The 57,671-nt window shown below is 44.8% G+C and carries 54 protein-coding genes and 1 pseudogene (1 of these 55 running past the window's edge); 15 read left to right on the top strand and 40 right to left on the bottom strand.

The genetic code is table 11. From position 1 onward, the window contains the following. The 3 genes from L4C34_RS15785 to gloA2 all read right to left on the bottom strand — a co-directional run. Window positions 1-374 carry the 5' portion of an amidohydrolase gene (locus L4C34_RS15785; RefSeq protein ID WP_428790310.1) on the bottom strand. It extends 1,297 nt beyond the left edge of the window, so only the first 374 of its 1,671 coding nucleotides appear in the window; it begins with the start codon at window positions 372-374; the stop codon falls past the left edge of the window. 87 nt (window positions 375-461) lie between these two features. Further along, window positions 462-1,289 carry a helix-turn-helix domain-containing protein gene (locus tag L4C34_RS15780; RefSeq protein ID WP_428790309.1) on the bottom strand — a complete coding sequence of 276 codons (828 nt, stop codon included), beginning with the start codon at window positions 1,287-1,289 and terminating at the stop codon, window positions 462-464. 92 nt (window positions 1,290-1,381) lie between these two features. Continuing rightward, window positions 1,382-1,768 (bottom strand): SMU1112c/YaeR family gloxylase I-like metalloprotein, encoded by a 387-nt coding sequence (gene gloA2, locus L4C34_RS15775; protein WP_428790308.1) that lies wholly within the window; start codon window positions 1,766-1,768, stop codon window positions 1,382-1,384. A 179-nt stretch (window positions 1,769-1,947) separates the two neighbouring features. On the opposite strand from gloA2, the gene L4C34_RS15770 reads away from it, so the two are divergent. Then, window positions 1,948-2,091, top strand: a complete 144-nt coding sequence (locus L4C34_RS15770; RefSeq protein WP_428790307.1) for a hypothetical protein — start codon at window positions 1,948-1,950, stop codon at window positions 2,089-2,091. An 88-nt stretch (window positions 2,092-2,179) separates the two neighbouring features. On the opposite strand, the gene L4C34_RS15765 is transcribed toward L4C34_RS15770, so the two are convergent. The 10 genes from L4C34_RS15765 to dbpA form a co-directional block, all read right to left on the bottom strand. Then, window positions 2,180-2,623: a F0F1 ATP synthase subunit epsilon gene (locus L4C34_RS15765; RefSeq protein WP_428790306.1), complete on the bottom strand. Its 444-nt coding sequence runs from the start codon at window positions 2,621-2,623 to the stop codon at window positions 2,180-2,182. Window positions 2,624-2,635: 12 nt separating this feature from the next. Then, the gene (gene atpD, locus L4C34_RS15760; RefSeq protein ID WP_428790305.1) at window positions 2,636-4,042 is read right to left on the bottom strand and encodes a F0F1 ATP synthase subunit beta; all 1,407 of its coding nucleotides are present in this window, start codon (window positions 4,040-4,042) and stop codon (window positions 2,636-2,638) included. Window positions 4,043-4,059: 17 nt separating this feature from the next. After that, a complete protein-coding gene (gene atpG / locus L4C34_RS15755; protein WP_428790304.1) occupies window positions 4,060-4,920 on the bottom strand; it encodes a F0F1 ATP synthase subunit gamma in 861 nt (286 codons plus the stop codon). Between the two features lie 81 nt (window positions 4,921-5,001). After that, window positions 5,002-6,543 carry a F0F1 ATP synthase subunit alpha gene (atpA, locus tag L4C34_RS15750; protein WP_428790303.1) on the bottom strand — a complete coding sequence of 514 codons (1,542 nt, stop codon included), beginning with the start codon at window positions 6,541-6,543 and terminating at the stop codon, window positions 5,002-5,004. Window positions 6,544-6,555: 12 nt separating this feature from the next. Next, window positions 6,556-7,104 carry a F0F1 ATP synthase subunit delta gene (locus tag L4C34_RS15745; protein ID WP_428790302.1) on the bottom strand — a complete coding sequence of 183 codons (549 nt, stop codon included), beginning with the start codon at window positions 7,102-7,104 and terminating at the stop codon, window positions 6,556-6,558. 18 nt (window positions 7,105-7,122) lie between these two features. Next, the gene (locus L4C34_RS15740; RefSeq protein ID WP_428790301.1) at window positions 7,123-7,593 is read right to left on the bottom strand and encodes a F0F1 ATP synthase subunit B; all 471 of its coding nucleotides are present in this window, start codon (window positions 7,591-7,593) and stop codon (window positions 7,123-7,125) included. A 71-nt stretch (window positions 7,594-7,664) separates the two neighbouring features. Next, window positions 7,665-7,901, bottom strand: a complete 237-nt coding sequence (atpE, locus tag L4C34_RS15735) for a F0F1 ATP synthase subunit C (protein WP_428790300.1) — start codon at window positions 7,899-7,901, stop codon at window positions 7,665-7,667. Window positions 7,902-7,944: 43 nt separating this feature from the next. Continuing rightward, window positions 7,945-8,712 (bottom strand): F0F1 ATP synthase subunit A, encoded by a 768-nt coding sequence (gene atpB, locus L4C34_RS15730; protein ID WP_428790299.1) that lies wholly within the window; start codon window positions 8,710-8,712, stop codon window positions 7,945-7,947. Between the two features lies 1 nt (window position 8,713). Then, a complete protein-coding gene (locus L4C34_RS15725; RefSeq protein ID WP_428790298.1) occupies window positions 8,714-9,118 on the bottom strand; it encodes a hypothetical protein in 405 nt (134 codons plus the stop codon). Between the two features lie 540 nt (window positions 9,119-9,658). Beyond that, the gene (gene dbpA, locus L4C34_RS15720; RefSeq protein WP_428790297.1) at window positions 9,659-11,038 is read right to left on the bottom strand and encodes an ATP-dependent RNA helicase DbpA; all 1,380 of its coding nucleotides are present in this window, start codon (window positions 11,036-11,038) and stop codon (window positions 9,659-9,661) included. Window positions 11,039-11,215: 177 nt separating this feature from the next. Between dbpA and L4C34_RS15715 the strand changes: the two genes are divergently transcribed. From L4C34_RS15715 to L4C34_RS15680, 8 genes are all read left to right on the top strand, one after another. Next, complete coding sequence (locus tag L4C34_RS15715; protein ID WP_428790296.1) at window positions 11,216-12,181, top strand: LysR family transcriptional regulator; 966 nt, start codon at window positions 11,216-11,218, stop codon at window positions 12,179-12,181. Between the two features lie 172 nt (window positions 12,182-12,353). Further along, window positions 12,354-13,787 (top strand): ethanolamine permease, encoded by a 1,434-nt coding sequence (eat, locus tag L4C34_RS15710; RefSeq protein ID WP_428790295.1) that lies wholly within the window; start codon window positions 12,354-12,356, stop codon window positions 13,785-13,787. Between the two features lie 105 nt (window positions 13,788-13,892). Further along, window positions 13,893-15,260 (top strand): glutamine synthetase family protein, encoded by a 1,368-nt coding sequence (locus L4C34_RS15705; protein WP_428790294.1) that lies wholly within the window; start codon window positions 13,893-13,895, stop codon window positions 15,258-15,260. A gap of 12 nt (window positions 15,261-15,272) precedes the next feature. Further along, window positions 15,273-16,661, top strand: coding sequence for an aldehyde dehydrogenase family protein (locus L4C34_RS15700; protein WP_428790293.1), 1,389 nt, complete (start codon window positions 15,273-15,275; stop codon window positions 16,659-16,661). Window positions 16,662-16,749: 88 nt separating this feature from the next. Beyond that, window positions 16,750-17,919, top strand: coding sequence for an iron-containing alcohol dehydrogenase (locus L4C34_RS15695; protein ID WP_428790292.1), 1,170 nt, complete (start codon window positions 16,750-16,752; stop codon window positions 17,917-17,919). A 32-nt stretch (window positions 17,920-17,951) separates the two neighbouring features. Further along, window positions 17,952-18,656, top strand: a complete 705-nt coding sequence (locus L4C34_RS15690; RefSeq protein ID WP_428790291.1) for a glutamine amidotransferase-related protein — start codon at window positions 17,952-17,954, stop codon at window positions 18,654-18,656. A 171-nt stretch (window positions 18,657-18,827) separates the two neighbouring features. Then, window positions 18,828-19,736, top strand: a complete 909-nt coding sequence (locus L4C34_RS15685; protein ID WP_428790290.1) for a substrate-binding periplasmic protein — start codon at window positions 18,828-18,830, stop codon at window positions 19,734-19,736. Then, window positions 19,733-20,554 carry a substrate-binding periplasmic protein gene (locus L4C34_RS15680; RefSeq protein WP_428790289.1) on the top strand — a complete coding sequence of 274 codons (822 nt, stop codon included), beginning with the start codon at window positions 19,733-19,735 and terminating at the stop codon, window positions 20,552-20,554. Before L4C34_RS15685 ends, L4C34_RS15680 begins: the two co-directional genes overlap by 4 nt. Here L4C34_RS15680 and L4C34_RS15675 read toward each other — a convergent pair. Both L4C34_RS15675 and L4C34_RS15670 read right to left on the bottom strand, forming a co-directional pair. After that, entirely contained in the window at window positions 20,551-20,868 is a 318-nt protein-coding gene (locus tag L4C34_RS15675; protein WP_428790288.1) for a heavy metal-binding domain-containing protein, read from the bottom strand. The two genes, L4C34_RS15680 and L4C34_RS15675, sit on opposite strands and share 4 nt — an antisense overlap. A gap of 71 nt (window positions 20,869-20,939) precedes the next feature. Beyond that, window positions 20,940-21,440: a GNAT family N-acetyltransferase gene (locus L4C34_RS15670; protein WP_428790287.1), complete on the bottom strand. Its 501-nt coding sequence runs from the start codon at window positions 21,438-21,440 to the stop codon at window positions 20,940-20,942. A gap of 199 nt (window positions 21,441-21,639) precedes the next feature. Between L4C34_RS15670 and L4C34_RS15665 the strand changes: the two genes are divergently transcribed. After that, complete coding sequence (locus tag L4C34_RS15665; RefSeq protein WP_428790286.1) at window positions 21,640-22,350, top strand: hypothetical protein; 711 nt, start codon at window positions 21,640-21,642, stop codon at window positions 22,348-22,350. Between the two features lie 78 nt (window positions 22,351-22,428). On the opposite strand, the gene L4C34_RS15660 is transcribed toward L4C34_RS15665, so the two are convergent. From L4C34_RS15660 to L4C34_RS15645, 4 genes are all read right to left on the bottom strand, one after another. Next, window positions 22,429-24,027 carry a methyl-accepting chemotaxis protein gene (locus L4C34_RS15660; RefSeq protein WP_428790285.1) on the bottom strand — a complete coding sequence of 533 codons (1,599 nt, stop codon included), beginning with the start codon at window positions 24,025-24,027 and terminating at the stop codon, window positions 22,429-22,431. 74 nt (window positions 24,028-24,101) lie between these two features. Continuing rightward, the gene (locus tag L4C34_RS15655) at window positions 24,102-24,821 is read right to left on the bottom strand and encodes a Tll0287-like domain-containing protein (RefSeq protein WP_428790284.1); all 720 of its coding nucleotides are present in this window, start codon (window positions 24,819-24,821) and stop codon (window positions 24,102-24,104) included. Between the two features lie 323 nt (window positions 24,822-25,144). After that, on the bottom strand, window positions 25,145-26,860 hold the full coding sequence (locus L4C34_RS15650) for an ATP-binding protein (RefSeq protein ID WP_428790283.1): 1,716 nt from the start codon (window positions 26,858-26,860) through the stop codon (window positions 25,145-25,147). Between the two features lie 98 nt (window positions 26,861-26,958). Next, window positions 26,959-27,252: a DUF1330 domain-containing protein gene (locus tag L4C34_RS15645; RefSeq protein ID WP_428790282.1), complete on the bottom strand. Its 294-nt coding sequence runs from the start codon at window positions 27,250-27,252 to the stop codon at window positions 26,959-26,961. A 535-nt stretch (window positions 27,253-27,787) separates the two neighbouring features. Between L4C34_RS15645 and L4C34_RS15640 the strand changes: the two genes are divergently transcribed. Further along, complete coding sequence (locus tag L4C34_RS15640; RefSeq protein ID WP_428790281.1) at window positions 27,788-28,774, top strand: GlxA family transcriptional regulator; 987 nt, start codon at window positions 27,788-27,790, stop codon at window positions 28,772-28,774. 7 nt (window positions 28,775-28,781) lie between these two features. On the opposite strand, the gene L4C34_RS15635 is transcribed toward L4C34_RS15640, so the two are convergent. The 11 genes from L4C34_RS15635 to L4C34_RS15585 all read right to left on the bottom strand — a co-directional run bounded on the left by L4C34_RS15635 (window position 28,782) and on the right by L4C34_RS15585 (window position 43,671). Next, window positions 28,782-29,978 carry an MFS transporter gene (locus tag L4C34_RS15635; protein ID WP_428790280.1) on the bottom strand — a complete coding sequence of 399 codons (1,197 nt, stop codon included), beginning with the start codon at window positions 29,976-29,978 and terminating at the stop codon, window positions 28,782-28,784. Between the two features lie 233 nt (window positions 29,979-30,211). Beyond that, window positions 30,212-30,856, bottom strand: a complete 645-nt coding sequence (ompW, locus tag L4C34_RS15630) for an outer membrane protein OmpW (protein WP_428790279.1) — start codon at window positions 30,854-30,856, stop codon at window positions 30,212-30,214. Window positions 30,857-31,027: 171 nt separating this feature from the next. Then, the gene (locus L4C34_RS15625) at window positions 31,028-31,192 is read right to left on the bottom strand and encodes a hypothetical protein (RefSeq protein ID WP_428790278.1); all 165 of its coding nucleotides are present in this window, start codon (window positions 31,190-31,192) and stop codon (window positions 31,028-31,030) included. 54 nt (window positions 31,193-31,246) lie between these two features. Next, window positions 31,247-34,792, bottom strand: a complete 3,546-nt coding sequence (locus L4C34_RS15620) for a type VI secretion protein IcmF/TssM N-terminal domain-containing protein (protein WP_428790277.1) — start codon at window positions 34,790-34,792, stop codon at window positions 31,247-31,249. Window positions 34,793-34,810: 18 nt separating this feature from the next. Next, on the bottom strand, window positions 34,811-35,551 hold the full coding sequence (locus L4C34_RS15615; protein WP_428790276.1) for a DotU family type IV/VI secretion system protein: 741 nt from the start codon (window positions 35,549-35,551) through the stop codon (window positions 34,811-34,813). Next, window positions 35,548-36,921, bottom strand: a complete 1,374-nt coding sequence (gene tssK, locus L4C34_RS15610; RefSeq protein ID WP_428790275.1) for a type VI secretion system baseplate subunit TssK — start codon at window positions 36,919-36,921, stop codon at window positions 35,548-35,550. The genes L4C34_RS15615 and tssK overlap by 4 nt, the downstream gene beginning before the upstream one ends. Next, window positions 36,921-37,562: a type VI secretion system lipoprotein TssJ gene (gene tssJ / locus L4C34_RS15605; RefSeq protein ID WP_428790274.1), complete on the bottom strand. Its 642-nt coding sequence runs from the start codon at window positions 37,560-37,562 to the stop codon at window positions 36,921-36,923. Before tssJ ends, tssK begins: the two co-directional genes overlap by 1 nt. 4 nt (window positions 37,563-37,566) lie before the next feature. Beyond that, complete coding sequence (locus L4C34_RS15600; protein WP_428790273.1) at window positions 37,567-37,971, bottom strand: PAAR-like domain-containing protein; 405 nt, start codon at window positions 37,969-37,971, stop codon at window positions 37,567-37,569. Between the two features lie 117 nt (window positions 37,972-38,088). Continuing rightward, on the bottom strand, window positions 38,089-38,715 hold the full coding sequence (locus L4C34_RS15595; RefSeq protein WP_428790272.1) for a DUF3540 domain-containing protein: 627 nt from the start codon (window positions 38,713-38,715) through the stop codon (window positions 38,089-38,091). Window positions 38,716-38,831: 116 nt separating this feature from the next. Beyond that, window positions 38,832-39,974, bottom strand: a complete 1,143-nt coding sequence (locus tag L4C34_RS15590; protein WP_428790271.1) for a pentapeptide repeat-containing protein — start codon at window positions 39,972-39,974, stop codon at window positions 38,832-38,834. After that, the gene (locus L4C34_RS15585; RefSeq protein ID WP_428790270.1) at window positions 39,967-43,671 is read right to left on the bottom strand and encodes a DUF2169 family type VI secretion system accessory protein; all 3,705 of its coding nucleotides are present in this window, start codon (window positions 43,669-43,671) and stop codon (window positions 39,967-39,969) included. The genes L4C34_RS15590 and L4C34_RS15585 overlap by 8 nt, the downstream gene beginning before the upstream one ends. Window positions 43,672-44,517: 846 nt before the next feature. Here L4C34_RS15585 and L4C34_RS15580 point away from each other — a divergent pair. Further along, the gene (locus L4C34_RS15580) at window positions 44,518-44,742 is read left to right on the top strand and encodes a hypothetical protein (protein WP_428790269.1); all 225 of its coding nucleotides are present in this window, start codon (window positions 44,518-44,520) and stop codon (window positions 44,740-44,742) included. Window positions 44,743-44,769: 27 nt separating this feature from the next. After that, window positions 44,770-45,374 (top strand): annotated as a pseudogene (locus L4C34_RS15575) (IS1 family transposase); the annotation flags it as partial. 15 nt (window positions 45,375-45,389) lie between these two features. Here L4C34_RS15575 and L4C34_RS15570 read toward each other — a convergent pair. Continuing rightward, window positions 45,390-46,169 carry a hypothetical protein gene (locus L4C34_RS15570; protein ID WP_428790268.1) on the bottom strand — a complete coding sequence of 260 codons (780 nt, stop codon included), beginning with the start codon at window positions 46,167-46,169 and terminating at the stop codon, window positions 45,390-45,392. A gap of 496 nt (window positions 46,170-46,665) precedes the next feature. Here L4C34_RS15570 and L4C34_RS15565 point away from each other — a divergent pair, with 496 nt between their 5' ends. Further along, the gene (locus L4C34_RS15565; protein WP_428790267.1) at window positions 46,666-47,043 is read left to right on the top strand and encodes a hypothetical protein; all 378 of its coding nucleotides are present in this window, start codon (window positions 46,666-46,668) and stop codon (window positions 47,041-47,043) included. 279 nt (window positions 47,044-47,322) lie between these two features. Here the strand turns inward: L4C34_RS15565 and L4C34_RS15560 are convergent, their stop codons facing one another. The 9 genes from L4C34_RS15560 to L4C34_RS15520 form a co-directional block, all read right to left on the bottom strand. Continuing rightward, on the bottom strand, window positions 47,323-48,816 hold the full coding sequence (locus tag L4C34_RS15560; protein ID WP_428790266.1) for a type VI secretion system Vgr family protein: 1,494 nt from the start codon (window positions 48,814-48,816) through the stop codon (window positions 47,323-47,325). A gap of 67 nt (window positions 48,817-48,883) precedes the next feature. Further along, the gene (tssG, locus tag L4C34_RS15555; protein ID WP_428790265.1) at window positions 48,884-50,014 is read right to left on the bottom strand and encodes a type VI secretion system baseplate subunit TssG; all 1,131 of its coding nucleotides are present in this window, start codon (window positions 50,012-50,014) and stop codon (window positions 48,884-48,886) included. Next, window positions 49,978-51,693 (bottom strand): type VI secretion system baseplate subunit TssF, encoded by a 1,716-nt coding sequence (tssF, locus tag L4C34_RS15550; RefSeq protein ID WP_428790264.1) that lies wholly within the window; start codon window positions 51,691-51,693, stop codon window positions 49,978-49,980. The genes tssG and tssF overlap by 37 nt, the downstream gene beginning before the upstream one ends. Before the next feature lie 6 nt (window positions 51,694-51,699). After that, window positions 51,700-52,119 (bottom strand): type VI secretion system baseplate subunit TssE, encoded by a 420-nt coding sequence (tssE, locus tag L4C34_RS15545; protein WP_428790263.1) that lies wholly within the window; start codon window positions 52,117-52,119, stop codon window positions 51,700-51,702. Window positions 52,120-52,175: 56 nt separating this feature from the next. Beyond that, entirely contained in the window at window positions 52,176-52,661 is a 486-nt protein-coding gene (gene tssD, locus L4C34_RS15540; RefSeq protein ID WP_428790262.1) for a type VI secretion system tube protein TssD, read from the bottom strand. Between the two features lie 110 nt (window positions 52,662-52,771). Further along, window positions 52,772-54,265 (bottom strand): type VI secretion system contractile sheath large subunit, encoded by a 1,494-nt coding sequence (gene tssC, locus L4C34_RS15535; RefSeq protein WP_428790261.1) that lies wholly within the window; start codon window positions 54,263-54,265, stop codon window positions 52,772-52,774. A gap of 2 nt (window positions 54,266-54,267) precedes the next feature. Further along, window positions 54,268-54,768 (bottom strand): type VI secretion system contractile sheath small subunit, encoded by a 501-nt coding sequence (gene tssB, locus L4C34_RS15530; protein ID WP_428790260.1) that lies wholly within the window; start codon window positions 54,766-54,768, stop codon window positions 54,268-54,270. Window positions 54,769-54,792: 24 nt separating this feature from the next. Beyond that, complete coding sequence (locus L4C34_RS15525) at window positions 54,793-56,622, bottom strand: TssA family type VI secretion system protein (RefSeq protein ID WP_428790259.1); 1,830 nt, start codon at window positions 56,620-56,622, stop codon at window positions 54,793-54,795. Between the two features lie 64 nt (window positions 56,623-56,686). Then, window positions 56,687-57,253, bottom strand: a complete 567-nt coding sequence (locus L4C34_RS15520) for a hypothetical protein (RefSeq protein ID WP_428790258.1) — start codon at window positions 57,251-57,253, stop codon at window positions 56,687-56,689. A 201-nt stretch (window positions 57,254-57,454) separates the two neighbouring features. On the opposite strand from L4C34_RS15520, the gene L4C34_RS15515 reads away from it, so the two are divergent. After that, window positions 57,455-57,671, top strand: a 217-nt coding sequence (locus L4C34_RS15515) for a transposase (protein ID WP_428788723.1), incomplete at its 3' end; no start/stop codon positions are given.

Below are 57,671 nucleotides of genomic sequence, written 5' to 3'. Positions count from 1 at the left end.
CAAGTACTTGAGTCAGCGTTGTCGCGACATATCTCAAGGTAAGGGATCTGCTTATCGAGAGACGCATCAATCGCCAGTTCGCACTGACTGCCCGCCTCTGATGCCGCTTCAAACACATGATTATGATTATCAATAAAGCCCGGCATAACATACGCGTGTTCAAGATCAATCACGTCGGTGTTGTAGCCACGATACTCGCCAGCATCTTCGTATTTGCCTACAAACACGATTTTGCCATCGTCGATCGCTATAGCATTGGCGCTGTTATGGCCGTAGACGTTCGCGTTCATCAGAATCCGATCTGCGGATACAGCAAATGCATTTGGGAAATGTACTAAGCTCGCAACTAACGCAAGAAGAAAAACTCGGTTCACTGTCCACTCCTTTCATTCCTTGGAAGGGTTCAATTCACTACCGCAACTGAGTAGCGCGCCGCCAGTATTGTTTACAACGACAAAGTGTCAGCTACTATTGCGATAATCGGATGGTGATAAACAGACTTGCGCTTTAAATGCCCGATTGAAGGTCGATATCGACTCAAATCCCGTCTCGTAAACGATATCCGAAATACGTAAGCTGTTATCCTTAAGCAGCACTTTCGCCTTATTAATCTTCAAACGCGTGATATGCTTCATCGGCGGCTCACCATACACTTGCTTAAATTTTCTTTTAAACGTCGACACGCTCATGTGGCACAGCGCAGCCAGTTCATCAACATTAAGATCAGCGTATAAATTACTCTGAATCACATCTTCAAACTTGGCGAAATTCGGCTTAAACATCGCCGCGATAAAGTCTAATTCCGAAGGCGCTTGCGTTCTCTTCGTCATCAGCAATACAAATTCTCTCAGCTTGCTCTCAATTAAGAGGTCGTCCACCAGTTCAGGGGAGTCTAGCAAAATACTAATGCTATCTCGGTAGTACTCAAGTAACTTATCTACCTCCACCTGCTTCATATTGTAGTCAACACAATAGTCGGATGAAGTGATGTCAAAACCGAATAACGCATGTAATACCTCAGGGTAGAGAAAAATCCCTATCGCTTCAGCACCCTGATCATTGAATTCGCTAACACTTTCATAAAAGTAGTTGGTGCATTTAGCTAAGACACCACTGTGCTTATTAAGATCAATCAGATGAGTTTGATCGCGAACCTTATATTCACCTTCGGTGACAAAGGCAAAACACGCTTCTTGGGCCATAAATACCTTGGGTAAGCGTTTAAAACCGGCAATACCTTGTTTCTGGAACACCACTCGACCAAGGTACTCAATGGACTTATCCGTCATCGTTTCATACTCGCTATTTGTTTAATAAGAACACTGTATTTAAGATTGTATTTATTAAGAAAGGACTGAAAGCGCCGAAAAAGCAACTCACGCTATTTTTCATACAGTTCTAGCGGTAAGCCATCAGGGTCTTTGAAAAAATTGAATTTTTTTCCCGTGAATTCATCCACCCGAATCTCTTCAACTTCAACACCTTTTGAAACAAGATAGCTCGAATACACTTCAACTGATTCCACAATAAAAGCCAAATGCCTTAGCCCCTGCGCTTCCGGTGTTGAAGGCCTCTTAGGTGGATTGGGAAAAGAGAAAAGCTCAACCTGGTTACCGTTAGGCAAAGCCAAGTCTAATTTGTAGGAATCGCGATCAGAACGATAGTTTTCTGCAATAATTTCTAACCCTAACGTTTCGGTATAAAAAGACTTAGAGGTGACATAATCAGAACAAATAATGGCGACATGGTGGAAGCTTTCAAGTTGCATGGGGGACTCTCAGTAGTACGGCTAAAACAGACTGTGTTAGCCAATGATATACCGAGATAAAAATAGACCCAAGCAACATCAGCCACTTGGATGTAAACTCCGTATTATTGTTAGCTTCGCGATTGTCGGTGTCACCTCACATCAAAGATTGAAACCTTTTGGGCTAAGGTGACACGGATATGGAAACCGCCAAAGCTTGGTTCAATGCGATGGAAGAGAACGTTTTATCCTATCAGGTTGGTGAGAAGCTACCTTGGACATCAATTATTGATGCTATGGATTGGGATACGGCATCCCTACCGTTCCGCCTGGGCTCATGGTGAACATTGAATAGAGCAATTTCCGATCATTTTTTTGTACTATGACAACTGGCGGCATGGACATGAGACCCGTACCGCCGCAGCAACTGAGTTAACGATAAGACTGCCTGCTCACCATTTCCACCGCTCTCAATTGCGCTAATGCTTTTGTAAGTTCCAATTGTGCCTGCGCAAAGTTGATATCTCCATCATGACGGTTGATGTTCTCAAGCGCCATTTGGCGCGCCGATTCCGCTCGCGCTTTATCGATATCTTTGCCATGTAAGGCAGTATCTGCCAACACTGTTACCACACTGGCCTGTACCTCAACAATGCCACCCGATACGTACAACACCTCTTCTGGAGAGCTTTTATCCGATACATAGCTCGCAACCCCCGGCTTTATTTTGCTAACTAATGGCGAATGACCTGGACGAATACCAAGCTCCCCATCTGCGCCAGAAATCGCCAACGCATGAGCCTGCCCTGAAAATAAGGTGCCTTCGGCACTTACAATATTCAGCTCAAACGTTCTATCACTGATACCTATCGCCATTCTACCCCTACCTTAAATGCTCTTCGCTTTTTCTAACGCATCATCAATTGAACCGCAGTACATAAATGATTGTTCTGGAATATCATCGTAGTCGCCTGCCAGCAGGCCTTTAAAGCCGCGCAATGTTTCTTTTAACGAAACATAAATACCCGGATCACCAGTGAATACTTCAGCAACGTGATACGGCTGAGTAAGGAAACGTTCAATTTTACGTGCGCGTGATACCACCTGCTTATCACCTTCCGATAATTCATCCATGCCCAGAATCGCAATAATATCTTTGAGCTCTTTATAACGCTGCAAGGTACGTTGTACGCCTTGTGCAACGTCATAATGCTCTTGACCAACCACCAAAGGGTCGAGCTGGCGTGACGTAGAATCAAGCGGGTCAATCGCCGGATAAAGCCCCATTGCCGCGATGTTTCGATTGAGCACCACAGTTGCATCTAAGTGAGCAAAAGTCGTGGCCGGCGATGGGTCAGTTAAGTCATCGGCAGGAACATAAACCGCTTGAACCGAGGTGATAGAACCTTGCTTGGTTGACGTGATACGCTCTTGCAATACTCCCATTTCTTCTGCCAAGGTCGGTTGGTAACCCACAGCAGATGGCATACGCCCCAACAACGCCGACACTTCCGTCCCCGCTAAGGTGTAACGGTAGATGTTATCGATGAACAGCAAGACATCACGGCCTTCATCTCGAAAGCGTTCAGCCATAGTAAGCCCGGTCAATGCCACTCGCAGACGGTTGCCCGGTGGCTCGTTCATCTGGCCATAGACCATCGCTACTTTTGACTCTTCCGGCTTGTCGACATTAACGACACCTGCTTCTTGCATTTCAAAGTAGAAATCGTTGCCCTCACGAGTCCGCTCACCTACACCGGCAAAAACAGATAGACCAGAATGTTGTAATGCAATGTTGTTGATAAGTTCCATCATATTGACGGTCTTGCCAACACCAGCGCCACCGAACAAGCCGATTTTACCGCCTTTGGCGAATGGACAAACAAGGTCAATTACCTTGACGCCAGTCTCCAACAAAGACGCTTCATTAGATTGATCTTCATAGCTTGGCGCAGCCCGGTGAATCGCGTAGTGCTCTTCTGCGGCGATTTCCCCACACTCATCTATGGCTTCGCCAAGCACATTCATAATTCGACCGAGTGTTTGAGTACCAACCGGAACAGAAATGGGCTCCCCCGTATTCTCAACTTTCAGGCCGCGGCGAAGCCCGTCAGAGCTCCCCATGACAATAGCACGCACGACCCCACCACCGAGTTGCTGCTGGACTTCTAATACCAGTGAGGTCTTGATGCCGTCTACTAGCCGCAGAGCATCATAAACTTTAGGTACATTGTTATGTTCAAATTCGACGTCAACGACTGCGCCGATGACTTTAACTATTTTACCTATACTCATCATTTACCTCGGAATTTTTATACCGCTTGCGCGCCAGATACAATTTCACTCAACTCTTGAGTAATCGCGGCTTGCCTTGCTTTGTTGTAAACCAGCTCTAAATCGTCAATCAACTGACTGGCATTATCAGATGCCGCCTTCATGGCGACCATACGTGAAGCCTGCTCACACGCGATGTTTTCTACTGTGCCTTGATAGACTTGAGATTCAATGTAGCGCAGCACCAGATCGTCCAAAATATCCTTGGGATCCTGTTCATAAATGTAATCCCAACGCGACTTGACCAACTTAGGGTCGCTCGCCATTGGGTAAGGAAGAAGCTGTTTCACCGTTGGTTGCTGCACCATTGTGTTAACAAACTCGTTATAGACCAGATAAAGCCTGTCTATCTTGCCCTCATTGTAGTGCTCCAACATTGCATGCACAGTGCCAAGCAAATCTTCCAACTTGGGTTGATCTCCTAACCCAGAAGCTTGAGCAAGGACTGGTGAAACATTATGGAAAAAGCCCACGGCTTTGGAGCCGATTAAGGTTGCATCAACCTCGACTCCTTGCTGTTGCCACTTGTCCATTTCACCAAGCACCTGCTTAAACAAATTGGTATTGAGTCCACCACAAAGCCCTCTATCAGACGAAATAATGATATAAGCGACACGTTTGGCTTCACGCAATTCCAAATACGGATGGCTATATTCAAGCGTACCGGAAGCAACGTGGCTAATGACTCGGCGCATACTGGTCGCATAAGGACGAGCTTTCTCCATATTCTCTTGCACGCGACGCATTTTGCTCGCAGCGACCATTTGCATTGCGCTAGTAATTTTTTGAGTGCTATTAACACTGGCAATTTTAGTCCGAATTTCTTTGGTGTTTGCCATCGTTAGCTCCTCCTATTCATTCGTTGCGAATAACGCGATTGCGATAGTTGCTATAACCGACAAGCTATAGCCAATATGCAATCACCACGACTGTAGTGCGACGAACTCATCCAATAGCTGCGCGAGCTGAGTTTGAATGCTCTCGGTGTAGTCGCCTTTTTCGTTAATCATGGCAAGAAGCTCAGAACAGGTAGCTTTTGCATGCGCTATCAAACCTTCCTCAAAATGACTGATTCGATCGAGACCGACTTCCGCTAAATAGCCTTTTTCCGCTGCGAAAATCGTTACGGCTTGCTCTGCAACCGACATTGGTGCGTATTGTTTTTGCTTCATCAATTCAGTCACACGTTCGCCGTGATCAAGCTGCTTCTTGGTTGCATCATCTAAATCAGAAGAAAACTGAGCGAAAGCCGCTAATTCACGGTATTGAGCCAACGCCGTACGAATACCCCCTGACAGTTTCTTAATAATTTTGGTTTGCGCCGCGCCGCCTACCCGAGAAACCGAAATCCCTGGGTCAACTGCCGGGCGAAGACCAGAGTTAAACAGCTGCGTTTGCAAAAATATCTGCCCATCGGTTATCGAAATGACGTTGGTTGGAACAAATGCCGATACGTCGCCAGCCTGTGTTTCAATGATTGGCAGAGCCGTGAGTGAGCCAGTTTTGCCTTTCACAGCCCCCTTAGTGAAACGCTCAACGTAGTCTTCGTTCACGCGAGCCGCACGTTCTAATAAACGAGAGTGCAAATAGAACACATCACCTGGGAAAGCTTCACGGCCAGGCGGGCGTTTAAGTAGTAGAGATATTTGCCGATAAGCTACCGCCTGCTTAGAAAGATCGTCATAGACAATCAGCGCATCTTCACCACGGTCTCGAAAGTATTCACCCATAGTACAGCCGGCATACGGCGCCAAATATTGTAAAGCAGCAGACTCAGATGCGGATGCCACAACAATTATGGTATTTTCGAGCGCATCGTGCTCCTCCAGCTTTCTCACTACATTGGCGATCGTGGACGCTTTTTGCCCTATCGCTACATAAATACTTTTAACACCTGAATCTTTTTGGTTGATGATGGCATCGATAGCCAAAGCCGTTTTACCTGTTTGTCGGTCACCGATGATCAGCTCACGCTGTCCTCGGCCGATAGGCACCATGGCATCGACGGCTTTATACCCTGTTTGGATTGGTGTATCGACGGACTTACGTTCAATAACCCCTGGTGCAATAATTTCCACCGCATTCGAAAGCTCAGCTCGAATCTCCCCTTTACCGTCGATGGGCTGCCCCAGAGTGTTCACCACGCGGCCAAGCAGTTCAGGACCAACCGGCACTTCCAAGATTCTGCCCGTACCCGTGACTTTCATGCCTTCGCATAAGTCGGCATATGGGCCCATGACCACCGCACCAACGGAATGGCGTTCTAAGTTCAACGCCAGCGCATAGCGCCCACCGGGCAGCTCTATCATCTCGCCTTGCATGACATCAGCTAAACCATGAATACTAATAATACCGTCACTTATTGACACTATTGTGCCTTCATTTCGCGCTTGGCTGCTCACATCGAATGTGGCAATGCGTTGTTTTATTAAGTCGCTAATTTCTGAGGAATTTAACTGCATTTCAAATACCTATTACATGTGTAAGCTAGTGGAGAGACGTTTGATGGAAGATTTCAATGAACCATCAATCACTATTTCGCCCGCTTTAATGACTATCCCCCCGACTAACGCTGTGTCTAAGCGAGTGGTTAAGGTCACATGCCGATTAAACTTTATCTCTAAGGACTTGGTTAATAAGGCCAATTGCTCGGTACTAAGTGGATCAGATGACGTGACCTCTACATCAATCACTTTGTCGTCTTCATTTTTTAACGCGGTAAATTCACTCAGTACCTCTCGCATCGCTGACAAGCGTCGGTTTTCTGCCATGACCTTAATAAGGTTCTGCGCATATTCATCCAATAAGCCCTCGCCTACAGAGAACAGAAACTTCAAGAAGGCTTGATATTCGGCTTTACCGCCTTGTTGCAAATCTGATACTTGTACAGCAACTTCTGGCTGCTCCATCACCTCAACGGCAATAGCAATCATCAAGTGCCATTCAGGCAAAGCCCGTTGCTCTTTCGCAAAGTCAAACGCAGCCTTGGCGTAGGGATAAGCAATGGTTTTTAAATCGGACATACTGCTTTTTCTCCTACCCTAGATTTCATGGATCAATTGATTCACGAGTTCACGATTAGCTTGAGTATCCAAATTACGGCTGATCAGTTTTTGTGCACTGCACATCACTAAGTCTGCCATTTCATCTTTAAGCTCCTGACGCACGCGATTCCTTTCGCTCTCAATCTCCACCTGTCCCTGAGAGATAATTCGCGCTTTTTCTCTTTCCGCTTCTTGCGTTGCCTCTTCAATAATTTGAGCTCGGCGTTGCTGACTCTGCGCAATCATTTGACCAATGTCCTTTTTGGCATCAGCTATCAATTGTTGCCCATTCGCTTTAGAAAGCGCCAATTCCTTTGCTGCCATTTGTGTATTTCGAATTCCCTCTTCCACCGCTTTCTGCCGCTCATCAAGCATCTGACTAAGGGGTGGCCAGATATATTTCATACACAGCCAAACAAAAATAACGAAGGATATTGCTTGGCCAAACATGCTGGCATTTAAGTTCATCTCATCCTCTCTTTATTCATTGCAATCACGTCAATGGCTTTAATTCCACCAACTTTGAATTAAGGGTTGTATTAAGCAACCGCAAAGATGATGTATAATCCGATACCGACACCTATCATTGGAACCGCATCCACAAGCCCCATCATGATGAAGAACTGAGTGCGTAGCATAGGTGTTAGATCCGGTTGTCTTGCGACACCTTCTAAATATTTACCAGCCAAGTTACCAATACCGGAAGCCGCACCGGCAGCACCAAGACCAATCAAAATAGCACCTGCCACGTATAAAACCGCGCTTACCATATCCATCGAAAACTCCAAATATAAATAGTATTAAAATAAAGATTGTTACTTAGTGTTCTTCTACCGCCATCGCAAGATAGACAACCGTCAGAACCATAAATATAAACGCTTGCAAACAAACAATTAGAATGTGAAACAATGCCCATGGAACACTCAACGCCCATTGAACCCACCACGGCATCAATGCAATTAGGATAAATATCATTTCACCTGCATACATATTTCCAAATAAACGCAAACCAAGAGAAATAGGTTTAGATATTAGAGTAACCATTTCAAGCAGGAAGTTCACTGGATAAAGAAAAGGAGATTCAAATGGTTGAGTCGTCAGTTCTTTAATAAAGCCCCATATGCCCTTTGCTTTAATGGTATATATAATTACAAGTGCAAACACACCAAGTGCCATCGACATAGTAATATTGACGTCGGCTGATGGTAGATCTCTGAAATGAGAGAACCCGATCATTCTTGTAAAGGCTGGTATAAGGTCAACTGGCAATAAGTCGATCGTATTCATCAAAATCACCCACACAAAGATAGTGAGTGCTAAGGGGCCGATAATCTTATCTTCAGATTGAAATATTTCCTTTACCAAGTTGTTTATAAACTCAAAAACAACCTCAATAAAACACTGTAATCGTCCGGGAACCCCACTTGTCCCCCTAGATATTGCGTATCGGAACACGCCGATAAACAAAAGTCCTAGAATCCACACCATGATCATTGAGTCGAGGTTAATCGCCCAAAAGCCCTTTCCTACTGTGAAGAAAGTCAAATGGTGCTCAATATATTGATGAGCAGTTTCTACTTTTTCCACCCTATTTTACCCTGTCCTGCTGATACCAAAATGGAGAAATAAAACACCCTAAAAACGTAATGCAATAGCTAATAATCACTACAACATTTCTTATAACCATAAAATGAAAGACAAGGCCAAAGAAAACAACCGTATAAATAAGTTTTGCATTCCTACTCAGTTGAATTAAGTCCTTCACACTTTTATTAGAACGTAATGTGGCTTTATAACTAGCAAGCAACATACCTATTAAACTAGGGACAATGGCTAACAACACGCCAATTAATGCAGATTCTATATTCCTCCCTCTAGCTGTCGAAAAAAATACCTCATATAGCATTGCAACAGCACCAAATGCGACCTGACATTTCACCAGCCGTTTTGTCGCAATGATTATGTCGTCACTAACACAATTTTCTCCCCACATAGAAATACCTTAATAAGCATATTGATAATACCTTTAGTCGATTACATAATTACTAATTCGTCCTGACTGATAAAAACAATACGCCCAAATTTATGGTGATAAAAGTCTCAAAAAATGCAGACAAACTTTTCAAATTTGAAATAAAAGTCACAAACTGTTTCAAATTTGATCGTAGGTAAGGAGTATGATTTAGGTTCATAGCCAAAATCATCATTATGAAAAATGGAACTCCAACCAACAGATAGGAAACAACAATAACATCAACAGTACAATGTACATTTAGATAACATTTATCGGAAAGTTACTTATAATTTTAGAATTGATGTCAACGGCTAGTTTCTCTATCTGGAATTAGCCTGGATTTAAATTTCGATTAGAAGAGAGGATTTAGTAAAGACAAAATGATCTAGATCAGTTTTAATTAAGTTAATTATTTAATCAAATTTAGCATGAGTTTTGATCTCGAGGCTAAATCGATTTTTCTCGCAAAAAAAAAGCCCGCTAATATTAACGGACTTTTCCAGTATAGCGTATTTCGGACTATTTCATGATACGAGCTTTAAACTGACGCCCTTTCACTTTACCATTTTGCAGTTGCTTAAGAGCAACCTTAACGGCCGATTTGTCGACAGCCACATAAGAGACCATCGCCAAGATATTGATTTTACCGATTAACTTACCGTCGATACCGGCTTCCTTGGTCAACGCACCGAGGATATCTCCAGCACGCACCTTCATTTTCTTGCCGCCTAAGATTTGAATCGTGCTCATTGCCGCTGAATATGGCTGAGCATTGCTTTTCGCTGGAAGCGTAGAAGGTGTGATTTCCACATCCATATATTCATCGATCTGTGCGACACGATACATTTCTTTATCGCTGTAAAAGCTAAACGCCTTACCTTTAGAGCCCGCGCGCCCAGTACGACCAATACGGTGCACGTGGACTTCAGGGTCGCGAGACAGTTCAAAGTTAAACACAGCATCAAGGTTGTCGACATCTAGACCACGCGCAGCAACATCAGTAGCGACTAAGACAGACGTACTCTTGTTGGCAAACATAGTAAGAGTTTGATCGCGTTCGCGCTGCTCCATATCACCATGCAACTCAACAACATTGAATCCTCGGTTGTCCAATTCATCCGCTACGTTTTGCACTTCTTTTTTAGTATTGCAGAACACGACAGAAGATTCTGGTTGATGCGTAAGTAACAGTGTTTCCAACGCATCGTCACGCTCTTCCGTGCTATTTAGCTTGAAAAATTGCTGCTCAATGGTGGAGTGTTGATGGGTAGCTTCTACTTTCACCAACTCTGGACTCTGCATGATACGAGCAGAAATAGATTTGATTTCTTTTGGGAAGGTGGCACTAAACAGCAAGGTTTGACGCTTTACAGGCGCTTGTTCAATGATGGCATCTAACGCATCTTGAAAACCCATGTCTAGCATGCGGTCAGCTTCATCTAAGACAAACGTATTTAACTCATCTAAGTTAATTCGACCTCTGTCTAGGTGATCCAGTATGCGCCCTGGGGTGCCCACCAATATATGTGCACCGTGCTCTAGAGAGCCAATTTGTGGCCCCATTGGAGTACCACCACATAAAGTCAGCACTTTAATGTTATGAATAGCACGCGCAAGCGTACGAATTTCATTGGCTACCTGATCAGCCAGTTCACGAGTCGGGCACAAAACCAACGACTGCACACGAAAACGCTTCACGTTGAGGTTACTCAGCAAACCAAGCGAAAAAGCAGCGGTTTTACCAGAGCCCGTTTTGCCTTGGCCAATCACATCTTTGCCCGCCAAGATACTTGGCAAGCTTTGTTGTTGGATTGCTGTCATCGCCGTATAACCGAGCGAATCTAGAGTCTCCAAAAGCTCAGTTTTTAATGGCAGCGTAGCAAAAGAAGCAGTCGTCACAGTTGTGTGTCCTTAAAGGGTATTTATTAGGCAGCGTATTATGCCGATTTGTGGCGATTAATAAAGAAAAACCGCCATAGGACGCAAATCTCTCTTTAATAGATATGTGTGCTAGCAGATATTAAAACGCTGACTTTCCCATTACTATCAAACCACTAAACAAGGGAAAGGAGAAAGATGTTGAAAGGATTTGGATTTGATTTGCGAGCGCTGGAAGTGTTCATTACAACGGCGCAAGTAGGCAGTATGACCAGTGCGGCGAATCGGTTAGGTATCACTCAATCTTCGGTCTCGCAGACGCTGACCACTTTGGAAAATAATCTTGATGTTTCATTGCTCGATCGCAGCGTGCGCCCCGTTCAGCTAACGGTTGCCGGGCGGTATTTCTACGACCATTCTAGCCAATTACTCAACCAAGCTCAGCATACCCATAAAGTTATCTCGAAAGGGAAATTTCAAAAGTTGCACCAGCTTAGGGTTTCTATGGTCGACTCTCTAGCCACTTCACTCGGCAAACCCTTAATTGATGCAATAAAGCACCATGCAGAAAGCTGGACAATCACTACTGGCCGATCACATATGCACGCTCAAGCCTTACTATCACGTAATGTGGACATCATCATTTCCGATGATGCCTTGGAGGATAACGAGTACTTAAGCCGTCACCCTATTTTGCGCGAACCTTTTGTCATCGTCGCACCAAGCACTATAGAAAAGAGGCTGCATTCCTTGCCTGCGCTGCTCACGGAGCTTGATTTTATTCGCTACACCAGCGATTCGCTTATTGGCACAACCATAGAGCGTTATTTACGGCGTTATGATTTTGAAACCCCCGTCTGTATGAAGCTCGACAACACCTTCGCCGTTCTATCTAGCGTTGCGGCTGGCCTCGGTTGGGCAATCACAACCCCCTTGTGTCTCTATCAAAGCGGCTTACTACACAACCATAAAATCATCTGCCTTCCCCTCCCTTCCCCTCAGCCCTTGCACCGTAGGCTTACGTTAGTTTCCCGACAAAATGAACTCGGAACCCTACCTAAAGTGCTGGCACGCGATTGCAGCCACATTATTGAGCAACAATTCATTCCACAAATACTAAAACCACTTCCTTGGCTCAAAAGTAATCTTTCCATTGGTTCGTAAAATGCCTTAATTTTCATAAAATTAGTTCTAAGTCGCATTACTATTAAAAAAACTAATACTCTTACGTTAACGTAACCGATTGTTGTTGCGGGCACTAGAAAATCGCCTTTATGTTATTAGGATGTAAACAACAAGACGGTTGGTCTGGCCAAGCCGTGCTTAAGGGAGTGTTATGTCTAGCAGCAATAATCAAACCATCGAGCGTCAAGCGGTCTCCGACGATTACCTCAATCAAAGACAACTAAAAAAGGGTGTCGCGGGCTGGGTTCTCTTAGCGAGTCTTGGTGTGTCTTATGTTATTTCAGGTGACTTCGCGGGTTGGAACTTTGGATTAGAGCGCGCCGGGTTTGGTGGCATGCTGATCGCCACCATCATCATGGCGACCATGTACCTGTGCTTGGTATTGAGCCTTGGCGAAATGTCTTCTTCCATTCCAACGGCTGGAGGCGGCTACAGTTTTGCTCGGCGTGCGATGGGGCCTTGGGGCGGCTTTCTAACTGGTGCTGCCATTTTACTTGAATACACCATCGCTCCTGCGGCCATTGCGATTTTCATTGGCGGATACGTACACGAATTACTTGGCATCAACGGGCCGCTTGTTTACGCCGCCTGTTATCTCATCTTCGTTGGTATTCATTTATGGGGCGCAGGAGAAGCGCTGCGCATCATGATGGGCATTACCCTACTCGCCGTGTTGGCCATTTTAGTATTCATCTTTGGCATGCTACCGCATTTTGAAATTCACAACCTTTTCGACATCGCCGCCAACCCCCACGCCACGGGCTCCAGTGCATTTCTACCTGAAGGCTACCTAGGGATCTGGGCTGCACTGCCGTTTGGCATGTGGTTTTTCCTTGCCGTTGAAGGTGTACCACTGGCTGCCGAAGAGGCCTCCGAACCTGCTAAAAATATGCCGAAAGGCATCATGGTCTCCATCAGTATCTTAATCGTCTTTGCAGCAAGCGTACTGCTACTGGTGCCGGGTGGCGCAGGAGCAGAAGCGATGAAATCAAGTAGCGCACCACTCGTGGGCGCGTTGCAAGCTGTCTATGGCAAGGACTCTTTCGCCGCCACACTGGTCAATATTGTTGGGCTATTTGGTCTTATTGCCAGCTTCTTCTCCATTATTTATGCCTATTCACGCCAAGTGTTCGCGCTATCTAGAGCCGGTTATCTGCCACGCTTTTTGTCTCTATCTGGCGAGAGGAAAGTGCCAGTTTGGGCGCTCATCGTACCGGGTATCATCGGCTTTCTGCTTTCATTAACGGGAGAGGGCGACTTAATGATCACCATGGCGGTATTTGGTGCAACGGTTTCCTACGCACTGATGAGCCTTTCACACATCATTTTACGTCGGAAAGAGCCGAATCTTGAGCGTCCATTTAAAACGCCGGGTGGCTCTATCACATCAAGTATTTCGTTAGTGCTATCACTGATCGCACTTGCGTCAACGTTTGTCGTAAGCAGCGAAGCGGCGCTATGGTCTGGGTTGTTTTACCTCGTCATGCTGAGCTATTTCGCGTTCTATAGTCGTCACCGCATTGTCGCCACCGCGCCTGAAGAAGAATTCGATTTAATTTCATCCGCCGAGTCAGAGCTTAACTGACTAAAATTATAAGAAAGAGCAGTAGTCAACATTTACCTAAAAATCAATACAGCAATAAAGATCACGCATCGATGATCGAGTTAGTAAACACAACGAGAGGTTAAAATGGAACCAAGAGATGTAAAGACAGTAGCAGATGCTATGGCCATTGTAGAAGAACGCGGCCTCAGCCACGTGAAAGTCGGGTTATTTGATAACGACGGCGTCATGCGCGGCAAATACATGTCGAAGTCTAAGTTCTTTTCCTCGCTAAAAAATGGCTTCGCTTTTTGCGATGTCGTCTTGGGTTGGGATTCAAAAGATCAACTGTATGACAACGCCAAGTTCACAGGCTGGCACACGGGATTCCCCGATGCACCAGCAAGAGTCCTTCCGCACACCTGCCGAGACATGTTTGAAGAAGAAGGGATGCTGTTATTTCTAGCCGAGTTTGCTGAAGAAGCTGAAAAAGTCTGCCCTCGTGGTGTCCTGCATAAGGTACTAGACAAAGCGAATGAGCTGGGCTTCGACGTTTTTTCCGCTCTTGAATATGAGTTTTTCATGTTCAACGAAACACCTCAATCTGCACGTGAAAAAGGCTTCAAAAACTTAGAAACCCTCACGCCAGATTGGTTTGGTTATTCGATGATCCGAAATTCCGTTCACTCCAACCTGTATGAATCTATTTTAGAGATGAGTGAACAAATGGACTTCCCTATCGAAGGGCTTCATACCGAAACTGGTCCTGGGGTGCTGGAAGCGGCTATCGCTGTCGATAATGCGGCCGACGCCGCCGATAAAGCGGCACTGTTTAAAACGTTCATGAAAGTCATGGCGCAAAAACGCGATCTGATGGCGACCTTTATGGCCAAATGGTCTGGAGATTGTCCGGGGCAAAGTGGCCACATCCATATTTCACTGAAAAACAAAGATGGTTCTTCGGCGTTCTTCGATGAAACTCAGCATCACAACATGAGCAAGATTCAGCGCCACTTCCTAGCAGGACAGCAAAGACTCATGCCGGAATTCCTCTGCCTCATTGCACCAACCATCAATAGCTACACCCGAATGATTCCAGGATTTTGGGCACCAACCGATGCTACTTGGGGCGTAGAGAATCGCACGACTGCGCTGCGCGTCATTCCGGGTAGTGAAAAATCGCAACGTATTGAGCATCGTCTCGGCGCAGCGGACGCCAACCCATACTTGTCCCTAGCGGCTGCCGTTGCTTCTGGCTTATACGGCATCATGCAAGAATGGGAACCGTACGAGCAAGTGAAAGGCAATGCCTACGATCAGCAGCACCCACAAGAGCTGCAACTGCCACGTACACTTTGGGATGCCAGCCAGAAATTTAAACATTCAAAAGCCGCCCGTGAATTATTCGGTGATGAATTTGTCGAGCACTTTGCCGCGACCCGAGAATGGGAAGAGCGTGAATTTAGAAAACATGTAACCGACTGGGAAATGGACCGTTACTTCGAAATCATTTAAGGAATTATCATCATGAGCCATACACAAAACACCATTTCTCCGATTGACGGTAGCGTCTATGTGCGCCGAGTATTAGCGAACCCAGCTGAGATCAAACAAGCAATCGAAGTAAGCAGTCACGCACAAAAAAATTGGGCAGCAACAGCGCTGACCGAGCGCCAAGCCATTTGCCGTAAAGCGATCGATGCTTTGCTGATGGAGAAAGAACACATTGGTTTAGAACTGTGCTGGCAGATGGGACGCCCAGTCAAATTTGCCAAAGGCGAGCTTGATGGCCTTGCCGAGCGAGCGCTATATATGATTGAGCAAAGTGAATCGGCGCTCGCGCCTATTTCTCTGCCAGAAAAAGAAGGCTTCACACGTTACATCACCCGAGAACCACTAGGCGTTGCCTTTGTGATTGCGCCTTGGAATTATCCGTATCTCACATCAATCAACTCCATCGTACCGGCCCTATTAGCGGGTAACAGCGTAATCTTAAAACACTCCGCGCAAACCCCATTGTGCGCCGAACGCTTAGTTGCCGCCTTCCACACTGCCGGTTTACCAGAAGGCGTATTCCAATATCTACATCTAAGCCATGATGATACTCAAGAGATCATCCAATCTGAACAGGTGAATTACGTGGCCTTTACGGGCTCCGTCCAAGGTGGCGCACATATCGAACGCGCAGCCGCTGGGCGATTTATTGGCGTGGGTCTCGAACTGGGTGGGAAAGATCCAGCTTACGTACGAGCCGATGCCGATCTCGATCAAGCCGTTGAAACCACGATTGACGGCGCATTCTTCAATTCCGGTCAATCTTGCTGCGGTATCGAACGTATTTACGTACACAGCAATGTTTATCAGCAATTCGTTGAAAAAGCCGTAGACCTAGTCAAACAATATCGCCTCGGCCGACCTGACGATCCCGAGACCACCATCGGCCCTGTCGTGCGCACGCAAGCAGCTGACTTTGTACGTGGCCAAATCAACGAAGCCGTTGAACAAGGTGCAACCGCCCATATTGATGAAGCCCTATTTGAAAACAGCAAATCTGGTACCCCTTATTTGGCTCCTCAACTGCTGACTAACGTCGACCATTCCATGCGAGTTATGACAGAAGAATCGTTTGGCCCCGTAGTCGGTATTATGAAAATCGACGATGACCAACAAGCCGTTGAGCTTATGAACGACAGCGATTTTGGCCTAACGGCGAGTATTTTCACGAAAGACGTTGATGAAGGTGTACGCCTTGGCCAGCAAGTCAATACCGGCACTTTCTTTATTAATCGCTGTGATTACCTCGACCCAGCGCTGGCTTGGACAGGCGTGAAACAATCTGGACGAGGCTGCACGCTCTCACAGTTAGGGTTTGACGCTTTAACGCGACCTAAGTCATTTCATATCAAACATAAATAACGACTTGAATCAGGCCTTATAACATTAACAAATCTAATATCGCCACCGCTGCCAAATCATTAGAGTGGCGATATTGAAGGAGAATACAATGCAGCTGCAAGCAAACTGGAATTACCCAACGGCCATCACGGTTGGAGAAGGATCATTACAACAATTGGGATTGGCTTGCCAACAGGCGGGTATCAATAAAGCCTTATTAGTGACCGACCCTGGGCTCGCCGAACTGCCAATGGTACAAATCGCTGTCGATGCCTGCCAGCGAGCAGACATTGAATGCCAAGTATTTAGCCAAATTAAAGCTAACCCAACTGGCGAAAATGTTGATGCTGGGGTGAAAGTCTATCGCGAAGGCGGCTTTGATGGCGTTATTGCATTCGGGGGCGGTTCTAGCTTAGATGCAGCGAAAGCGATCGCGCTCATGGCGGGGCAATATCTGCCATTATGGGCGTTTGAAGATGTCGGTGATAATTGGCAACACGCTGACGTTCAAGGCATAGCTCCGGTTGTAGCCATTCCAACTACGGCGGGAACAGGTTCTGAAGTGGGCCGAGCGTCGGTGATCACCGATAGCAAAAACAAAGTAAAAAAAATCATCTTCCATCCGAAAATGTTGCCCGTCAAAGTCCTCCTTGACCCACAAGTCACCACTGGGTTGCCTTCTCATATCACCGCCGCGACGGGGATGGATGCGCTGTCACACAATTTAGAAGCATTCTGCGCCACTTCTTATCACCCAATGGCCGAAGGTATTGCTCTTGAGGGGGTCCGATTGGTTAAAGAGTATTTGCCGCAAGCGGTTGAAAACGGCGATGACCTCACCGCTCGCACTCAAATGTTAGTCGCCTCAACCATGGGGGCAACCGCATTTCAACGCGGTCTTGGTGGGATGCACGCCATCGCTCATACACTAGGCGCGCTGTACGACAAACACCATGGATTGCTTAACGCCATCTTAATGCCTTACGTTTTACTCGCCAATAAGTCAGCCATCGATGACAAAATGACGCATCTCGCGCGTTATTTGGATTTGCCGGAACCTAGCTTTGATTCACTACTCGATTGGGTGCTAGAGCTGCGCACGCAACTCGATATCCCCAACACGTTAGCCGATATCAATATCACGATTGAAGATGCCCAGCATGTCGGGAGCATGTCAGTGGTTGATCCTTCCGCAGGCGGCAACCCTATTGAGTTTTCTGCTCAGCAATACAGCGCCATTTTTGTCGATGCTGTCGTGGGCAGGCTATCGCGCACTTAGCGCCCATTCCATCTACTCAAAGGAGAACAGCAATGAAAGTTGGGATTCTACAATGCGATGATGTGCTCGCTGAACTTCAAGTGAAACATGGCAACTACCCGGCTATGTTTCAACACTTGTTGCACGGCCAAGACCCAAGCCTAGAGCTTACCTTTTATCGCGCACTTGATGGTGAACTGCCTAAAAATATCGATGAATGTGATGCGTATATCACCACTGGCAGTAAACATAGCGTCAATGATGACTACCCATGGATTACACAGCTTGAAGACTTCGTTCGCCAATTGCACCAACATAAGAAAAAGTTGGTGGGGATCTGTTTTGGCCATCAACTGATTGCCAAAGCCTTGGGTGGAGAAGTGATTCAAGCACCACAAGGCTGGGGAGTGGGTGTGGCGACCCACGCGTTACAAGCTTTACCGAGCGGGGCTAGTGTTCAAGATAAACAGGCTGTCTCGCTGCTGGTAATTCACCAAGATCAAGTGGTCAGTCTCCCAAAAGACACTCAGGTTTTAGCCGGTAGTGAGTTTTGTCCCAATTATATGCTGCAAGTGGGTAAACACTTTCTCGGTATCCAAGGTCACCCAGAGTTCAACAAACCTTATACCTACGATCTTATGCACGCTAGAAAAGCCGTTATACCCAGCGCAGTATTAGATGACGCTTTTACCTCACTAGATTCATCTATAGACAGCGAGGTGGTCACGCGCTGGATGCTAAGTTTTATTCACACTTAAGCGATACATAATTGGCCCATACGGGCCTTTTTTTTGTTTTACCTTTTTACTGTTCTCGTCTTTTACTTCTCGCATTAATCCGGCATTCATACCTTGATACTGGGTAGCGTCACATAAGCCCCATAACTCTGTACTATACTTTTGTATCATCGATAGTGCTGAGGTGGTGCAATGCAAATTGGTGTAGCAACCAGAAAATGGAGCTTATTGTGGGGAATCGTCTCTTTTTTAATTCTATGGCCCAGTACACTAACTGCAACAAATCCAAACTCCCTAAATGGAAAGAAAATCCTCACCATCGCTACCATGAAGTTGCAGCCTCTGCTTGGACAAGATAAAGGGTTATTTAACGATATCGTACGCGCAGCGTTTGCCACTCAAGGAACCAAGGTTAGCTTCACCCTCTACCCGATGACTAGGGTTCCTTGGAGTATATCAAAAGCCAAACATTGCATCGCACTCGGGTCGATTCTTTGGTTTGATGACAAGGCCCGAAGCGAGCTCAACTCTATTGAAATATACAATATCAGCGCCCACTTTTTTTATCTGAAGTCCCGTTTCCCTCTAGGCCTAGAAGCGCAAAGTTCTGCCAAATTCCCACAATATAGGATTGGGACGATACGGGGCGGCGTGCTTGAGAAAACAATCAAACACAAAGGATTGGATGCAAACCTTCAGTTAGTCAATCACATGAAACAAAATGTCCAAAAAGTCGTATTAAATCGCCTTGATATGTTTGCCAGCCCATTATTGGCAGGGCTTACAGACATTCAAAAATTTTTCCCCGAAAGAGCCGATGAGTTCACCTATTCCAAAGAACGTCTTTTCCTCCGGCCTGCAGACATAGTATTTACCAAACAATGTCACCAAGAGTTCATCCAATTTCAAAAGGGCTTTGCCAAGCTTCAACACAGTGGCCACTACAAGAAGATTATTCAAGCGTACTTTTTGGGGCGAGCGGTTCCGGATTATGTCTATGCGCCGTTAACGATTAACGACACCTTAAATCCACAAAATGCCTTGTACTATACTTCTCTCGAGGATTCCCCAAATCTTGATAGGAAAAAGGAACTAGAGTGAACCGAAAGAACTGGCGTGCATTCCAATGGCTTATAATCGCCAGTTGTGTTTTCCCGTTTGCCATTAGCGCATCTCCAGATCAAAAAGCGCCTATAGATCAGTCACTGACTATCGCGGTCATCGAGCTTCCGCCACTATTAGGGAAAGACAAAGGGCTATTGGTCGACCTTGCCCGGCAAGCATTCGCATCACAAAGCATCAAAACCACCTTTGTTGTCTACCCTTTGAGCCGTATTTCATGGGCTATTTCCAAAGAGAAACACTGTAGTACCTTAGGTTCCCTTCGTTGGTTTCATGAGACCACACAAAAAAGATTAACTGCGGTCCCAATGTATAACGTCAGCGCACATTTCTTTTACTTGAAGTCCAAATATCCTTCCGGTCTTACGCCCTTAAGTTCGCCTAAATTTAAAGAATACCGGATTGGTACAGTACGAGGAGGGGCGATTGAAAAAGCTCTAAAGGCGAAGGGGTTAGTCTCGAACCTAGAATTGGTTCAATCCATGCCACAAAATGTAAAAAAGGTGGCGCTCAATCGACTAGATATGTTTGCTAGCCCTTTACTACCAGCGCTGCACGCTATCGAGTACTCTTATCCAAACAAAGCCACTGAGTTTACGTACTCGAAACAACGTCTATCTCTAATTCTAGCTCAGATGATCTTCAACGAGCAATGCAAAGACAAAATCGTTCAGTTCGAGCGAGGCCTTCATCATCTTCATACGACAGGCGAATATAAGAAGATCATCCAATCATACTTCTTGGGGCACCCCGTTCCAGATTATGTATACATCCAGCCTGTCGACTTAGAAAACTAAGAATGGAATTTCACCGCAGTTCCATACGCCAATACTTCAGAAGCACCATTGGCAATTGAGCTCGTCGTAAGCCGAACTCCGACTACTGCATCGGCCCCTAACTGGCTTGCCTGATCCAGTAAACGTTCTATCGCTTTATCTCGAGCCTCTGTCAGCATTTCGGTATAGCCTCTCAATTCACCGCCGACGATACCTTTTAAATTTGCCATGATGTCTCGCCCGACGTGCTTAGATTGCACTACATTACCGATCACCACTCCTAGAATCGATTCTATGTCTTTACCGGGAATATGTTCCATCGTGCTATATATCATCTTCTTTTCCTTATCAGTTTTGGTAATTCTGGCGCTAAGTTAACACCCCAAGTATACTTTGTTGTTGAGATCTAGGGTTCGCTATGAGCTAATCTGTAGCTTACTACCTCACATTGACTCTCAGCGGAGTAGTAACTTTCCATATATTGGCCACCGCTATTTTCAATCACTTTTTGTGAGGCTGCGTTGTCGGCGTCACATATAAGAATCGCATTGCTTTCTACAACCTGCTCCTTTAGCCAAGCAAGCATAAAACTCGCGACACCTTTCCCACGAGCTTGTGGCAACGTCTCGTAGCCAATATGGCCAATTTCTCGTTCGATGTATTCGTTTGTGCCATGTCGCAACCGAATAGCGCCGACAATTGATCCAGAATCAATACAAAAATACAGACTAATCGGTGGCCAACCTTCAGGAAGCTGCAACCCTTTCCCATACGCGATCCGCTTGGATAAGTAAGCATTACTATCCGCTATCGCTCCCCGATATAGCTCTAAGCCATCTGCTACGCACTGAGCAAAATAGGGCTTAACTAATTCTGCATGAGACAAGCTCACAAGTTCCATTTTCATTTCATTGCCCTTCATCAATATAGTAGATTAATCAGTGACCTACGTTTTTTCAGGCATCACTAACAGACTATACTACACTTCCATAGACCAAAGAATTGAAATATAAGTCGATAAATTAGCGCTACAATCAAGAACGACAACTTACAAATATAGAGGTTAGTAAAATAGATAACCGCTGCCTCAGAAAACGGAGGTTTGTATGGCCAGAGTGACAATACTGATGTTATCGCTCTTTTTATCTGCGACGGTATTTGCAGATAATATATCCCTTCTTTTCAATGAACGAGTGCCCTATCTCATCTACAAAAATAACAAACTAACGGGGTTAACGGGCTCCCCTGCAGTCAACGCATTTGATCAGGCAGATATTCCCTTTTCATTAAAAAAAGTACCCAGCAAAAGGCAAATTGATATGCTCAAATCCAACAACGGGCCATATTGCCTGATCGGTTGGTTTAAAAACTCGAATAGAGAACAATTTGCCTATTTTACTAAGGCCATTTATCAAGACAAACCCGCTATTGCTCTTGCAAAATCTGGTAACGCCAAAATCAAGTCAGGGATGAGCATCGAACAGATTATGCAAGATAGCTCGCTCAAGTTACTCGTAAAAGATGGTTATTCATACGGAAAGTTCATTGACGATAAAATTGCAACCCAAAAACCTACAACCACGACGACCACCTCTGAGAATGATGCGATGTTCACCATGATTTCCCATGGACGAGCAGATTACATGTTCACTTCTATAGAGGAAGCCGATGGTCTAATCCAAGCATTAGAGATGAAAAAGGCAGAATTTAAATTTATTACTTTTTCAGATATGCCTAAAGGCAACAAGCGATACATCTTATGCAGCCACCAAGTCGGAAAAGACGTTGTCGATAAACTTAACGTCCATATCAAATAACGAACGTGAAAATGGACTGTCTTAGGAAAAGCAGTCCATTTTTCACGCTCTCGACTGTTCTCTTCACGCCTCGCTTAGTTAGGCATAGTTGAATTGACCGATGAGCACTTTCAGTTTAGACGCCAAGTTCTCATTAGTCTGACTAGAACGTGCCAAGGTATTCGCATCCTCAGCAACATTATTGGCGACACTACTGATATTAACGATGTTCTGGCTGATTTCATCGGCGACGTGATGCTGCTCTTCCACAGACGTCGCGATTTGCGTCATCATATCGTTGATTTGTCCCATTGCCTTTGAGATGAACGTTAACGATTCTCCTGTCCGTTTCGTTTCACTAACACAAGAATTAGCACGAGCCAAACTGTTCGACATTACTTCGACGGCTTCTTGAGTACCGTTTTGCAACTGGTTAATCATTTCATCAATCTCAGCGGTAGAATCTTGGGTTCGCTTCGCTAACGTGCGCACTTCGTCAGCCACGACAGCAAAACCTCGACCACTTTCCCCTGCTCGCGCCGCTTCAATCGCCGCATTAAGAGCTAACAGATTTGTTTGTTCTGCGATACCTCGAATAACATCCAATACCCCGCCCACTCGAACCGTATGCTCTTCAACCTGATTAAGTTTTAGCGAGGCGTCTTTGATGTATTCTTCTAGCTCATTGACTGAGCGGATGTTATTAACCACGGTTTCCAGCCCACTATCGGTCGTTTTGGTTGCTTCCCTGACCGATCTTGAGGTCTCACTCGCGCTTTTTGCCATCTCTTGTACCGTGGTGCTCATTTGCGTTGCCGCTGTCGCGACCAAATCGCTTTCTTGGTGTTGTGAATCAATGATTTTTTGAGTTTTGCTCGTCAGTTCACTGGTAGATTTCGATTCACTCGTCAGCTCTTCTGCCGCATCGCTCACTTCGCACATAGCTTGCTGGAAACTATTCAAAAGGTCATTCAAAGAATCACCAATTTTCTTCAGCTCAGATGGCTGACTGTCTGTATCAATACGTAAAGTAATATTGGATGTCTCTTTTATCTCAACAATACGATTGCAAAATTGAAGAATTGGCGTGGTTAATTGCTTGGTAAAAATCAATGCGACAATTATCGAAACAATCACAGCAAACAAAGCAGCAATGGGAATCAAAACCAAAACAAAGTCGCTAATTTCACTGACATCCTTCGACGCGATCTGAGCCTGACTGTATTTATCTTGATATAACTGATCAATTTCATCGGTCAATGGTTGAATTAGGTCGATCGCATTTCTGACATTACCGTTAGCAATTAGCGCCATTTCATCCACATAAAACTCCGTCGCTTCGCTCATTAGTTGTACATATTGATCAATTGCACTCTCGACCTGTTGAAGTTTTTCTCTTTCAAAATAAGAAATTCCCTTCAAATTGGTCAACAAAGACGTACGTGCGTTTTGAGCATTCTCCTCCGATTCAGACAAATACGTTCTGGAATAATTTGTGAGCCAGTACTTTAGCTCCTGCAGATCATATCTCGCCACGACAATTAACTGGGCCTCGGAGCTTAATGTCTGTTGATTATTCACAGTTTCTCGGCTATCAGACACCTTGGTATATATGAGCGCGACAGTAAAAATCATTATTAATAATAAAAATAGAACCATCACATAAGTTTTAAGTCTGAGACTAATACCTTTAATCATAATCAACTTCCAATTTGTTCTTCGAGGTCCATATCATTACGCTAGGACATCACTCCAAACTAAAATACTCAGTATCACTCTACCATTTTAATACTGAATGCCCCGGCAAGATCGCCCACTTTAGCTCCTTCTTTGACCGCGCCTGTAACATCTCTCTCACCTTTAGGATCACCATGACAATTCATGCACACGGCTTCATGATACACAGGTTGCATCCAGCGAAACTCTTCACCTACGACCTGAGAGTAGTTACTACTTTTATCCCAACTTCCTGAGCGAAATTGTTCTTCAAACACACCCTCTTCCCACGTATCAGCTTTGTTGGCTTTACTGCGCAATAAATCATCTGGAGCGGTAAATTTAAACGACATTTTTCCGCCCATTTCGGTTGTAAACAGCTTTGCAAGCCTGCGAGCCATAACGGCGGTGATCAACCCTTTAAACCCAAGCCCTTCTCTGTTAACAATGGGTTGAACCTTGGTCATTAACTTGTCGATTGAAAAGAATAAGGTTTCTTGAGCTTTACGAAGTGTCGGGTCTTGTGAAAGTTGAAATTCTTTCCCTGTCAGGCTTTTATAATTTGCCTTCGTCTTCTCGATTATCACTGGGCCAGTTAACCCTTTGTCACCAATATTGGGGTCATTAATCAATGGCTGAGACGTGAGTATCGAGATCTTGAAGCTCAGAAACAACGTTGAAAACTGCTCTGCAACTTCCGCTTTGCTCATTGCAGAAACCCCTGTTGAAAAAATTAAAGTGCATAACATCAACAATAGACACTGTACCTTATTCATATTTCATCCTTAAAATAGTTGAACTATATTAAAAATCACAAACCCAGTAATGATTAAAAAATTCAAAACATCACGGAGATGCTATTTGTGTGGTTTCCATGATATATCCTCACCCACGTAGCTCATCCCCTTAGTGAAGTTAGGCATACCTGTTTGTCATACTCCCAAAAACTAAAGCTAAAAGTCATAACTTAGTTTTGCAAACATTCATACTTTTTAGTTTATTAAATCCACCCTATTACTCTTACCTCCTCGTAACCATTCCCTTCACGTCCATATTTACCTTTACCCCCTTTCTATTGATCTTTATATCTTTCTTACTATTATTGTCCAATCGGGATGAGTATTTTCACCTCACAGAATTCACCCACTTTAGAAATGATATCTACTTTTCCTTTTAAACGATGAACGACAATATTGTGTGCTAGGCTAAGACCTAAGCCAGTTCCACCATTGCCACGCTTTGTAGTAAAAAAGGGCTGGAACACTTTGGTTATATCGGACTTCGGAATACCGACACCATTATCTCGCACAACTATTTCTGCAAACTGATCCATTTTCACTGCATTAATTGATATTTCTGGGGTCTCAACTTTTTGGAAAGCATGTATCTCTGCATTCTTGATTAAGTTAATCATCACCTGACTGAGTAAACCCGAGCAGCTTTTCACAGATAGATCTACATTGTCATCTTGTGAAAAGTTGACTTTAATTCCTTTTCGTTGCAAATCATGGGAAAGCAAAAATATGCAACTACTGACTAGCTCATTGAGAGAAAACTCCGAAATGTCTTCTATCATCTGATCAGCCGATATTTTTTTGAAATTTTGAATTAATTTTGCCGCGTGCTCCAAGTTTGAAATACTCAGTTGCATTCCCTCTTTAAGATCTGTTGAGAAATCTAAAAGTTCTCGTTCCGTAAGCTCACCTGCATTGAACTTCTGAGACATAATTTCGACTGAGGTAAGAATATAGCTCTGAGATGTCAGCGCAATACCTACCGGTGTATTAATTTCATGGGATATACCTGCCACCATGGTACCTAAGGCCGCCATAGATTCAGATTCAATAATCTGCTTTTTCGCATCTTCAAGCTGAACAATTTTACCTTGCAGATCCATCGTTCTTTCTTTAACTAAGCTTTCAAGCTCTTCATTGACCTTTCTTACTTCAAGTTCTGCTTTTTTACATCGATTCGCTCTAGCTATTAATTGATTAGCCACATTTGTAATATTAGAAGACAAATTAACAAACTCTTCTGCACCATCTATATATATATGTCTGGCTTCATTTTGCTCTGGAAGTATCAACAGCTCCTCTTCTACTCGCTGAATAGGCGAAACAACAAACCGCTTCAGCCACAACATAGAAAATAGAAATAAGAGGGCGAAGCCTAATGCAATCATTGAGAATACTTTGTACGATTCACTCCTCATCATTTGGTACTGATTTTTTATTGGTAACTTAGTTTCAAATATCCCTGCGACATCGTTTACTTTCCAATCTTTTTTGGGTGAATCGGGAAGAGAATTGTGACAATTAACACACGTTTTGGAGCTCATGAAGTCAGGAATTGCTACACGGATGACATTAGGTCCAACTTCATAGTAGATGTCATCATCTAAACCAACTTTAGAGACAGCTTTATTCTGAAAACTATCCAACACTCGATGCTGCCGTTCTTCAAAAGGGTATTTACTGTAAAAGTTCATGTGTATTAAGCTTTTATCTTGCCCAGTTTCCTCACTAATTTCGTGCATAAAGGTAGATGGCAAGGGTATGGTTTTCTTTTGATCCCTGTCTACGCTCCAGCTAACTGGTATGTCTGAGTTATTTTTCACCACATCCGTTATCTTCTCTGCGTAATACTTCCTTAACACAAGGTGCTGCTCCGCATTTTGTTTTGCGAATTCCACACTCCATTGCAATGCAATTTTTTTATTGTAACTTTCAAATGAAACGTAAATAAGCAATGAAGTAAACAAAAAAGCCACAACAAATACGAAGAACAGCCTTGATAGTAACGATTTAGTTTTCATTTCTGCTCTCCTTATTTCTTCTTCATTTACTTATTCATTTACTTCAACTAGATTTTCATCTCTAGTTGAATTGGTTAATAACCATTCATATTTAATATCTATTCCATTTCATGGTGCGATGTCATTACGATATGTGCACCCTCTTCTCTTAAAGGAATAAGAGCGCGATATTCTTCACTTTCAAATAATTCATCAATACTTTCTGGGCTAGGAAACTTAACGACAATTGTCATTTCACTTTCGCATGCCCCGCCGGTAATTAATCGTAGTGCCTTACCTTTGATCAATAATTTTGCGCCATACTTTGACCCTAGTTTTTGAACTGCAGATAAGTATTTTTTAAACTTATCTGGCTGTCTTACAGTAATATTTGCCAGCATAAATGCACTCATTTTTCACATCCTTCTTATGTAATTATTATGAATACTTTAACTATACCTTTCAGTTGCCGTTTTATTAGCTCCATTTTGGACACAAAAAGTCTGATAATGCCAACACTCACCCTTTTACGTTGCATACTGAAAAACTTTAAAGTAAAAGGTAACAACAAGAAATAAACATACCGTATTGTTTTTTATGGGTAAAATCCGATAACGAACAAAGATAGATGAAAGTGATTCACCCATGTAATTTGTCTTATTCGTATCGAGTGACACAAATAGACCACCGCTCGATTCATAGATAATACTCACACCACCATTACTTTTTTTTCGTGCTATAAATATGCTTACATTTCAATCAATTGCATTACCACTGCAAACTGTCCATATCGGACTTTATGTGTCCTAAATGGAGCCTACATTTTTCTAAGGCATGTTGTAACCTTCACCTAAGGGGAGTCTTTCTATACAAAAATATCCCCTGAGCATCCCCCCCTATACAAATCAACTACTATTTAGTAACAACCTTTAGGTAATGGAGCAGTTAATGAAAAAAGTAGTCATTCTCGCAGCAGACCATTCGTTGTTTTCCAGTATCGGCGGTCCGATGGATATGTTTTTGCAAGCGGGCGTATTGTGGAATGGTACTTTAGGTATCGCTCCTTCCCCTTTCTTCGATGTTAAAGTGGCGACCGTCGATGGAAAATCCGTCATGGCGACGAACAACGTTGCGATTACTCCGCATTGTTCAATAGACGAAATTGAGCATGCCGATCTGATTGTGATCCCTTCTCAAGGATTTCATTATGGCGTTGAAGACTTAGCATTTTTCAAAAGAGTCGAATGGCTAAAAAAATGGCATAAAAAAGGCGCGCATTTAGCCAGTGTATGTACAGGCGCATTCACCTTAGCGGCAACAGGATTATTAGACGGAAAAAAAGCCACAACTCACTGGGGACTAGCAAAAGCTTTTAGAGCTCGCTTTCCTAAAGTCGACCTGCACACAGAACTAATGGTCACTGATTCCGGTGGCTTATTTTGCAGTGGCGGCATGACGGCAGACCTCAACTTGGTCATTTATCTGATTAACCAATACTGTGGCCGTGAAGTCGCCTTACAAAGCTCTCGCTGCACCTTAGTGGATTTAGACCGAATATCACAATCCACTTTTTCCGTCTTTCTTCCCGAGAAAAATCACCAAGACGCCGAAATATTAAAGGTGCAAGAATGGCTCGAGAGCAATCTGTCCAACAGCTTGTCTATGGAAGGGTTGGCCGAGCAGGCGGGGATGAGCCCTCGTAATTTCAATCGACGATTTAAACAAGCAGTTGGAGAGACGGCTCTCAACTACTTACATTTGATCAGAATAGAAGCCGCCAAGAAGCAACTGGAGATTGGTAGGCGCTCGTTTGAAGAAATCGCCTTTAACGTCGGTTATAAGAATGTGAGCTTTTTTAGGCGAGTGTTCAACCGTTCGACTGGTCTATCACCTGCGGCTTATCGTAAGAAGTTTGCCCAGTATGTTGAAGTGTAATCCATCACTAAACTTCTTTGAGTGTGTTTGCTGGCTTCGGGTAAGCCAGTAAACACACCAAACCAATAAGGGATAAACACCATATCCATAGCTTCACGTCTAACTCAACGAATACTCCATATAGCATCATGCCAATCGAGGCACCACCTGTTAAAGCCAAGTAGTAAAGGCCTATCACCTTTCCTTTTTGGCTCTCATCGCAATTTACGTGAATATAAGTAATGGTATTAATACCGGAAAGAACAAAGAAAAACGAACCAAGCCCAAGCAAAACGATCGCCGCAAGGAAGTTAGAAAAGAAGATATTGGCCGATATCAACACCATCGCAATCACGGAACAAATCAAGGGCATTTGAATTGAGCCATTGCTCACTCGGCTATTTACGAGCCCAGCGAATATGGAAAACAGGCCTAGTGACGCCGAGATATATACGAAGTTTTCACTATCCGTATGCATTAGGTATTCGGTCAAAACAGGTAACATATCAAAAATGGAGCGCGAGAATACGGTCGCAAATACTACCATTGTGAGCAGGAAAAACAAATTTTGATCCCGCCTAACGTAGCTGAGTGCGCCAGTAATGTCCCTCCATATCGACTGACGCTGCTCGCATTCATGTACTGGTTTACGATGGTAAGAGTACGCATAACCGCTATATACCCAAGCGAAAAAAGAGAGTGCATTAAAACTATAAGCAAATGAATACCACTGGCCATATATCACAAGTCCAGTAAGTAGAGGTGCCATAAACTTAGTCATATTAAATGAAAGGCTATTAATAGACAGTGCATGCTTAATTTCATCTTTCGAGAAAGCAAAACCGACGATCTTCTGATTTGTGGAGCGGTTCAATGCACCTAAACCAGAATTAACGGCAGTAAGAATCAATAGTCCTTGCACGACACGAGCATCATCTAGACCGAGTGATAATAGCCCTGCTACAACAAAAGAATTGAAGGCAAGCAAGGTATTTAAAATCGTATTGGCTCTGATCAATTGCACCTTGTCTGCAAGCGCACCTCCTATCGGGCCGAATAACATATTCGGCACAAATTCAGCCACTGCCATCAATGAGGTGACAAACGCAGATTTTGTCATATGCCACAATAGATAAATAGTCACCAATTTGAACACCCAATTCCCCATCAAGGAAGTAGTGTTCGCTACTGCCAATAAAACGTAGTTTCGAGTGACTGCTTTCATCGCTGCCCAGCAAGTTGATAATCAGGATTCGTACAATCTACCTGAATTGATATTTCGAAACAGGTAACAAGCTCTGATTCCCTATCAAAGGCGGTAACAATCTGATGTTCTGCTAAGCGATATATCGTGAAGTGTTAGCAATGAGAGGAGAAAAGGAGGAAGCAAGCAATATTAAAGACCGCGGATAAAAAGCATCACTTTCAATACGATGAATAACTTGCTTGCCTATACATCTAAAACTTGTAACCGCCGCCGATCATAAAGACCCATGGGTCAATCTTAACGTTGGTCGTGTATTCTGTATTCCCTGCTTTATAAGTCGCATCGGTATCAATTTGAGCATACCAAGCCGATGCGTTCACAAACCAAGAATCGTTGATCATGTAGTCTGCGCCAACGTTCGCCGCTAAGCCCCAAGAATCACTCAATGATAAATCGCTCAATCCATTGCTCTTTGCAGTATCATTCAACTTCGCATCAAAGAAGGTCGTGTAGTTGATGCCCGCACCAACATAAGGACGGAACTTGCTTTCTGCATTACCAAAGTAATATTCAGCCATTAACGTGGGTGGCAATTGCTTAACCGTTGCAATATCACCTAAATTACCATAATTGGTTGAGATATCATGAGAAAATGGGCTTGCCGCTAGAATTTCGACACTCACGTTATCAGTCAGCATATAACCAAAAGTTAAGCCAAGCTGGGTATCCGAATTCACCGAGAACGAGCTCGCTGTATTCAGTACAGAACCACTGCTGTCATTGGGTACCACAGATGCCAGACCGGCACGCACGATAAAGTCGCCTTCTTTATGAGCAAATGCGCTGGTTGATAGCAACGCAGCAAGGACGGCAGCACCACAAATCGTCTTTTTCATTATTCGTCCCTTATATATTGGGCTAGTCATTATTATTCGCGCTAACGTTAACATATGGACTAGGGACGAAATTGACCGAGATCAATTGCTTTTAGTTATAGCTCGATAAGAGATGCATCGCTGATGTAGATCAAATTTACCCAAGAAATTAGCCAGCTAACTGCTAGTTGCTCATAAATCCACCAGACTAAGTATTGTTTTAACCTGAGCCATCGTCTCTGTTAGATTAATTGCGAGGAGCAAGGTAGCGCCAGAAGCAATAAACCAAATCGCCAACATAACAAGAGGTAACTTGCGCTCACGCCAGTCATGGTGCTGCAGATATTCCTTATTCACTCTTCTTCTCTCCTTCGGGTGTAGATCTATTATGTGCCTATTTTGATTGGCCTTTTATATGTCGACAATTTTCAACGGCAAGCGAGTCCGGTCTCGGGTATGCAAAGCGACAATGGGCGAATTGCCTGAGAATTGATACTGAATTTTCAACCAACGAATGTTATTGGCATGCAAAATCTGCTCACTTGATGGGAAATCCTTAGCTGAAAAAGTCACAACGCCATGCTTAAACTGGGTCAGGAAATGTTGAAAACCATTGGTACCGGGATAGACTTTCTGCAAATCAAAGCCATTGAACGAAACCGTTAACGTGGTATCTCCACACATCGCTGGTTGCCAATCAAACAATTGCGACTGCGAATAATTATAGTTCACCAACTGCTGCTGTTTATTGGAACAAGCTAACGTCAAGGTTGATTGATATGGATGGTTTTGCGCTCGAGTATTGACGCCCATTGGCAGGGCTTTTACCACCACTTTATAATCACTTTTCATATCATGCTTCAGGTATTCACCTTGATCGATAAAAGACAAAAACTCTTTGGTGAAAGGCAGTTTCGTGCCCATATAATTACCCGGTGCCCACCCGACTGCGCCCATTTTTATCAGGCCTTTCGCAGGGCCTTTAACGAAAGCGCTTAACAATCCGTTATCCGAGAATAATTTTTGGCGCCTATCATGAGCGGGAATATATTGTAGCGGTCCGTAAACCTGTTCGCTCCAGAGATCCTGTAGGTATTGCGCTGCAAGTGCCTCTTCCGTATTTAATATGAACAAGAACTGAGCATTATAAATATTTCCCCCATTCGCATGGCTGCCCGTCACGTGCATTAACTGGCTTAGTTTATGTGCAACTTCCGCCGTCTTATTTTCGGCAGAATCAAGTGTCGATTGTACAAATAAAGGTTTAACGGCTTGATAAGCTGTAGACGTATCACCAATGTGAGCCAGCATTTTATTCAATGGATCATAATAGGCACCGAGCAGCTTTACACCGTGATCCAGTTTTGACTGGAAGGCAGGGTCGTCACTGACTAACTGAGCATCATTTCGGTGGAGTAGTTCGCTCCCCTTACTAAGCAGACTCTTATTGGTATTCTCACTCCAGTATTGTTGCTCAACCTCTTGAGCTAACCATAAACTTTGCCAATTTCTCGACGTCCCGCCCAGCCCCCGCAACTCAGTTAAGACTCGAGTTCTCATTCGGCTAAAAGGGTTATTTTCAGTGAGTAATTGATTCGCGATCTGTACTCTATCGGCCAAACTCAAGCCTTTGGCACTCTCAGGGAATCCTCTATAGAAATCAAACCAATGGGAGATGAACTGATGGTGATAGTCTTGCTGGAAACGCAGGATCTGTTTCGTGACTTTCCCTTGTCCACAAGACTCCAACCTCACTAAGAAACTATCCACAAAACGTTTACCTGCTAAGGTATACGCTCCGGGGACGGAAACTGGATGACCGGATAAGCTTGCTTGCCAAAAATCAGCGGCGTCAACATTCGCAATTTGGTCGTTATCTTGAACCCACGTGCTCAACCATCCGTTTAACGGGTTCTGAGACAAAGTGTATTGAAGGTGTTGCTGTGACTCTCTAAGTGTCTGGTTAAGCTGGGCATCACTTTTACTCCAATCGATATAGTCGATGAACCTTTGCTGCGACTCGATTCGCCGAACAAACGCCAAGGTGTTGAAACTCTCTTTTGCAGTATGCGAGCCCAACGGAGCGATGCGCACTGGTGTACTGTGACCATCATTGATTCGAGATTTAAGTTGAGCGATTTGCCAAGTCAAATAATCCACAGTATTACCGACTTGCTGCGGGGTATGGGCGATATTCGCGTTAAGCGGCTGGTCAAATTCAAGATGAAGATCGCTCCACATCCATTTGGAGTAACCCACCACATAGGCCTTCTTGGCTCGTACGATGCCTTTCTCTAGCCATAAGTTGAGGCCAACCTCTGCCAATACTTGGTGGCTATGTTCCGCCTGACGAATAGTACGAGCAAGTTCCGACAAGGCTAGCTGCTTATCTTGTAAGCTAGGAGGCTGGGTATTTCCTATAAAGGAAGAAAGTGAGTTCACCCGGCTCATACTAACGCTCAGGTTTTGAAAACTATCGTGGGTTTGAATAAAATCGATACTCATTCCGCCGACAGCAAAAAAGAGCAGCAATAACCCTGCGATCATTGATACGTTTGAACTCCACATTCTCCAACGCAAAAATGACCCGCTAAATCGGTAAAGGTGCCGATCTTGTTGCAACCGATCAGAGAAAAACTGGCGTAAAAACATCCCTGTGGTCTGAGTCTCCGCCTTATGTTGTTTTTCAACTGCCGGAAGTACATTCAAAGGTGCAGAAGCATTGCCTACTTTTTCTGCCAGAAAGTTTCCACTACCTTCAACTGACGTGAGTGCCGAATTATAGGAAAAATTCGGCGTTACTGGCGCATTGAGTACCTTTGAATAGGATTTAACTGGCACTGGGTCCGTATGTTCAGCTGAATTAAAACTCAACGCGCGTAAGAAAATCGGCTCTTGGTATGGCGTTTGGCCAAACGCTGATTCTGCGAATTGGGTAAGAGCACCTTGCAAGTTGGCAATGTTTTGCGATAACAACAGCACGCAGCGGGGCAGTGGCTCAGTACCAGCCAAATGTTCCATTTGGTAGGCCAAAAGCTGAGCTCTTACTTGCTCAATACCCTCCGCTACAACTTGAATAGGCAAATTGTGCCTATCTTGGTTGATACCACCAAGCAACATGTCTCGCTTATCTGCCTCCAACAAATTGGCAAAGTCCATAAACCCTTCTAACTGATCACACTTAGTGATCATGAGGTAAACGGGGATCTCCGCTCCCAAGACTTTGGACAAGTGATCGATTTTCCTTCTTAGCTGACGACCATATTGCTGAAGCTCAATAAAGTTAGGGGGCACCAGCTGTTCCACACTTAAGGTCACAATCAAACCATTCAAGGGCTCACGACGACGAGCTTTCGCCATTAAGGCCAAAAGGTGCTGCCATTCATAATCATCGTTGGCTGTATTTTCTGTTACGTATTTGCCACTGCTATCAAGGAATACGCCTTGTTCAAAGAACCACCAGTCGCAGTGTTTTGTCGCGCTACCGCTAGTGCCGCTAAGAGGAGTAAGCACACTACTTGAGCCACACTGACGCAATAGCGAAGATTTCCCCGTACTCTCCTCCCCCAATACCAAATACCATGGTAAAACATACAGAGGGTGACCTTGCCGCTTCAATCGAGAGGATTTTAGTTGTTGCAAAGCTTGAGTCCAGCGTTGCTCAAGATCATAACAGCGCTGTCTTAGTGCCCACTGGCTGGCTTCAATCGCATCCTTATCGTGCTTGACAACATGTTCAACGAACCGTCGTTCTTTGTATCTCAATACATACCGACGTGCTAAATAGACGAAACAGCCAATAGCAATCACAGCTGATGCCACAACAGCGCCCGCCCACCAAGGCCAATGCTCCAAATCTACCCATAGAAATATCGCCGCGCTGATCGCGACAACAACAATCAAAAACGCACACAGTTTTAATGCAGCCCAGAGCCACTTTCGTTTCGAACCTGACATGATTACGATCGTTTACCTTTAATTCACCCAGCCCGACAGCTGAATATTGAGCAGCGTTTGATAGACAAAATACACCCCAAATGTACTCACCAATGCAATAGAGAGCAAAGCAAGGCGAAATGGGTCAACCAAGCGCCACAGAGGTTTTTTTCTAATTAATACTTGCAGAGAGCTAGGCTCATTGAGAGCGCTATCCTTTAACGACAAATGACTCTTTGTAAGAAGTTGACGACTCAATGCCGCTCGTGTTTTTTGTAGTTCGTTATGATGAAACTGAGCGTATTTGCCACAAAAACCCATGCCTAAACAAAGTGCATAAATTGACAACAACTGGCGCTGCTGGGCTGTAGCCGGCGCACTGACCCTCTGATGCAAACGTGCAAAAAACTCTTCACCGCCAATATGAGTTTTAAAGTACGTCCACTGCCAAGGCTGCCAGTAAGTATTGCCCTCAAGTTGCGAGCTCAGAACAGCTTCATCCACCCATACATAGATGATAAACCGCGCCTCTTCTATCGCTTCAAAAGGTACGTCTAACTTCAACGCCATTTGCTCCGCTTCTTCCCGCAACGCTTCGAGAGAACGCGGCCATTGCACACTAGGTGGGTTTGCCTTAGAGGAAATAGAATCGTAATTAGAACGATTACGCTCAAGTTCTGATTCCATCTCTTTTTCATTATGTTCTCTGGAAACTGGTTCGACGGAAATTAACCGCCTAACCGCAACCATTAGTGGCTGGAAACATTCTATTAATGTCATTTTTCCCCCCGAGTAATGAACAGCTTCACATTCATATGCTCAGAAGCTAAGCCGCACAGGCCTAAATTTTTCGTTTCCAGCACCTGTTGCCACAAAGGAGAACTGTTATCTAAACGACAATACAAACCACCTTCGGATCTAGGCAAGCCTGGCGGTGTCTCATCGTATGCAAGAAGTGGGATACCAGAGACAGCACGCACCATTAAGCTGGTCAACTGATTGCTTGCCGCCACTTTTATCCGGCTACTAACGATTTCAAATTGGCCGTCATCGGCCCCGTCTAACCATAGCCAGTAACTGTATTGCCCTTGCAAGGCTCGCGTAGGCAGAGATACTTGCCAAACCCCATGCTGGCACTCCATCGTTAACACATATTCAGGCCCAACCACCATGCTGTCTAACATGGCACTTAGCTGGCGCTGGCAACATGAAAACACTTCGTACAAGGTCAGGTGATCGTATTCTGGCCAGCGATCAACACCGGCTTCACCCGCTACACTGTAATCGGTCACAAAACTACTAAGCTCGGCCAATATTTCACAAAATGACTGCCAAGCATGCCAAGGAGAAAGGATCGGGGACTCAAGCAAACATTGAACTTGGCAGGCACATCGATTAAGTGAACGCATTGCAAGTGTTAGGGTCACATCGATATCAGATGATGTCATACTGTTGAATGCTGTGGGTTTCTTAAATTTTTCCAGCTGCTTAGCTCGAGAGACCAATTGGTCTAACACATCTCGCAATAGGCCATTCGCAACCGGCCATTGTTTCAAATCAGTCACTGGAGGCAAAAATTCTTCGCTGACAAGGATCCTCTGCCCATCTCGCTCAAGTTGGCACAGCGGCATTAAGTGATAATCGCCAGCTGAGTCTAATTCATCTTGCCAAAATATCTTCAGCATATAATTTAATGGCTTAACTTGGCCTGATGCACCACTACCATATAGATCGACCATATCAATAGGGTTCGCGAGGGTAGCATAACGGCTTTGAACCTGTGCGATAGTCTCCCACTCATCCACTTCAGTAACATTATTACCACTGTCTTGCCAGCGTCTTAGGCCAAGGTAAACCGGAAATTTTTTCCCCATTTCAAGCCATGTATCATCAAATTGTCGGCTTGCAACTACGGCGTTTTTACCCAATTCACATAAGCTACCGTCTGGAAACAACGCTTGGCATTTCTGAATGACCAGTTGTTTATCCAGCAGCGCACTATTGTTAACTGTGAGCGATACCAGCCCCCAAGCATAATTTTGTGTCAGTGTACGAGTTTGGCTTTGTTGCCACTGATGGAACTGACTTTCGAGCTGAAAATGCTGAGGCTGTAACAATAAGCCTTGATGCCAATAAAGTGGCTGATTCATTAATGGTGTTCCTTGTCGGTACTGCGTGTTTTTCCGAGAGCGCTTTCGGTCATGCTTGTCTCAATGCTATGCCGCGCCAATAGCAAATGGGTTCTCAAGATCCCCGGTTGATAGTAATCCGTGCGCCAAATTAACCCTTTGCTCAGCTTATCAATCGGAATATCGATACTGCGGCTAACTTCTTCACTCATCGAATTGTTGTACCCAGCAACCAAGCCCACTGATTTGACGCCAAGGTACCTAGGTAAGTCCAATTGCACCGACTCGCCCGGCTGGACGAATACTCGCTGATGATAAACGACGCTTTGATCAAAGTTATTACACTGACGCAAGCGAGCTGCGCCATTAGGCTGCTTGAGTAAATCATCAAAACTGGCTTTGCTCTTTAACTGGTAAAAACACAGCATAAGCGCGTGCGGCTGGCCATTAATGTAATTGAGATCTGGCGTAGCGCTAAACGTCATTTGAATCGCATTCTGCTGCCATTCCCAGTGAACTTGACTTGGGTCTGTCACCATCACCTCGGCTGAGTTGGGGGACGAGGTTTCATTACTTGCACAACCCGCCAGAGCCAAAACGGCCACACTACTCATCCAGAACAAACACGCACTCATTAACCTAAAGCGATTTTTTACACTCATAAACCTAACTCTGTTTGATTACTTTCACTTGGCTCGGCACCAAACAAGTCCCTGTCGTATTTGGGCAAGAGCCATTATGTGTCGTCATGTCGGATAAACCTGTGGCGGGAGCGTTGGCCATCATCACGCGAGCACTGCCTTGCATATTACGGCCCGGGCCATTAACCATACCCGAGACAACTCCAGCACCGGCTCCCGTTGTCACACTGCAAAGCTTTTCAGACATAATATTTTCAGCTGGCGAGCCGTCTATCAGCACCTTCAGTACGGTACTGGACGGATTGTTGTTCGGTCCAACAGCCGTATTCATACAGGGTATTGGTACTGGCCCTGCTGGGGTGGGCGTGTTTATCACATCTGGCATACCCTGTGATACGCCGCCGCCCGCTGTGTTTAAAGGTCCCGGCATGGGTTTCTCCTGTACGCTATCGCGTTTAAATAACTAGCACATTCGTAGAAACTTGGTTATTTGGTCGCTTAAGGCAATAAATCACTTACAATAATTGGTTACTTACAGAAATGGTTACTAACCTAAGTGAATTTTTTCCGCATCAAGGTGTAGGTTTTTTTGTGCATGGTGCAAGCTTGTATGCGACTGCACCACGTAATCCTTCTCCACCAAATGACGACTCGACTGACATTGAATATCCTGATGGCCAGACACCCGCTTTGAGTGGAAATCGAAACGTTGCAACACCCGCTCCGCAACTTGCTCAAGCTGCGTGCCAACCCAAGATAACCTGTCAATGTGAAGGAAACTTTTCAATCCGAAAAAATGACTGTTTTGCGCTGAAACGTGCGCATCGTTGACTGCGACATTTAGCCGAGGCGACGTAAGCTCAGTTTGTTGACCGCTGTCAAAATGAAGCGTGGAAGGAGAATGCAACGTCATCTTACCTTCGGTTTTCAATTCGAGCTCTCCCGCCACCTGCATTTGAAAAGAGGAGCCACCGTCTCGCTGCAAGACAGACAAGATAAACGTGCCTTTCTCTCCGCCACTCCACAGTACCCAATCGCCCACTTCAGGCTTAATCAAACAGCTGATGGCAACGTCTGCTCCTACCAAACCAAGATCACTTTTCACTTGATATCCATCGGCCAATTCGTTAACCACAATCCCAGACTGCATCTGCCACTGTGCAATTTGGTCCATTTGTTTTAGCGCTATTTGTTTTGACGCTATTTGTTTTGAGGATACTGGTTTTGAGGATACTGGTTTTGAGGAGACCGATTTTGAAGGAACTGATTTTGAAGGAACTAATTGTGGTTTCATACTATTGCTTCCTGCTGGTTCATTATTAGTGATTGTGCATGAGAACGCGTCTGCTCAACTGCCTGCTGAATCTCCATGGCAATTGAATTGGGCACTTGCCAATCTTCCGCACTCACCTTGCGTTCATCATCTCCACTTGCACCTATACGAGTGCTACCGTGCCAATCCGTATTCTCTTGCTTTATGCGGTGAAAACGGCAGCGTTCGAAATTGGCCACTGTCAGTTTGGCGAACGAAAGATCCGCATGGGAAAAGTCGCTGTTTTGACAGTTACTCTGCTCAAGGCGCACGCCACGCCCATCAATATTAGTCATCTGAGATTGCATTAACGAAGCCCCCGAGAAGTTGGCTTCGCATAACTTAGCACCATCAAAATTCGCACCATTCAAGATTGCATTGGAGAAACTGGCACCGCGCAAGTCGGCCTTCTGAAATACCGCGTGCTGAGCTTGCACCCCCGACAAATTAGCCTCGACTAATTGGCTGGCGATGAAATAACTCTGCTCCATATGACAGCCTGCCAAATTTTGTCCATTTAAGTTGCAGTGGTTCATCTGCATTTTAGACAGCACCGCGCGCTGCAGCTGACAAGCCGACAAATCGCACTCCGACATATAACTTTTGAGCAGAGTCGCGCCACTGAAATTAGCTTGACCAAACACCACTCCATCAAACGCCACTTTTTCTAATTTAGCCCCAGAAAAAGTACAATCTTGTAATTGACTATCTTGCACTACACTGCCACTTAACATCGCGTTAAGCCATTGAGACTGCTTAAACGAACATTGGCGAAGAATCGCACTTTGCCAATGAATGGCATTCAAAACCGAATGTTCAAAGTTACATTGTGTCACCACACCGTTGGCCATCACAGATTCTGATAATGTCGCGGCGCAAAAGTCATTCTTGTTCAAAACCGTGCTCACCAGTTGAACCTTATGCATCTGGCTGTGGCGAAAACTGCATTGGCTGAATGAGGTGTTACTAGCATCACTGCCGTTCAAATTTGCGCCTGAAAAATTGCAGCCAACAAAGACAGCCCCAGACAAATCCACTCCTGATAAATCACTGTTCGAAAAGTCCCGGTCTTTTACAATGGCATACTCTGCCAACACGGCCTGAAATTCATGTTTATTCATCAAGTTGCTTCGCTCCTTGCTGCAATATCGTGTTATCGAGATTACTGGCTGACATATCAGTGTTACCGATTGTCACTTTCCTAAAGTCTGCCAAGTAAAAGTTACTTTGTGATAAATCGGCGTGCTGAAACTGGCTGCGAAATAAGCTGGCTTGCATTCCATTGACCGATTTAAAAGAGGCCGATTGGAAATCCCCTCGGGTCAGCTGCGCCGCAGAAAAGTTGCAACCATCAAAGCGGCTACCGTTAGCTTGCACTTGATTGAGCAAGCTTTTTCCGAAGTTAGAGCCTCTAAAATCGGCGCGATTAAGTTGAGTTCCTTGTAAGCAACTTGCCGAGAAATCCGCTAAACGCCCAATTGCCTTCTCAAGTTGTGCAGGTCCAAATCTAGCCCTAGGCTGTATTGCGTGATCCCATAGGCTGCCACTGGCTTTGATTCCCCAAAATATCGTGTCTTGCCCTTGAGAATGACGTAAGTCTGATTGCTCAAAACAAGCATCGTTAAACACTGCCCGTGCAGTCGCGATACTGGTTAGATTTGCTGCCGTGAAATTTGCTTCAATGAACACCCCTTTTTGCATCGCGGCGTCAGATAAGCTCGTCGATACAAACTGGCACTTATTAGCCATGGTGCCCTGCCAACGGCTTCGTTCTAGTTGGGCATGCGAAAGCGAAGCTTCTACCATGGTCGCGTGGCTAAAATCGGTTTCTTTTCCAACCGCAGACCTGAAGTCTGCCTTGTTCAGAACGGCTTTGAGAAAGCTCGCCTCTGATATATCAGCTTTGGAAAATACGCTGAGATCAGCAATAACTTGATTGAAGTTACACCCCACCAGCCGACTAGAACGAAAGTTAGTTTCATTCATTAACGCTTGTTGAAAATCGCCACCACTGAGGTCTAATTCAGAGAGATCTAACCCCGATAAATCTCGGCCTCGCAGTGAGTGCCCTTCTTGGTGAAATTGCACAACTTGCTCTCGAGTGAGTTTGCTTGTTTGCTCATTCTTGCTGGCTTCTGAGGCGAGTTTTCTCACTTTTTTCTGCAGAGACTCCGTCTCATCCAACATCGATGACACCTGCTGTTCTAGTGCAGTCAAAGACTGTGAAACAGACTCAGTGCGTGTAGAGATACGTGATTTCGGTTGGCTTTGGTGTAATTGAGTTCGAAGGGCGCCAAAACGGCTTTTCAGTTCCGCTTGGTCAAACTCAAATGCAGAGTTATTTTGCCCAGACTTAGTCGCATCAGCGAACCGCTGCTCTGCGTCAGAAAAATGCTTAAGGTATCGCTCTCCTCCCCCCGTATCACAAACACGGCTCTTGTGCTTAGCCAGAACAGGGGCGAATTGAACTTTGCTGTCAACTGGGCTCTCAAAGGGATCAAAGCCAAAGTCTTGTTTAGCTTGAGCCCCGCTATGCTGACGCATAGCTTGATAAAATTGACTAGCTTTGAGGTCGGCTCTCTTTTGTTTCAGCGTTTTTTCTTGCTCAAAGTTCATACCTTTCAACACCTGATCCGGAAGATGTTCTTTCAACCAACAAATCGGCTCAATCCCTAGTTTATGAAACTGATAAACATCGGTGCGGTCTGGAAAATACAAAGGCTTTAAACTCGGAAAAACCTGTTGCCAAGCCGATATATCAGCGCCTAACGGACAGGCCAAATATACGCAAGATGCCTCTGAAAGGGCTTGTTCAAGTTCGTCAGACAGCTCTTGTTTGAAATTAGGTTGTTTAAAATTGGCTTGTGTAAAATAAGCTTGTTTGGATTCAGTTTGCTTAGGGGGGGAGAGCCAGATGACATCAAGATAATCGGCAAAATCCTGCGCCAGAATCCAGCTCGCCAGAAGATCGGGCACCAAGAGTTTGACCGGGGCTTCTAACCCCGAGTACCAGGGTAGAGGCTTGGAACCGGGGAGCAGTATATCTTGCTCCACTCGCTGACCATCACACGGGCGAACAATTATCGAGGCAATCTCGCCATCTTGTTGCTGTATCATCACCCAACCTGAAGGTATCGATTTAAGCGCTAAAGGCTCGTCTAATTGCCATCGTTCTGCGTCCAACTCGACGGTTTCATCCAGCCACCCCAGCATATACGTCGAGAGATATAACTCACGGACCCCCATGTCGAGCAGCTGTTTTTTACGCGATGAAAAACGAGAATTAAGGACATTTTGGTGGGCCAAATAAACGAGTGATGAGGCTTGCGCCTGCCAAGTCGGTACCACGTCGAACTGTTTGTTCAGTTGATCCAGTTTTACACCAACTTCTGCAGTAGCACCAAATTGATCTTCCTTAGCTAATCGATTAGAAACATTACTTACCTTAGCCTGCATATCTTTTAAGGTATTGGCATGCTCAGCTAACGCTAGCTTCTGGCTCTCTAACCCTGTAATCCCTTTAGCTAGGTTGGATTTTATCTCTGGGTGACTGGGTGCTAAAGCAAGCCTATTTTTCAATTGATTCAATGAAGCAAGGCTATCGTCAATTTGTCGTGCCATGACCTTATTGGTGTTTGCCATACTGGATTGCGGAGTTGGCGCTTTACCTGTTGCTTGGTCAATCCGAAATTGCTGTAACTTTTTCCCATCAGCGGCAAGCTTCGCCACCTTTTTTAGCTTTCGCTCAGCTTTATGTACGGGCTCTAAGTCGACTCCCAACTGCTTAGCGATGTACTCACTTGTCTGAGCTTTATCGAACAATTCGATATAGTGCTCAATTGGCAACGGCTGACTGTTGTGTTTTTCGTCGGCCAGCAGCACCTCTTGGATATCAAGCCCTTCCTCGTCAGAAATCGGCGCACTTCCATGGAAAATCACGATGCCTATATTGGTGTCTGGTAGCATCCAGATCGTATCGCAGCTCAATACCACTTCCTGAACCTGACGCTGGCCTTGATGTTCAGTGCGAAGAAACGCACGAGGCTGAAAATGGGGGATATGACCTTGTATGGTTTGTTTTTCTGGATGTAAATTGACTAGCACATACGCTTCGCCGCCCATGATAGCTTTTGACAAACGTTGATCTTCAGGGGCCACATTAAAAAAGGTAGGATCGAAGTCGCTAGGAAAATTCGGCCACTGGGTTTGTCGCCAATGTTCATCATAACTGCCAAGACACTGAACTCGCCTTGGCTGATTTACGTCGAGAGGCATAAAACCAGCAGGTTTCGGTGATTCAAAAGCTCGAGCATCAAGTATCTCATCCGCAGGGTAATAAATCCCTGCGTGTAACTGCCCCTCGGCATGATTAGACGGCATCGCAATGCCACTAGGGTTGGCATCAATGCCTTGTCCGCGTGAAGCATAATGCCAGCGGATCGGCATCTGGCTGAATGTCTCGGCTTCCGTTAATCTCAAACCCAAGCCGTTTTTTTGCCAATAGCGTGGACCCACAATATCGAGCGTCTTATACTGATTATCGACTCCAGCCGCGACCCTCACTGCAGATTTGTCACCATCGAGTGCGTGAGCAGATGCACACACCAGCCATTCGGCTTGAGTTTTCGGCATGCCAGCATCTAATGGAGTGTCGCCAAGCACTGCCATGCTGCGTGACCAGATTTCCTGCTCGCTCAATCTTTGCGCTGAATTGCAGAGGTCAAATCCATAGATAACGCTGACAGCTTCCCGCGCTTGGCCATTCACAACGAAAGCGCGAGTTAAACAAGCTTGATCTAACGATTTAATCACGCGCATGGTTGCTTCAGCCCTAACTCATTCATTTACCTATTTAAGATGAGTCAATGTACTGAGCAAACGTTAAGAATTTATGACTGCCTGCCGCGTCGGGCAATACAGTCGTGACTCTAAATAGTGGAATCACGACCACTTTGTTGGTAAGTGCAGAATGAGGCAGTGGTAGTTAACACTGAATTTAACACGTCACAATGTCACTTAATTCTGACAAATCAACAGCCAAGGATGGCAACCTTCTATAACACACTTAATAAACCATTTCTAAGCACTAGAATTCTTAGACGGACAGCGACAGGTATGGCTAATTGGAATAAACACAGTGTCTATTCATTTAACCCTAAATATTGGGGCGAAAATATTTTCTTGGGTCACATAAACGGGGTGTAGAACCTAGATATTGCTGAAGAATTTGTATGGGAGTACTATCGACTATCCCTTGAACTATTCAGTGGGGAACCGTGGGCGTGCATCAACGATTTCCGTGAATGGGGGCTATGTACTCCAGATGTGATAGAGTAATTCAATAGCAAATCCCCAATTTTTCAAACCATAAACAATCGTTGGAATCACAATCAGAACTGTACGCGAATTGGCCAATTTACGTATATTGCTCTAAGCTAAGCAAACGAAGTAGCCAGATGCTAGCAATCACATTATTAGTTTATAAAAAGTATTATGAGGTGATGGATAAATTCTCGGTTTGATTTCAGGCTACTCCTTAACGTAGTCTCCTGAAGCTAAGGACTAGTTATATCAACTCTTCTAATCGTTGCTATTGATGTAGTGAAATTATGATTGGCTAACTCATTACCCAAAAAATCGCGCGGTTTAAGGAAGCCCACAAAAATGACATTAGAACAAAGTATTTTCTATAATGTTACTTCGGCGATCGTCGGCGGTATCATTATTATAACCGTAATTGGTGTCATTACTGGTTGGTACTCGCACTACTATAAAAAGAAGAAAGGCAAAAAAGAGGTAATGATGGATTCATTGCCAATCACCAGTGGGACCATTGTGATTATTGCCTTAATTGTCATCACGTTAACTTTGTTTTCAAAGGGCTCATAACAACGTCTAGGCCACAACTAAAAACATCTCCTCAATTACGCTTATGAAGCCTGCAAACCGGACCTGAAAGAAAAGATCGTCGACATGGCGATGAACAGCTCAGGGCTACGAGATACAGGGCGTGTGCTAAAAGTCGGTTACAACACCGTTTTACGCACTTTAAAAAGCTCCAACCAACGCAAGTAACCACAATCCCATTCGACGCCGCCAATATTGAACTGAATTGTGAAGTCGATGAGCAATGGGTTTTTGTGGGGAATAAAAAGAATCCGCGTTGGCTGTGGTATGCATCGGAGCCGACGTTTAAACGTATTGTTGCTCACACATTTGGAAAACGGAACAGCCAAGCATTTAAACGCCTCAAACGTTTGCTGGCTCCCTTTACCGTGAACGTCTTCTGTACTGATGATTTCAGTGTTTACGAGGCACATTTACCCCGCGAACAACACATTGTGGGCAAACGCTATACACAGAGAATCGAACGAATCAATCTCACTTTTCGACCTCGGCTAAAGAGGTTAGTGAGAAAAACGATTGGACTTTCAAAGTCAGAATATATGCACGACAAAGTAATGAGTATAATTATTGAACGGAACTTTATCTGTGGTTCAACAGGTTACCACCACGACTGAGTGACGACTTTAAAGTTAACGCTGAAGGTATTTATCAAGGTTGGGGGCGGTGAGGTTGTTAACTTTAAATATTTCCCCCATACGTCCATTTAAGTAGATCTCTTTCGTTCCTTCGACATACAGCTCTATTATTTTTTTACCTCGTTCACTTTTTGGCGCAATCATATATATCTCAGCTTCAGAAATTTTTATTTTTTTAAAGTCGTTAAGAACAGCTTCGGCACTACTATAGTACGCTCGGCGGTAATTCTTTTTTATGGTTAATTCCATTCCATAAGATTCATCAAGGAAAACATCACACCGTCCAAGTACGGTCATTAAGAAAGCTTGATTCTTTCTTCTAACCTCTTTGTACTGGTCTTTAAGTAGACCCATTCCTTCCCCAATCAAAGGGGTTGAGCATACCTTTTTACCAACCAGATCTTTGGGAGAACTTGGTGGCTCATCGAATAGATCACGTCGGTAAAATGCGGATATGGATACTGAAAAAATGGGTAATGGAGATTGGTAGTAGTCGTCGTGAGGGGCCCTATCCTTGAATATTCCACCTGTAAAATCTATTTCACCGTATTTGACAAGCAGTATTGCTCTTTCTAGTGGATATTCTATTTTGACTACTTTTACCCCACGTGAAGAAAAAATCTCATTCATGAGCATATCATATAGTCCATTACCATCCGTTATGCCCAACCATGTCTCCGTTCCCCACCTCACTTCTTTTATGGCTTCACCAGTCGATTGCACCGGAATAGAGGCGGTCAGAAGGAGGACAAAAACAATGACAATGGGTTTCATGACTAGAATGAATTCATCGGTGTATAATATATTAACTTATAGTCTAATTTAGGCTGAGTGACCCAAAGTTTAGCGATAACCAATAGAGGTAATAACCAAATCAAAGACTGAGAAGAGTCCCCCGTAGATTGGGCACGTCGATGGCTTCTTTAAGTGGTGAATCCCATTCATGCCGCGCATCTCCGTTTCCGAAATACACTTCGTCAGGGGTAAGGTCATTATGATTCTAGATTAGTTACTTCGTATTGTGTTCTAAAATTAGGGGGCACTTCTCTCTAAACCGTTTCTGTCCACGGAACCTGATAGGAATTTTTGCCCAAACTTGTTTACATTTATCTCAGAAATGGGAAGGTGTGGGCGTTTTTCCCAAGTAAGAAATAATCCGATAGAATACGTCATCGTGTCGAGATTTCGAATGTTAACTATACTGGAGTAAGGCAGTATCTATAGGTTCGAATCAACAATGGCACAGAGAAATATCCACGGTGTTTGGACAATGAACTTTGAAAATCGGGTGCTATTTTCAAAGATGACTGGCTCGACAAATCGTGAAGCTAGTTTAGTTTGGTTTGATGAAATACAAGAAAAAGTGCACTCCTCTGAAGGTGGTGTTACTGAACCATGGGTAATTTTCCTTGATAGCCGTGATTGGGTAGGAGCATCATTAGATGCTTGGGAAGTGAACAATCAAATTACTGATTGGGTCTCTAGTCATGGCTGCGTTTATGAGGCTATTGTTTTATCTAAAAAAATGCACGTATATGCTGCTAAGACTGAGCTAAATGACCAACCAATATTACACTATTTTTTCGATTACGATGAAGCCTATCAAGGCTGCTTAGACAAACTCTTTGAAGTCCAGAGCACCAAATAAAATAACTCTATTAAACCTTTGGTAATGCTAGTTTAATGTGTCATTTCTTCCCGCCAGTTAAAGTGGCATTGTTTCTTAAATAGCTTAACTTTTCCGTTTCTAGAGATAAATTCTCCCATAAGTCATTTAAAGCAGCGACGATGAGAAAAGCTAAACACAAAATCAAGCAACCGGAAGTAATATAATCAACCACTTATTAATCGAGGCTCTATCACCGCCTAGCTCGATGAGGCGGCGGTCAAAATATGGCGTAGTAACTTAGTAACTTAGTAACTTACATCAGCTAGAAATCTTGATGTAAGTGCCTGCGTCAGATTGGATTAATACGTGACTCTGCGCAGTTCCATCTTGTAATGTCATTGAGGTCCCGCTCGCCGTTTTAATTACGTGGGCGTTGGCGTTACCTTGGTTTACCACGCTCGGAGTATTTGAATTTGAGACTACACCGACAATCACTAAACGACTCGGATCACCTTGCTCGCAGGCAAGTTTCACTTCCGCGCCTTTCCTAAGTGGAAAATGCATGCCTTCGTTTTTTCCACCAAACGGGGTTAGCTTTCTTACCCAATGTGACGCCTTACCTTCATTCGGGTTACCTAAGTCAAATGGCAAGCGCACTTTGTATCGCCCTTGCTCATCCAGCATCGCAACCTCTCCTTCTCCTGCCCCATCTATCGTTGCGTTGATTAAACCCGCTATTTGTGGACGCGGCGTATGATTAGGTGCTCGGTACTGCTGATTGGCGGGTAGACATTGCAGATCATTTCGATACAACAGCATATTGTCCGCCCCTCCAAAACGCCCGTAATGAGAAACCCCAACAATCAAATACGCTTGATTACATGAGGCGAGAAAGTGATCCGTCAGAGTAAAGGTACTCCCCGAGCACATACTTGGGTCACGAGCCTGAGCATGACAGCATCGAGCGGCACTAACACTCTGCTCAGCTCTATGTTTAGCCAAGGCGTTGCCCTGCTGACGTCCATCAAAATAGTCACCATAGAAGAATTGTTGACCGATGCCGTTTTCATCCACATTCGCGATACCTTCCAGTTCCACGTCCGGTTTTTCATAGTCGTAATGCTTCAACAAAATATTATTGGGCAACAGTTCCGACGAATGACAAAAACTACTAACTAAATCAACCTGTTCATACACGTCGAGTCCAGTGGGTGGGTAATAGCGATAAGAGGGATTGGGTAATGGCTGATGAGCAATTTTGTCATCGCAAATGATCAAGGTTTCAACGCCTGCTGAGCCATCGAAATAGTAATATAGGCCAAACTGTTCCATCAATCGAGAGACAAAATCAAAGCTCGATTCATTGTATTTACAAAAAATTTCTTGCCGTGAATACTGCTGAGTAAGTTTGAGCTCGAATGGGAGATATAAACCCGGCCGTGTCTTACTCAACACTGTAGAAATACAATCGATCACGCTGCACTCCAAAAACACTTCACAGCCGATTTCTTGGCTTAGCCCCCAAAAAGCAGGACGCATCGATATCTTATACTGATAATCACTGCCTTGCTTATCCATGAGCATGACTTGGGATACAATGCCTTTCACCGCACGCTGCCGAACGCCTTTCATTTCCAGTGCGCAAGGCTTCCACACCAGCGATTCAGGTTGTTCCAATAACTCTACCGAGAGTAAAGTGACCTCAAACCGATAGGCAGACGAAAGCGCTTCTTCTCCCTCAAATTCAATGAGGCGAAACGAGTGTTGCTCACCAACAATGGTGAACCTGAAATGAAGGTTATCTCTTGTCATTGTCTGTCTCTGCTTGATCGTTTCTAAGTGGTTAAATGTGACTAAACGGCTAATCGGTCGGAGTTGATTAACATTCGCTGGCCATTAAAGGGATGTGGACTGGGTTACATTGCTCTCCCAAGCTCGCGTCAAACCCGAGCAGGGTGCCAACAGATTGCCCTAACACACTCGGTGCCATTAGCTTCGCCGCTGGCAAAATCTTCATATCGATGTCAATAGGTTCAACCAGATAATGCTTCACTAAGCGTTGTAGCTTGTTGAATAACCCACCTCCAGGTAATAGCTCAAGAAATACTTCGGGTTCATGAGCATGCACGTGTAGGGTACAACCTCCACTGTGATCGAGAATCTCAGTGCCCAAATACGTATCCTCACCCAAACAAAGACTATTTACACCGAGCATGGATTGCTGATCGCAAGGAATCGATTGCCATTTACCCACGAGTTCTTCGACATATACCTCAGCACCAATCGCATCGGAAACCATCATTTCAAGGCCTTGTGCCGAACGCGGAAACTGGCTCAGAATACCGGCGTAACGAACCAGTTCATATTCTTGGAGGCTACTGTCGCCGCCTGCCGCCGCGTCCAATGAAGCTTCACCCACACCAGCCAAGCACAGCAACCTTTGTATGACTTGACTATTTTTCTCCTCAACCACTTGCGGCAGCAATCGGTATTTGCTCCACGCTCTAAAATACTGGTCGAAGAAAACCTGATTAACGATATCTAAGAAATCACGTGATTCGCTGCTGTCATAACGGGCCTCTTCAAATAACTCTTCCGTGTAAAAGGTAGGCAAAGGGGAAGCCGCGCCATACAAACCCATAAACGTGGCGGTAAGTTGATATTTATCGCCTTCTTGTTCGAGTGCCGACAACTCTGTTGCCTGAAAGGACAACGATAACTCTGGCCGCACTCGTAGTTTGTCTTGCAAAAACCTCTTTTTGTCTCCGCCCTCCTCGCAATATTGCCAACGGAGCAAACGAACGGCTTGAATATGCGAAAAGTGACTTGGTTGCTTATGTAGGCGCTTTACTATGTTTTCTGAGGCTATATTTACTGAAGCTATGTTTACTGAAGCTATGTCTGCTGAGGCCATGTCTGCTGAATCTGTGTCTATTGAAGCTATGTTGTCTACTGAATCTCCATCAGCCGACGCTATATCAACTGACGCTGGCCGACTTGAGCTTGCCATTGATAGGTTTCCTTGGTGTGCGCGTTTTCAAAGGTCAAACGGGTAAAGCAATTGATCGCCGAAAAAGAGCTCAGTAAATGTTTGAGCACAGCGCTAAATACAAACATATCGCCTGAGCTTGGAAAGCCATCAGGATTAAGTGACAAGTGAATATCACTACCCGACAACATCGCACCTTTAAATACTCGCCTCGCTCGTTGACTGGTGATGGCACTAATGGCATCTGCGCGCTTGGTATTGGCTTGCACTTTTGCCTTGTCGCGGCTATCGGTAAATATGTATAGCTTCAGTAGCGCCGATAGTTGCTCCGCATCACTTAGCGACATTTGGTTTAAGTAAAGATGCGACACCAAACGCCACATGGCATTGTCTCCGAGCGGCGGTTCCACAGGTTTGGTTGGCGGCAAGATATTACGGAAGGTGATCATCTCTGGCGAACTTTCCGTAGCTTGACAAATATCGCCATATTGAAGCTTTTCCGCCAATTGACCATTTGTGCAGCGCACAGTCAGGCTTAATGTTTCTTGCCTCGGCTCACCGCCTTCATTTGGGTAGGCCACCGACAAATATAACGAAGAACCTGAATGGAGTTTGTTGGGTCGTCGTCGCAATGCGTAAACTGGGATATGTTCCGCGTTAGGGTTAAACATCTCAAATGGTCGATAATCACGTGACGCTACCGAACCTTGTTGAAAGCCAATAACACGTTGCAAAGAGTAGATATCTTGGCTGCGCTGCGCCGCTCTAAGCTTGTACTCACTGCTTTGATGATCGAGCAAAACGGTATCCGCTTCTCCGTCAAACAGATTAACCGCAGGCACACAATGCAGTGCTAAATCTGCCACTGAAAATGAGGGTAATTCATGGTCGGTGCGCACATCAAACTCAATACTAAACTCTTGCTCAGTTTGTTCTTCTGCCCACTCTCCTAACCCGAACACATCAAAAAACAACAATTTCTGAGGCAACATGTAATACTCTTGCAAAGACCGAAACGCCGGGAACGAGTTGGTGGGGTAATCAAGTAATGGCTGATCATCATCTGCCAATAGTGCCCTAAAACCTTTTTTACCTAACGAGTGATAAACCCCGCCGATATTTAACCGCACATCCGAGATATAGCGACATAGAAATGCAAACCGCTGGGACGCTTCCGCATACGGTCCCGCAAGATGAAAGCGCAGCGAAGTGGGCTTCCATTGACCCAACATCACATCATTGAGCCTAAACGTGGCTTTGAGGCTTGCTCGCCCCACCCCATGTGGTTGCCATTCACATGACTGCACCTCGAGTGGATGCACTTCAACATCGGCGCAGGTGCTAAATGTACAACTCTGACCATCAACTAATGCGGAATCTAACCGTGTTCCTTTAGCAACGTTTGTTACTTGATTGGCATTGGGCTTAGAAGCGAACTGGACAATGGTCGCTGAAGGTAAAGGTCGCAAATAATGAGGAAACAACAACTGTGTCAGACCATGAATGAGCTCTGGGAAGTCATCGTCTAAACGCTCTTTGACTAACCCAGAGAGAAAAGCACTGCCTTCTAGCAAACGTTCTACGTCAGGATCGGCGTTTTGCCCTGCAAGCATAGGCGCTAACGCAGGGTGCTTCTTAGCAAATTCGTCGGCAAGCGTACGCAGATAGCCGAGCTGTTCGCGGTAATGCTGATTAATCATGCTACATCAAATCTCATCTACACGTATACGGCCATCGGCGCCAAGTACTGTCTCGAAAACAAGGGCTATTTGCTCATTCTCTAACTGAATCTTGGCGTCAATATGGAACACCATCCCGAGTGGATTGCTTTGCTGAGGAACGAAGTTCACCATCACATCGGCTACCCTAGGTTCAAAACGCTTAATTGTATCGATTATCACGCGCTGGAATGCGTTGATATCTTTGATGCCACCACCATATCGATAATGGTTCAGATCTGGCATGCCAAAATCACAACTGATCTGAGCATTTCCCTGCTGAGTGTTGAGCAATTTAACCAAGTAGTGACTGATGCTGCGAGTCAGTTGTTCCTGCCTCGTGTCACTGGTTGGGATGAGCGGCGCTGAGCGATGACGAACTCGCTCCAATAAACGGTGAGTTTGCATGTTATTCCTTTACGAAAAACGCTGGAGAACCCGCGGCTCCCCAGCGATATCTTCGATTAGCTATTTTGGTTTAGCTTATCTGTGTACTCGATGTTTCCATCAATGAACGCTTGAGTCACTTCATCAAACGTCCATTCTACTTTTTGTAGTAATGGGACATCGGCAGTAGCTGCGTTGGTTGTTTCCATTTGCACAACTTCTTGTGATTTGAAAACCGCATTCTTGTACGTAATGGTAAAGAAATTCACTTCTTCACCTGCTTCAACGCGGAAAAACTGATGTGTAATCGTGCATTTTTCGCCCGTACAAGCCGCTTGAAATACTTTTGGAGATTGTGGGCCAGCTTCAATCATCGCCATTGAAGGAGTATGAAACTTACGCCCTGTCGCCTGACCCGTTTGGGTGTCCGTTGGGACTATCATGCCTTGAGTGCAAGAAAAACAACGGATCCAATCTTTAACGCTCGCGTTGGCTTCCGTGTTTTCGCCTTTAATCCACTCTTGGTTTTCGCCTTCAATTTTGATGTATGAGTTAATTGCCATTTTTATTCCCCAAATTTGCAGTTAAATTAGCCTGATGGCTATTAGTTGTCGGTTATCAGTTATTGGTGATTAGTAATTGGTTAAATAGATTTACACGCTCTAAAAACAAGCTACTCCTTGTCTAGCTTACCCTTGAGAGATAATGTGAATGATGCCCCCATGTACTTAAAATGAGGACGAGCATTAATAGACACTTGATACCAACCGGGGTCGCCCGCGACGTCCTGTACCGAAATTTCAACGCCCCTCAGCGGACGACGACTGCGGACGCTCGCTTCTGGGTTTTCCATTTCAGTCACATATTGCCCGACCCACGTATTGAGTTCTTTTTCCAACTCTTGTCGGTCTTTCCATGTGCCAATATTTTCACGCTGCAGCACTTTGATGTAGTGTGCCAATCGGTCCATGATCAGCATATAAGGCAACTGGGTTGACAGTTTGTAATTCAGCGCAGCCTGTTTTCCTTCAGATGAGTTACCAAACGACTTAGGCTTCAAGCAAGAATTTGCAGAGAAAAAAGCAGCATTATCACTCCCCTTGCGCATTGTCATGCCGATGAAGCCTTCTTCAGCCAATTCAAATTCCCGTCTTTCGGAAAGCAAAACTTCTGTCGGGATCTTGGTTTTGATTTCACCCATCGATTCAAACTGATACAAAGGTAAATCGTCTACTGCTCCTCCGCCTTGAGGGCCGATGATATTGGCGCACCAGCGGTATTTAGCAAAGCTGTCAGCTAAACGACTGGCAAAAGCAAACGCCGTATTGCCCCAACAAAACTGTTCATTGTTATCACTGACAGACTCAGTGTAATTAAATGATTTGCATGCTTGAGTCTCTGGCCCATATGGCTGACGTAGCAAGAACCTTGGCAGTGTTAAACCGACGTAGCGCGAGTCTTCGTTTTCACGAAAGCCTTGCCACTTCGCGTATAAAGGGCTCTCAAATACGCTGTGCAAATCTTTCAAAGCCGGTAACTCTTCCCAATCATCCACCCCAAAAAATTCCGCCCCTGCGGCTGCAATAAACGGCGCGTGACACATCGCTGAGACGCTGGCAATGTTCTGAAGCAGTTTGATATCTTGACTTCCTGGGCCGAAATCGTAGTTGGAAATAATGGCGCCGTAGGGCTGACCACCAAATTGACCAAATTCGTTAATGTACGCCAGCTTATACAAGCCTGAACGGACCACTTCAGGGCTATCTTCGAAGTCTTCTTGCAAGTCTTGTTTGCTGATGTTGGTCATTTCGATGCGAATGTTTTCACGAAAATCCGTTCTATCCACCAAGAACTTTAAGCCGCGCCATGCACTTTCTACTTTCTTAAAGCCCTCTGCATGGATAACCTCGTCGACCTGCGCCGAGATTTGCTGATCTAACTCACCGATTAACACATCGACCAAATCACCCGATATGACGGCACCTTGGCGCTCCGGTCTGACTAAATCTTGAATGATCGCCTGCAAGCCCGTGGTCGCTAAGTTATACGCATGCTCGTCAGGAGTCATTCGTGAGGCGGCGACAATTTGATCCAGTAAGCTGCTGTTTTCCTGTGCTTGGTGCTCTGGTGCTTGTTCCTCTAGTGCTTCTACCAATTGCTCTTCCATAATTATTCCGCCTCAACCTTATCAATACCCAATTCCTTGAGTAATGCCTGACGAGATTCTTCATTCTGAATCAAGCTCTGCACTTTCTTTCTAAACTCTGGCACGTTACTTAACGGGCTCTTAAGCGCTTTTAATGCATCACGTAATTCCATCAATTTAGCGATCTCTGGAATTTGGCGAATGATCTGGTCGGGCTCAAAGTCTTTCATTTGATCAATACTTAAATTGACAGGGAGCTGCTCTCCTTCGCTAGCTCCAGCCAGAGTTTTTGGTACCGAAAACTCTAGGTTCAAACCCTGTCCTTTCAGCACCTCATTGAAATTGTCTTTATCTACATTGATCGGCGTACGATCTTCAACCATGCGTTCGTCTTCTGCGAGAGTAAAGTCCCCAACAACTAGCATTTTCAGAGGGAGCTCAATGTCTTGCTTTGCATTCCCTGCTTCCGTTTGATAGACAATGTTTACCCGCTCTTGCGGGGCGACTGAGCTTTCTTTCGCCATTAGTGTTACTCCGTTGCGACAGCCTTAGTGTGCTGATCTTAGATATCCAATTGCTACCGAAGGATCGATAGCGGTAATTTTTGCCAAGTACTCTTGTGCTAATTGTTCTTGATTCAACGTCAAGTGACATTCATACGCAACCCGATAACTCGCCATTGCAAGCTCGGGTAACCAAAGATCTAAACCGTGTTCTGTCACTTGCTTTAAACACGCATCGATTTGCATCAAAGCCAATGGCTCATAGCCCGCTCGCTGGAATATTTGTGCGATTCTGATTTTCAATCGGAAGCGATTTTGAGCACTTTCTCCAACCTGTGAACGAGTGAGTACCTCAACTGCCAGCTCAAACTCGTTCGTATTCAGTAACCGAGTGACTTGAGTTTCTATTTCTGAAAGATGATCATTTTGCTCTTGTGACTCACTTTTCTGCAATCCCGACAACCAGCCCTCGGCTGCAACTGAGACAAACGGGGAGCCATCTCTGAAAAACAACCCTACAAGCTCCGGAAAACGCAGTACAACCTGAGCCGCAGCGTATTCAACTTCTTGTTTTGCAGAGCAATACTGATCACCTAATTGGTCTAATATCTGCCAAACTTGATAACTGAGTTCAAGCCAGTACGGCTGAGTCACGACTCTTTTCTCGCAAGCAGTGAGCCACACAGCAAGATCGCCCGTCGCCTTTGCGGATTCAATTAACTTAATGTCTTGCCGAGAAGGAGGAGCGACCTTAGTCTTTCGGTTTTGGTGACTGGGTAACTCAATCCAGCCTCCCCACGCCGCCATCCGGCGAAAGCGATAACTAAGCGGCTGGGATTGATCCTGTTTAAAGAGCTTTTCTGCGCTTAAACACAAACAATCAAACGCGGAACGATTCAGCTTTTCTACCGATAGTTCGCTATCCTCTTGGCTCATTACGCCTGTCGCGTCGGCTTCTACCCTGCTGGCTTCTACCGTACTGGCTTCGGCCATGCCTACTTCTGTCGTATGTGAACGAGCGAGCTCAGGCTCAGAAGAGTTTACTGGCGAGTCACTTTCTTCATTCGCCACTACTTCTGGAACAGCACCGTTTTTCGAAGTATGTTCAACGGCTGCATACTTCCTACTCGCATTGGTTACTTGCAGGGTTTTCTGTACGCCACAAGTCGCCTGACTTTCGTTTTCGCAACTGCCTTCAATTCCACAGCTGTCTTCAATAACGTCAGTCGCAGTAACGCCCACCGAATTATTTTCAGGCGGGTAATCAACAGATGCGTAATCAACTAAGCTATCGGAATTAGTCACCACAGTTTGTTGAATGAGCTGTGGGGCAATTGGGATTCTTTGAATATGATTAAGCAAACCGCGCATAACGGGCGCATCGTCATATTGAGCAACCAAAGCGCGTTCTAGCGCCTGAACTTGTTCTGCCGCCTGTTCTACTTGCTCAGCGGAACATGGCTTATTATTCTGAACAAGGTTTTCTACCCAGCGATTTACCCAGTCGTACCACCACTGAATCGCATTCATTCGTCCGCGCATACGCTTTTTAGGTGGATACGCACTATCCCAAAAATTAATGGTTAATTCTTTGAGAAGTTCAGCTCCCTCAGCAAGACCAGCGAGACCATTCAATTCACAGCGTGCTACCGCTAAATACGCAGAAAATTGGAAATGCTTGCCGTGCTTGCTCAATAAGCTAATGATTTCATCATTTATAAGTTTCCAACTTACTTCGTCGGGGCCTTTTTCTATCATATTGAGTTTATTTATTTCAGCCAGAACCATTTCAGATTCGACGACATTGGAGATATTGACCCCAGCAGGGTTCTCCCCTTTAAATCCATTTATTCCGAGTTTATAAATATCTAGCATTATTAACGAACACCCAGCACTAAAATAATTAAAATGGACAATCAAACACAATATGTAGAACTAATTAGCCAAGAAAAATTATGTCACAACTGTTAGCGTGCATACGTCCAGAAACCACACGACTACCTACATTCTCTACCGCTGAACCAGTATTTAGTGAATGAGTGTCACGCTGCTCAACATCCGCCCCTACACTCAAGCTACGACCAGCAATCTTAGAGGCTAAGCTCCCGACATTTTCATTGCGGACGCCAGTATTATGAGATTCGGTAGAATGATTTGTCACATGTGACTCAAATGAACACACTGAGGAAGCTCTAACCTCGACGGCATTTCCAACAACTCTGTTCTCACTCCCAATTGCGTCTTGTTGTGACGTGGTTATGCGCGAAACTAAATTCTTAATTGCCTTATCATTATTGAAGACTTTATATGTGTAACCACCTATATCACACTTAATCCCAGGATATAGTTGGGTATACTCTATGGCATATATTTTATTGGTCGTTCCAATTGACACGTCAAACGTATTACCATCAACATAGCTTTCTTTATTACCAGAAAAGACCTCACGTTTATTGTGCGCCTCAGAATTCCAGTCATAAATAGTTTTAAACTCAAAACCACTCATCTATTCCCTCGTGACAACCTCTAATACTCTGCAATTTGCTGAGCAAACGAATTATTGACTAGATATATGACATAATAATGACTCTTTAATTACCGTTCTAAAACTCAGGAGTACTTTTGAAAGGCGTTGTTGCCCAAATCGATTGAACCTTTTTCCATCCTTACGATCTGATCTTTTGAGAATGATTGTTGGGATACAAAAATGGGTAAGTCGAAAGCTAAAATCACGAACTGGAGAGCATACAACCAAGCACTCTGTCAGCGTGGCGGGGTTACTTTTTGGATTGACGATTCAGCGGTGAAAGCCTGGAAATGTATGACCCATCACGGCAAGAGAGGTCGAGGGTTTCAATACACCGACACGGCGATTGAAACCGCCCTAATGATAAAAGGTATCTTCTCTCTCCCGCTTCGTGCTC

This window comes from Vibrio profundum (genome assembly GCF_050337555.1).
Taxonomy (GTDB): Bacteria; Pseudomonadota; Gammaproteobacteria; order Enterobacterales; family Vibrionaceae; genus Vibrio; species Vibrio profundum.
This window is presented reverse-complemented; position numbering and strand designations above follow the sequence as displayed.

Coding starts and splice junctions, on each gene's coding strand:
- L4C34_RS15725 (WP_428790298.1), bottom strand. CDS start 9,118: ATGTGGGGAGAAAATTGTGTTAGTGACGACATAATCATTGCGACAAAA.
- L4C34_RS15650 (WP_428790283.1), bottom strand. CDS start 26,860: ATGAAAACTAAATCGTTACTATCAAGGCTGTTCTTCGTATTTGTTGTG.
- L4C34_RS15585 (WP_428790270.1), bottom strand. CDS start 43,671: ATGCGCGTGATTAAATCGTTAGATCAAGCTTGTTTAACTCGCGCTTTC.
- L4C34_RS15765 (WP_428790306.1), bottom strand. CDS start 2,623: ATGGCGATAGGTATCAGTGATAGAACGTTTGAGCTGAATATTGTAAGT.
- L4C34_RS15525 (WP_428790259.1), bottom strand. CDS start 56,622: ATGCTAGATATTTATAAACTCGGAATAAATGGATTTAAAGGGGAGAAC.
- L4C34_RS15590 (WP_428790271.1), bottom strand. CDS start 39,974: ATGAATAAACATGAATTTCAGGCCGTGTTGGCAGAGTATGCCATTGTA.
- L4C34_RS15670 (WP_428790287.1), bottom strand. CDS start 21,440: ATGAAAATGGAACTTGTGAGCTTGTCTCATGCAGAATTAGTTAAGCCC.
- L4C34_RS15665 (WP_428790286.1), top strand. CDS start 21,640: ATGGCCAGAGTGACAATACTGATGTTATCGCTCTTTTTATCTGCGACG.
- L4C34_RS15685 (WP_428790290.1), top strand. CDS start 18,828: ATGCAAATTGGTGTAGCAACCAGAAAATGGAGCTTATTGTGGGGAATC.
- L4C34_RS15600 (WP_428790273.1), bottom strand. CDS start 37,971: ATGCCGGGACCTTTAAACACAGCGGGCGGCGGCGTATCACAGGGTATG.
- atpE (WP_428790300.1), bottom strand. CDS start 7,901: ATGGATATGGTAAGCGCGGTTTTATACGTGGCAGGTGCTATTTTGATT.
- L4C34_RS15620 (WP_428790277.1), bottom strand. CDS start 34,792: ATGTCAGGTTCGAAACGAAAGTGGCTCTGGGCTGCATTAAAACTGTGT.
- ompW (WP_428790279.1), bottom strand. CDS start 30,856: ATGAAAAAGACGATTTGTGGTGCTGCCGTCCTTGCTGCGTTGCTATCA.
- L4C34_RS15565 (WP_428790267.1), top strand. CDS start 46,666: ATGAACTTTGAAAATCGGGTGCTATTTTCAAAGATGACTGGCTCGACA.
- L4C34_RS15690 (WP_428790291.1), top strand. CDS start 17,952: ATGAAAGTTGGGATTCTACAATGCGATGATGTGCTCGCTGAACTTCAA.
- L4C34_RS15740 (WP_428790301.1), bottom strand. CDS start 7,593: ATGAACTTAAATGCCAGCATGTTTGGCCAAGCAATATCCTTCGTTATT.
- L4C34_RS15560 (WP_428790266.1), bottom strand. CDS start 48,816: ATGACAAGAGATAACCTTCATTTCAGGTTCACCATTGTTGGTGAGCAA.
- L4C34_RS15580 (WP_428790269.1), top strand. CDS start 44,518: ATGACATTAGAACAAAGTATTTTCTATAATGTTACTTCGGCGATCGTC.
- atpD (WP_428790305.1), bottom strand. CDS start 4,042: ATGAGTATAGGTAAAATAGTTAAAGTCATCGGCGCAGTCGTTGACGTC.
- L4C34_RS15780 (WP_428790309.1), bottom strand. CDS start 1,289: ATGACGGATAAGTCCATTGAGTACCTTGGTCGAGTGGTGTTCCAGAAA.
- L4C34_RS15675 (WP_428790288.1), bottom strand. CDS start 20,868: ATGATATATAGCACGATGGAACATATTCCCGGTAAAGACATAGAATCG.
- L4C34_RS15645 (WP_428790282.1), bottom strand. CDS start 27,252: ATGAGTGCATTTATGCTGGCAAATATTACTGTAAGACAGCCAGATAAG.
- L4C34_RS15570 (WP_428790268.1), bottom strand. CDS start 46,169: ATGAAACCCATTGTCATTGTTTTTGTCCTCCTTCTGACCGCCTCTATT.
- L4C34_RS15640 (WP_428790281.1), top strand. CDS start 27,788: ATGAAAAAAGTAGTCATTCTCGCAGCAGACCATTCGTTGTTTTCCAGT.
- L4C34_RS15770 (WP_428790307.1), top strand. CDS start 1,948: ATGGAAACCGCCAAAGCTTGGTTCAATGCGATGGAAGAGAACGTTTTA.
- atpG (WP_428790304.1), bottom strand. CDS start 4,920: ATGGCAAACACCAAAGAAATTCGGACTAAAATTGCCAGTGTTAATAGC.
- L4C34_RS15695 (WP_428790292.1), top strand. CDS start 16,750: ATGCAGCTGCAAGCAAACTGGAATTACCCAACGGCCATCACGGTTGGA.
- L4C34_RS15635 (WP_428790280.1), bottom strand. CDS start 29,978: ATGAAAGCAGTCACTCGAAACTACGTTTTATTGGCAGTAGCGAACACT.
- L4C34_RS15520 (WP_428790258.1), bottom strand. CDS start 57,253: ATGAGTGGTTTTGAGTTTAAAACTATTTATGACTGGAATTCTGAGGCG.
- L4C34_RS15705 (WP_428790294.1), top strand. CDS start 13,893: ATGGAACCAAGAGATGTAAAGACAGTAGCAGATGCTATGGCCATTGTA.
- gloA2 (WP_428790308.1), bottom strand. CDS start 1,768: ATGCAACTTGAAAGCTTCCACCATGTCGCCATTATTTGTTCTGATTAT.
- tssJ (WP_428790274.1), bottom strand. CDS start 37,562: ATGAGTGTAAAAAATCGCTTTAGGTTAATGAGTGCGTGTTTGTTCTGG.
- L4C34_RS15595 (WP_428790272.1), bottom strand. CDS start 38,715: ATGGACCAAATTGCACAGTGGCAGATGCAGTCTGGGATTGTGGTTAAC.
- L4C34_RS15660 (WP_428790285.1), bottom strand. CDS start 24,027: ATGATTAAAGGTATTAGTCTCAGACTTAAAACTTATGTGATGGTTCTA.
- tssF (WP_428790264.1), bottom strand. CDS start 51,693: ATGATTAATCAGCATTACCGCGAACAGCTCGGCTATCTGCGTACGCTT.
- tssE (WP_428790263.1), bottom strand. CDS start 52,119: ATGCAAACTCACCGTTTATTGGAGCGAGTTCGTCATCGCTCAGCGCCG.
- L4C34_RS15745 (WP_428790302.1), bottom strand. CDS start 7,104: ATGTCCGATTTAAAAACCATTGCTTATCCCTACGCCAAGGCTGCGTTT.
- tssK (WP_428790275.1), bottom strand. CDS start 36,921: ATGAATCAGCCACTTTATTGGCATCAAGGCTTATTGTTACAGCCTCAG.
- tssD (WP_428790262.1), bottom strand. CDS start 52,661: ATGGCAATTAACTCATACATCAAAATTGAAGGCGAAAACCAAGAGTGG.
- L4C34_RS15615 (WP_428790276.1), bottom strand. CDS start 35,551: ATGACATTAATAGAATGTTTCCAGCCACTAATGGTTGCGGTTAGGCGG.
- L4C34_RS15655 (WP_428790284.1), bottom strand. CDS start 24,821: ATGAATAAGGTACAGTGTCTATTGTTGATGTTATGCACTTTAATTTTT.
- tssC (WP_428790261.1), bottom strand. CDS start 54,265: ATGGAAGAGCAATTGGTAGAAGCACTAGAGGAACAAGCACCAGAGCAC.
- L4C34_RS15700 (WP_428790293.1), top strand. CDS start 15,273: ATGAGCCATACACAAAACACCATTTCTCCGATTGACGGTAGCGTCTAT.
- eat (WP_428790295.1), top strand. CDS start 12,354: ATGTCTAGCAGCAATAATCAAACCATCGAGCGTCAAGCGGTCTCCGAC.
- tssB (WP_428790260.1), bottom strand. CDS start 54,768: ATGGCGAAAGAAAGCTCAGTCGCCCCGCAAGAGCGGGTAAACATTGTC.
- atpA (WP_428790303.1), bottom strand. CDS start 6,543: ATGCAGTTAAATTCCTCAGAAATTAGCGACTTAATAAAACAACGCATT.
- tssG (WP_428790265.1), bottom strand. CDS start 50,014: ATGGCAAGCTCAAGTCGGCCAGCGTCAGTTGATATAGCGTCGGCTGAT.
- L4C34_RS15715 (WP_428790296.1), top strand. CDS start 11,216: ATGTTGAAAGGATTTGGATTTGATTTGCGAGCGCTGGAAGTGTTCATT.